Annotated in this window: 45 protein-coding genes (1 of these 45 only partly in view); 30 read left to right on the forward strand and 15 right to left on the reverse strand. The window is 72.6% G+C overall.

Annotation, left to right across the window (positions count from 1 at the left end):
• Nucleotides 1-574: 574 nt before the first annotated feature.
• From VQ02_RS14615 to VQ02_RS14650, 8 genes are all read left to right on the forward strand, one after another.
• Complete coding sequence (locus VQ02_RS14615; protein WP_048444932.1) at nucleotides 575-1,339, forward strand: pyridoxine 5'-phosphate synthase; 765 nt, start codon at nucleotides 575-577, stop codon at nucleotides 1,337-1,339.
• Nucleotides 1,336-1,737, forward strand: a complete 402-nt coding sequence (gene acpS, locus VQ02_RS14620) for a holo-ACP synthase (RefSeq protein ID WP_048444933.1) — start codon at nucleotides 1,336-1,338, stop codon at nucleotides 1,735-1,737. The genes VQ02_RS14615 and acpS overlap by 4 nt, the downstream gene beginning before the upstream one ends.
• A gap of 207 nt (nucleotides 1,738-1,944) precedes the next feature.
• On the forward strand, nucleotides 1,945-2,736 hold the full coding sequence (gene lepB, locus VQ02_RS14625) for a signal peptidase I (protein WP_048444934.1): 792 nt from the start codon (nucleotides 1,945-1,947) through the stop codon (nucleotides 2,734-2,736).
• Between the two features lie 102 nt (nucleotides 2,737-2,838).
• Complete coding sequence (gene rnc / locus VQ02_RS14630; RefSeq protein ID WP_048444935.1) at nucleotides 2,839-3,549, forward strand: ribonuclease III; 711 nt, start codon at nucleotides 2,839-2,841, stop codon at nucleotides 3,547-3,549.
• Nucleotides 3,546-4,502, forward strand: coding sequence for a GTPase Era (gene era / locus VQ02_RS14635; RefSeq protein ID WP_048444936.1), 957 nt, complete (start codon nucleotides 3,546-3,548; stop codon nucleotides 4,500-4,502). Before rnc ends, era begins: the two co-directional genes overlap by 4 nt.
• A gap of 5 nt (nucleotides 4,503-4,507) precedes the next feature.
• A complete protein-coding gene (locus VQ02_RS14640; protein WP_048444937.1) occupies nucleotides 4,508-5,431 on the forward strand; it encodes a class I SAM-dependent methyltransferase in 924 nt (307 codons plus the stop codon).
• Nucleotides 5,428-6,177, forward strand: coding sequence for a pseudouridine synthase (locus VQ02_RS14645; RefSeq protein WP_048444938.1), 750 nt, complete (start codon nucleotides 5,428-5,430; stop codon nucleotides 6,175-6,177). Before VQ02_RS14640 ends, VQ02_RS14645 begins: the two co-directional genes overlap by 4 nt.
• Before the next feature lie 540 nt (nucleotides 6,178-6,717).
• On the forward strand, nucleotides 6,718-7,815 hold the full coding sequence (locus VQ02_RS14650) for an adenylate/guanylate cyclase domain-containing protein (protein WP_048444939.1): 1,098 nt from the start codon (nucleotides 6,718-6,720) through the stop codon (nucleotides 7,813-7,815).
• Between the two features lie 189 nt (nucleotides 7,816-8,004).
• Here the strand turns inward: VQ02_RS14650 and VQ02_RS14655 are convergent, their stop codons facing one another.
• Nucleotides 8,005-9,645: an ABC transporter substrate-binding protein gene (locus VQ02_RS14655; RefSeq protein ID WP_048444940.1), complete on the reverse strand. Its 1,641-nt coding sequence runs from the start codon at nucleotides 9,643-9,645 to the stop codon at nucleotides 8,005-8,007.
• Between the two features lie 234 nt (nucleotides 9,646-9,879).
• On the opposite strand from VQ02_RS14655, the gene ahcY reads away from it, so the two are divergent.
• The 8 genes from ahcY to trxA all read left to right on the forward strand — a co-directional run bounded on the left by ahcY (nucleotide 9,880) and on the right by trxA (nucleotide 24,391).
• Nucleotides 9,880-11,286, forward strand: a complete 1,407-nt coding sequence (gene ahcY / locus VQ02_RS14660) for an adenosylhomocysteinase (RefSeq protein ID WP_048444941.1) — start codon at nucleotides 9,880-9,882, stop codon at nucleotides 11,284-11,286.
• A gap of 374 nt (nucleotides 11,287-11,660) precedes the next feature.
• Nucleotides 11,661-14,132: a sensor histidine kinase gene (locus VQ02_RS14665; protein WP_048444942.1), complete on the forward strand. Its 2,472-nt coding sequence runs from the start codon at nucleotides 11,661-11,663 to the stop codon at nucleotides 14,130-14,132.
• Between the two features lie 188 nt (nucleotides 14,133-14,320).
• The gene (gene tsaE, locus VQ02_RS14670; protein WP_209437019.1) at nucleotides 14,321-15,850 is read left to right on the forward strand and encodes a tRNA (adenosine(37)-N6)-threonylcarbamoyltransferase complex ATPase subunit type 1 TsaE; all 1,530 of its coding nucleotides are present in this window, start codon (nucleotides 14,321-14,323) and stop codon (nucleotides 15,848-15,850) included.
• 42 nt (nucleotides 15,851-15,892) lie between these two features.
• Nucleotides 15,893-16,636: a nucleotidyltransferase family protein gene (locus VQ02_RS14675; RefSeq protein WP_048444944.1), complete on the forward strand. Its 744-nt coding sequence runs from the start codon at nucleotides 15,893-15,895 to the stop codon at nucleotides 16,634-16,636.
• Nucleotides 16,633-17,130: a GNAT family N-acetyltransferase gene (locus VQ02_RS14680; protein WP_048444945.1), complete on the forward strand. Its 498-nt coding sequence runs from the start codon at nucleotides 16,633-16,635 to the stop codon at nucleotides 17,128-17,130. The genes VQ02_RS14675 and VQ02_RS14680 overlap by 4 nt, the downstream gene beginning before the upstream one ends.
• Nucleotides 17,127-20,258: a double-strand break repair protein AddB gene (gene addB, locus VQ02_RS14685; protein WP_048444946.1), complete on the forward strand. Its 3,132-nt coding sequence runs from the start codon at nucleotides 17,127-17,129 to the stop codon at nucleotides 20,256-20,258. The genes VQ02_RS14680 and addB overlap by 4 nt, the downstream gene beginning before the upstream one ends.
• Before the next feature lie 218 nt (nucleotides 20,259-20,476).
• Complete coding sequence (addA, locus tag VQ02_RS14690) at nucleotides 20,477-23,932, forward strand: double-strand break repair helicase AddA (protein WP_048444947.1); 3,456 nt, start codon at nucleotides 20,477-20,479, stop codon at nucleotides 23,930-23,932.
• 138 nt (nucleotides 23,933-24,070) lie between these two features.
• Nucleotides 24,071-24,391, forward strand: a complete 321-nt coding sequence (trxA, locus tag VQ02_RS14695) for a thioredoxin (protein WP_048444948.1) — start codon at nucleotides 24,071-24,073, stop codon at nucleotides 24,389-24,391.
• Between the two features lie 69 nt (nucleotides 24,392-24,460).
• On the opposite strand, the gene VQ02_RS14700 is transcribed toward trxA, so the two are convergent.
• Together VQ02_RS14700 and VQ02_RS14705 are read right to left on the reverse strand one after the other, a co-directional pair.
• Complete coding sequence (locus tag VQ02_RS14700) at nucleotides 24,461-24,814, reverse strand: hypothetical protein (protein ID WP_048444949.1); 354 nt, start codon at nucleotides 24,812-24,814, stop codon at nucleotides 24,461-24,463.
• Nucleotides 24,815-24,936: 122 nt separating this feature from the next.
• Nucleotides 24,937-25,254, reverse strand: a complete 318-nt coding sequence (locus VQ02_RS14705; RefSeq protein ID WP_245239734.1) for a hypothetical protein — start codon at nucleotides 25,252-25,254, stop codon at nucleotides 24,937-24,939.
• Nucleotides 25,255-25,414: 160 nt separating this feature from the next.
• Between VQ02_RS14705 and VQ02_RS14710 the strand changes: the two genes are divergently transcribed.
• Nucleotides 25,415-26,038 carry a glutathione S-transferase family protein gene (locus VQ02_RS14710; protein WP_048444950.1) on the forward strand — a complete coding sequence of 208 codons (624 nt, stop codon included), beginning with the start codon at nucleotides 25,415-25,417 and terminating at the stop codon, nucleotides 26,036-26,038.
• A 69-nt stretch (nucleotides 26,039-26,107) separates the two neighbouring features.
• Here the strand turns inward: VQ02_RS14710 and VQ02_RS14715 are convergent, their stop codons facing one another.
• The 3 genes from VQ02_RS14715 to VQ02_RS14725 form a co-directional block, all read right to left on the reverse strand.
• Nucleotides 26,108-26,959, reverse strand: a complete 852-nt coding sequence (locus tag VQ02_RS14715) for a tetratricopeptide repeat protein (RefSeq protein WP_048444951.1) — start codon at nucleotides 26,957-26,959, stop codon at nucleotides 26,108-26,110.
• Nucleotides 26,946-28,679 (reverse strand): dihydroxy-acid dehydratase, encoded by a 1,734-nt coding sequence (gene ilvD / locus VQ02_RS14720; protein WP_048444952.1) that lies wholly within the window; start codon nucleotides 28,677-28,679, stop codon nucleotides 26,946-26,948. The genes VQ02_RS14715 and ilvD overlap by 14 nt, the downstream gene beginning before the upstream one ends.
• Nucleotides 28,680-29,248: 569 nt before the next feature.
• A complete protein-coding gene (locus tag VQ02_RS14725) occupies nucleotides 29,249-30,409 on the reverse strand; it encodes a zinc-binding metallopeptidase family protein (protein WP_048444953.1) in 1,161 nt (386 codons plus the stop codon).
• Between the two features lie 296 nt (nucleotides 30,410-30,705).
• Between VQ02_RS14725 and VQ02_RS14730 the strand changes: the two genes are divergently transcribed.
• Genes VQ02_RS14730 through VQ02_RS14740 form a run of 3 tightly spaced genes read left to right on the forward strand, consistent with a single transcriptional unit; the run spans nucleotide 30,706 to nucleotide 37,407 of the window.
• Nucleotides 30,706-33,951 (forward strand): transglutaminase family protein, encoded by a 3,246-nt coding sequence (locus VQ02_RS14730; protein WP_048444954.1) that lies wholly within the window; start codon nucleotides 30,706-30,708, stop codon nucleotides 33,949-33,951.
• Nucleotides 33,952-33,974: 23 nt separating this feature from the next.
• Nucleotides 33,975-36,512 carry a circularly permuted type 2 ATP-grasp protein gene (locus tag VQ02_RS14735; protein WP_048444976.1) on the forward strand — a complete coding sequence of 846 codons (2,538 nt, stop codon included), beginning with the start codon at nucleotides 33,975-33,977 and terminating at the stop codon, nucleotides 36,510-36,512.
• A gap of 13 nt (nucleotides 36,513-36,525) precedes the next feature.
• Nucleotides 36,526-37,407 carry a transglutaminase family protein gene (locus VQ02_RS14740; RefSeq protein ID WP_048444955.1) on the forward strand — a complete coding sequence of 294 codons (882 nt, stop codon included), beginning with the start codon at nucleotides 36,526-36,528 and terminating at the stop codon, nucleotides 37,405-37,407.
• 599 nt (nucleotides 37,408-38,006) lie between these two features.
• Here the strand turns inward: VQ02_RS14740 and VQ02_RS14745 are convergent.
• Entirely contained in the window at nucleotides 38,007-38,300 is a 294-nt protein-coding gene (locus VQ02_RS14745; protein WP_053080379.1) for a hypothetical protein, read from the reverse strand.
• A 152-nt stretch (nucleotides 38,301-38,452) separates the two neighbouring features.
• Between VQ02_RS14745 and VQ02_RS14750 the strand changes: the two genes are divergently transcribed.
• Nucleotides 38,453-38,719, forward strand: coding sequence for a hypothetical protein (locus tag VQ02_RS14750; RefSeq protein WP_048444956.1), 267 nt, complete (start codon nucleotides 38,453-38,455; stop codon nucleotides 38,717-38,719).
• On the opposite strand, the gene VQ02_RS14755 is transcribed toward VQ02_RS14750, so the two are convergent.
• The gene (locus VQ02_RS14755; protein WP_048444957.1) at nucleotides 38,710-38,919 is read right to left on the reverse strand and encodes a hypothetical protein; all 210 of its coding nucleotides are present in this window, start codon (nucleotides 38,917-38,919) and stop codon (nucleotides 38,710-38,712) included. The genes VQ02_RS14750 and VQ02_RS14755 overlap by 10 nt on opposite strands.
• Before the next feature lie 740 nt (nucleotides 38,920-39,659).
• Here VQ02_RS14755 and VQ02_RS14765 point away from each other — a divergent pair.
• Nucleotides 39,660-40,427 (forward strand): Crp/Fnr family transcriptional regulator, encoded by a 768-nt coding sequence (locus VQ02_RS14765; protein ID WP_245239736.1) that lies wholly within the window; start codon nucleotides 39,660-39,662, stop codon nucleotides 40,425-40,427.
• Nucleotides 40,428-40,439: 12 nt separating this feature from the next.
• On the opposite strand, the gene xth is transcribed toward VQ02_RS14765, so the two are convergent.
• Complete coding sequence (gene xth / locus VQ02_RS14770) at nucleotides 40,440-41,231, reverse strand: exodeoxyribonuclease III (RefSeq protein ID WP_048444959.1); 792 nt, start codon at nucleotides 41,229-41,231, stop codon at nucleotides 40,440-40,442.
• A gap of 105 nt (nucleotides 41,232-41,336) precedes the next feature.
• On the opposite strand from xth, the gene VQ02_RS14775 reads away from it, so the two are divergent.
• The 5 genes from VQ02_RS14775 to VQ02_RS14795 all read left to right on the forward strand — a co-directional run bounded on the left by VQ02_RS14775 (nucleotide 41,337) and on the right by VQ02_RS14795 (nucleotide 47,688).
• Nucleotides 41,337-42,014 carry a ceramidase domain-containing protein gene (locus VQ02_RS14775; protein WP_048444960.1) on the forward strand — a complete coding sequence of 226 codons (678 nt, stop codon included), beginning with the start codon at nucleotides 41,337-41,339 and terminating at the stop codon, nucleotides 42,012-42,014.
• A gap of 107 nt (nucleotides 42,015-42,121) precedes the next feature.
• Nucleotides 42,122-43,444, forward strand: coding sequence for a homoserine dehydrogenase (locus tag VQ02_RS14780; protein ID WP_048444961.1), 1,323 nt, complete (start codon nucleotides 42,122-42,124; stop codon nucleotides 43,442-43,444).
• A gap of 187 nt (nucleotides 43,445-43,631) precedes the next feature.
• Complete coding sequence (gene glpX / locus VQ02_RS14785) at nucleotides 43,632-44,630, forward strand: class II fructose-bisphosphatase (RefSeq protein WP_048444962.1); 999 nt, start codon at nucleotides 43,632-43,634, stop codon at nucleotides 44,628-44,630.
• Nucleotides 44,631-44,730: 100 nt separating this feature from the next.
• Nucleotides 44,731-45,177 (forward strand): GNAT family N-acetyltransferase, encoded by a 447-nt coding sequence (locus VQ02_RS14790; RefSeq protein WP_048444963.1) that lies wholly within the window; start codon nucleotides 44,731-44,733, stop codon nucleotides 45,175-45,177.
• A gap of 450 nt (nucleotides 45,178-45,627) precedes the next feature.
• Complete coding sequence (locus VQ02_RS14795) at nucleotides 45,628-47,688, forward strand: methyl-accepting chemotaxis protein (RefSeq protein ID WP_053080380.1); 2,061 nt, start codon at nucleotides 45,628-45,630, stop codon at nucleotides 47,686-47,688.
• A 199-nt stretch (nucleotides 47,689-47,887) separates the two neighbouring features.
• Here the strand turns inward: VQ02_RS14795 and VQ02_RS14800 are convergent, their stop codons facing one another.
• From VQ02_RS14800 to VQ02_RS14815, 4 genes are all read right to left on the reverse strand, one after another.
• Nucleotides 47,888-48,769, reverse strand: coding sequence for a tetratricopeptide repeat protein (locus tag VQ02_RS14800; protein ID WP_048444965.1), 882 nt, complete (start codon nucleotides 48,767-48,769; stop codon nucleotides 47,888-47,890).
• A gap of 258 nt (nucleotides 48,770-49,027) precedes the next feature.
• Nucleotides 49,028-50,137, reverse strand: coding sequence for a 5-(carboxyamino)imidazole ribonucleotide synthase (locus VQ02_RS14805; RefSeq protein ID WP_048444966.1), 1,110 nt, complete (start codon nucleotides 50,135-50,137; stop codon nucleotides 49,028-49,030).
• The gene (gene purE, locus VQ02_RS14810) at nucleotides 50,134-50,631 is read right to left on the reverse strand and encodes a 5-(carboxyamino)imidazole ribonucleotide mutase (RefSeq protein WP_048444967.1); all 498 of its coding nucleotides are present in this window, start codon (nucleotides 50,629-50,631) and stop codon (nucleotides 50,134-50,136) included. Before purE ends, VQ02_RS14805 begins: the two co-directional genes overlap by 4 nt.
• Nucleotides 50,632-50,759: 128 nt before the next feature.
• Nucleotides 50,760-50,978 (reverse strand): YdcH family protein, encoded by a 219-nt coding sequence (locus tag VQ02_RS14815; protein WP_048444968.1) that lies wholly within the window; start codon nucleotides 50,976-50,978, stop codon nucleotides 50,760-50,762.
• A 201-nt stretch (nucleotides 50,979-51,179) separates the two neighbouring features.
• Here VQ02_RS14815 and VQ02_RS14820 point away from each other — a divergent pair, with 201 nt between their 5' ends.
• Nucleotides 51,180-51,365: a YdcH family protein gene (locus VQ02_RS14820; protein WP_048444969.1), complete on the forward strand. Its 186-nt coding sequence runs from the start codon at nucleotides 51,180-51,182 to the stop codon at nucleotides 51,363-51,365.
• Between the two features lie 125 nt (nucleotides 51,366-51,490).
• On the opposite strand, the gene VQ02_RS14825 is transcribed toward VQ02_RS14820, so the two are convergent.
• Nucleotides 51,491-53,122, reverse strand: coding sequence for an acyl-CoA synthetase (locus tag VQ02_RS14825; protein WP_048444970.1), 1,632 nt, complete (start codon nucleotides 53,120-53,122; stop codon nucleotides 51,491-51,493).
• A 155-nt stretch (nucleotides 53,123-53,277) separates the two neighbouring features.
• On the opposite strand from VQ02_RS14825, the gene VQ02_RS14830 reads away from it, so the two are divergent.
• Nucleotides 53,278-55,188, forward strand: a complete 1,911-nt coding sequence (locus tag VQ02_RS14830) for a propionyl-CoA synthetase (protein WP_048444971.1) — start codon at nucleotides 53,278-53,280, stop codon at nucleotides 55,186-55,188.
• A gap of 39 nt (nucleotides 55,189-55,227) precedes the next feature.
• Here the strand turns inward: VQ02_RS14830 and VQ02_RS14835 are convergent, their stop codons facing one another.
• A complete protein-coding gene (locus VQ02_RS14835) occupies nucleotides 55,228-56,475 on the reverse strand; it encodes a sensor domain-containing phosphodiesterase (RefSeq protein ID WP_053080381.1) in 1,248 nt (415 codons plus the stop codon).
• A 415-nt stretch (nucleotides 56,476-56,890) separates the two neighbouring features.
• Between VQ02_RS14835 and VQ02_RS14840 the strand changes: the two genes are divergently transcribed.
• Nucleotides 56,891-57,162, forward strand: the 5' portion of a protein-coding gene (locus VQ02_RS14840) for a hypothetical protein (RefSeq protein ID WP_048444972.1). Its footprint extends 130 nt past the window's final position; the window shows 272 of its 402 coding nt (coding positions 1-272); the start codon lies at nucleotides 56,891-56,893; the stop codon falls past the right edge of the window.

Raw genomic sequence — 57,162 nt, forward strand, 5'->3', positions numbered from 1 at the left:
GGTGGGCGCCGGAGCCGTCGGGGCGGGAGCCGCCGCCGGCGGCTTCTGCGCGTCCGCGGGCGCCGAGCCCTGCTGCGCCTCGGCGGCCGACACGGCCGTGAGCGCGGCGAGGGCCGTCACAATCATCCGCAGGGTTCCGGGCAAGCGGGCCTCTCGTTGGGTCACACGAAACGCTCCCCGGGCAACCGCGGCCGGGGCGCTGGGTTCCGGATGGAGGAGGAACGCGGCGAAGTTGTGGGGGCGGAGCGGCAGGGGCAGCCGGGCGGGCGCGTCACCGCCGCGGTCGAGCCGTCGAGCAGACATCGTGGGCCTCCGGGGCAGGCGCGGCGGCCCGCCCGAGCATCGAGCGTCGGGTTGTCGCGGCGGGGCGCTGCCGCGCCGGGCGGGCATCCGCGCCCGCGCCGCGGAGCGCCCACAGTGCGGCGCAGCGGGCGAGGTGTCCAGGCGGATGCGGCGCGGCCCCGGGGTTTGCGGGGGAGTATTGTCCGGGGGGCCGTCCTTTGCGCCGCCCCGGGACGGCTGGCGGCGCCGGGTGGGCCACGCTACATCGCGGGCGAGCCCTGGAGCCCGCCCGATGCCCGCGTCCCCTCTCCGCCTCGGCGTCAACGTCGATCACGTCGCCACCCTGCGCAACGCCCGCGGCGGCACGATGCCGGATCCGGTGCGGGCGGCCCGCGCGGCAGTCGCGGCCGGGGCCGACGGCATCACCGCCCACCTGCGGGAGGACCGCCGCCACATCCGCGACGACGACGTCGAGCGGCTCATGCGCGAGATCGACCGGCCGCTGAACTTCGAGATGGCCGCGACCGACGAGATGCTGGGGATCGCCCTGCGCCTCCGGCCCCACGCCGCCTGCCTGGTGCCGGAGAAGCGCGAGGAGCGCACCACCGAGGGCGGGCTCGACATCGTCGGCGGCCGCGAGCACCTCGCGCCGGTCATCCGGCAGCTCAACGAGGCCGGGGTGCGGGTCTCGCTCTTCGTCGAGCCGGAGGTGCACGTCATGGAGGCGGCCCGGGCGCTGGGGGCGCCCGTGGTCGAGCTGCATACCGGCACCTACTGCGAGGCGGTCGTCGCCGGGGACGAGGGGAGGGTGCGGGCCGAGCTCGCCCGCCTCGCCCGCGCGGCCGAGCACGGGAGCGCCCTCGGCCTCGAGATCCATGCCGGCCACGGCCTCACGGTCGACAGCGTCGGCCCGGTGGCGGCCCTGCCGCAGGTCCGCGAGCTCAACATCGGCCACGCCCTGATGGCCGAGGCGATCTTCGACGGGCTTCCGGCCGCGATCCGGGCGATGCGGGCCGCGATGGACGCCGGCCGCGCGCAGGCAGGGGTCGCCGCATGATCGTCGGCATCGGCTCGGACCTCTGCGACATCCGCCGCATCGAGCGCTCGCTCGAGCGCTTCGGCGACCGCTTCACCCACCGGGTCTTCACCGAGGGCGAGCGCGCCCGCAGCGACCGGCGCGCTGCCCGCGCGCCGTCCTACGCCCGGCGCTTCGCCGCCAAGGAGGCCTGCTCGAAGGCCCTCGGCACCGGCCTGAGCCACGGCGTGTTCTGGCGCGACATGGAGGTGGTGAACCTGCCCGGCGGCCGCCCGACCCTGCGGCTCACCAACGGCGCGGCCGAACGCCTCGCCGCCCTGATGCCCCCGGGCCACCGCCCGGTCGTCCACGTCACCCTCACGGACGACCCGCCGCTCGCCCAGGCCTTCGTCATCATCGAGGCGCTGCCGGAGGGCTGAGCCCGCCAGCCCCGGCACGTGATTCGGCGAGCGATCCGGCAAGTGACCTGGCGAGTGACTCGACAAGTGATTCGCCCCCGCCTGCCGCACCGCGTTGCGGGCGGGCAAGCGTTGGTCTAGACCCCCCGCACCGCGCGAAAAGCCGGCCGCGTGCCCTCGGCGGGTGCCCAGGCGAATTTCAGCACGGACCGCCGGAGAGACGAGATCATGGATCGCGCACGCACGGACCAGGACCTGAAACGCGGCAAGGATGCCGGACTCTGGGACTCGATCAAGGAGACCGTCAAGGTCGGCGTCCAGGCGCTGCTGATCGCCGTCGTGGTCCGCACCCTGCTGTTCCAGCCGTTCAACATCCCGTCCGGCTCGCTGATCCCAACCCTGCTGATCGGCGACTACCTCTTCGTCTCGAAGTACTCGCTGGGCTACTCCAAGTACTCCCTTCCCTTGAGCGAGTATCTGCCGTTCGAGGCCAAGGGCCGGATCTGGGGCGCCGAGCCCAAGCGCGGCGACATCGTGGTGTTCAAGCTGCCCAAGGACAACGCCACCGATTACATCAAGCGGGTGATCGGCCTGCCGGGCGACCGGATCCAGGTGATCGAGGGCGTGCTCAACATCAACGGCCGGCCGGTCAAGCGCGAGCGCATCGCCGATTACTCCACCACCGACGCCTTCGGCCAGCCGACCCTGGTGCCGCAGTACCAGGAGACCCTGCCCAATGGCGTCACCCACAACATCATCGAGCGCGACGGCGACCGCGGCCTGTGGGACAACACCCAGGTCTACACCGTGCCGCCGAACCACTTCTTCATGATGGGCGACAACCGCGACAACTCCACCGATTCCCGCGACCTCGGCAATGTCGGCTACGTGCCGTTCGAGAACCTGATCGGCCGGGCCGAGGTGATCTTCTTCTCGATCGACGAGGGCGCCGCTGCCTGGCAGGTCTGGAACTGGCCGTGGACGGTGCGCTGGAACCGGCTGTTCAAGCCGATCCATTGACGGGAGCCTGGGAGCTTGAGTGCCGCTGACGCAGCCGGATCGCCGCAGGCCGACGACCCCGTCCCGGGACCGGGGGAGGCCGCGCCGCGGCGCAAGCGCGGGATGCGGCGCCGGCCCGACCTCTCGGTGCTGGAAGAGCGCATCGGCCACCGCTTCGCCGACCGCGACCTGCTGGTGCGGGCGCTCACCCACGTCAGCGCGACGAACGGCCAGGGCAGCTACCAGCGCCTCGAGTTCCTCGGCGACCGGGTGCTCGGCCTCGCGGTGGCGGACGGGCTCTACACCGCTCTGCCGGGGGCCGACGAGGGCGACCTGTCGCGGCGCCTGTCGAGCCTGGTGCGGCGCGAGAGCTGCGCCATGGTGTCCAACGCCTGGGAGGTCGGGCCGCACCTGAACCTCGGCGGCGGGGAGGTCCATGGCGGCGGGCGCCGCAACGCGGCGATCCTCGCCGACGTTTGCGAGGCAATCCTCGGCGCGATCTTCCTCGATGCCGGGTACGGTGCCGCCAAGGCGGTGATCGACCGCGCCTTCGAGGCCGGCCGCCAGACCGAGGGCACGCGGAGCCGCGACCCGAAATCGGCGTTGCAGGAATGGGCGCAGGGCCAGGGCTGGCCGACCCCGACCTACGTGGTGGTGGAGCGGGCCGGGCCCGACCACGCGCCGCAATTTCGCATCGAGGCCCGGGTGACCGGCGTCGCGCCCGGCCTCGGCATCGGCGGCTCGAAGCGCCTGGCCGAGCAGGCGGCCGCGCGCGCGCTGCTGGTCCGCGAGGGGCTGTGGACCGGGGACGAACCCGGGGAGCAGGCAGAATGACCGACGATACCGCACCCAACACCGACGCCGCCGTTCCCGAGGAGTCCGGCCCGCCGCAGGAGACCCGCGCGGGCTTCGTCGCCCTGATCGGGGTGCCGAATGCCGGCAAGTCCACCCTGCTCAACAGCCTCGTCGGCACCAAGGTGTCGATCGTCTCGCGCAAGGTGCAGACCACCCGGGCGCTGGTGCGCGGCATTGCCATGGAGGGCGCGGCGCAGATCGTCCTCGTCGACACGCCCGGCATCTTCGCGCCCAAGCGCCGCCTCGACCGGGCGATGGTCACCTCGGCCTGGAGCGGCGCGGCGGATGCCGACGCGGTCTGCCTCTTGATCGACGCCCGCAAGGGCGTGGACGAGGAGGTCGATGCGATCCTCAAGCGGCTGCCGGAGCTGAAGCGCCCGAAATTCCTGGTGCTCAACAAGATCGACGTGATCGCCCGCGAGCGCCTGCTGGCGCTCGCCGCCTCCCTCAACGAGAGGGTGCCGTTCGAGCGCACCTTCATGATCTCGGCGCTCACCGGCGACGGGGTCGACGACCTGCGCCGCGACCTCGCCGCCCGGATGCCGCCCGGCCCCTGGCTCTACCCCGAGGACCAGGTCTCCGACGCGCCGCTGCGGATGCTCGCCGCCGAGATCACCCGGGAAAAGATCTACGACCGGCTGCACGAGGAGCTGCCCTATTCCTCGACCGTCGAGACCGACCAGTGGCAGGTCCGGCCGGACGGCTCGGTGCGGATCGAGCAGACCATCTTCGTCGAGCGCGAGAGCCAGCGCTCGATCGTGCTCGGCAAGGGCGGGCAGACCATCAAGGCCATCGGCCAGGCCGCCCGGATCGACATCGCCGAGGCGGCCGAGGCGAAGGTCCACCTGTTCCTGTTCGTGAAGGTGCGGGAGAACTGGGCCGACGACCCCGAGCGCTACCGCGAGATGGGCCTGGAATTCCCCCGCGGCTGACTATCGTGACCGACCGTCCTGCCGCGCCGCACGGCGTCTACGGCCATCCGCCCGCCGACCTCGCCGAGGTGCCGGAGGGCGCGGTGCAGCTCTCCCCCCTCGTCCCGGGCAGCACCGCCCTGGAGGAGCTGGGTCCCGGGACGCTCGCCGGCCTCACCGTGCTGGCGCCGCCCGGCACCCTCGAGCGTCGCCACGCCCTGGCCCTGAGCGTGCGCGCGCTCAGCCCCGGCGCGCCTCTGACCGTGCTCGCCCCGAAGGACAAGGGCGGCTCGCGGCTCTCCCGCGAGCTCGCCGGCTTCGGCTGCCGCCTCGACGAGAGCGCCCGGCGCCACCACCGCATCGTGCGCACCGCGCGGCCGGATGCGCCGACCGGCCTCGACGCGGCGATCGCCGAGGGGGCGGCCCGGCTCGTGCCCGATCTCGGCCTGTGGTCGCAGCCCGGCATCTTCTCCTGGAACCGGATCGATCCCGGCACGGCGCTCCTGATCGAGACCCTGCCCCCGCTCTCCGGGCGCGGCGCCGATCTCGGCTGCGGCCTCGGGGTGCTCGCCCGGGCCGTGCTGGCCTCGGCGAAGGTGACGGGTCTCGCCCTCGTCGACAACGACCGCCGGGCGGTGGCGGCGGCGCGGCGCAACGTCGAGGATCCCCGCGTCACGGTCGCCTGGAAGGATGCCCGGGCGGCGGACGCGGTGCCGGAGCGCCTCGACTTCGTGGTGATGAACCCGCCCTTCCACGACGGCGGCGCCGAGGACCGGGCGCTCGGCCAGGCCTTCATCCGCCGCGCCGCCGCGGCGTTGCGGCCCGGCGGGACGCTCTGGCTCACCGCCAACACCCACCTGCCCTACGAGGCGACGCTCTCGGAAGTGTTTCGCGAGGTGACGCCCCGGGCCGCCGCGCACGGCTACAAGATCCACGAGGCGCGCAAATGAGCGGCAAGGGCAAGACCGCCTCGGTGCGGCTCGACCGGCTGCTCGCCAATCTCGGCTACGGATCGCGCCGCGAGATCCAGATGCTCGCCCGCGCCGGCGCCGTCGTGCTCGACGGCACTCCCTTGCGCGACGCCGATCAGCGCATCGCCCTCGACCCCGGCCTGCCGGCCCGCCTCACCGTCAGCGGCAAGCCGCTCGATCCGCCGCCGGGCCTGGCCCTGATGCTGCACAAGCCGCTCGGCGTCACCTGCTCGCACAAGGAGGCCGGCCCGCTCGTCTACGGCCTGCTGCCGCCGCGCTGGCGCCGGCGCGAGCCGCCGCTCTCGACCGTCGGCCGCCTCGACAAGGAGACCTCCGGCCTCCTGCTCCTCACCGACGACGGCGCGCTCCTGCACCGGATCATCTCGCCGAAGGCCAGCGTCTCGAAGCGCTACCAGGTGACGCTGGACCGGCCTTTGCGCGGCGACGAGGGCGCGGTGTTCGCCTCCGGCACGCTGATGCTGGAAGGGGAGGAGAAGCCGCTGCTGCCGGTGACCCTGGAGGTGCACGGGCCGACGAGTGCCGCGGTGACCCTCACGGAAGGACGCTACCACCAGGTCCGGCGGATGTTCGCCGCGGTCGGCAACCACGTCACGGCGCTGCACCGCGATCGGGTCGGCGCGCTGGAACTGCCGGCCGACCTGGAGCCCGGGCAGTACCGGGTGATGGGGGAGGGGGATGTGGCCCGGGTGTTCGGGGTGGAGTGAGCGGGCGACCGGTGTTCCTCGGATCTATCCGCGACCAGCCCGGCCACGGCACGCGACGCTGGCGGATGCGGTGCCGACAGGTTCCCGTTCCGTCGTAAGCCACTCTCCCTTTCCCGGACGACTGCAGCGTCAGCGGAATTAGATCCGGGATCCAGCACGAAAAGTCGCGAAGCGTCCGCTTGTCTGTCCGCAGCCATGCAAAGACAGAGCCGCTTAGCGGCACGTCTTCGGCTGGATCCCGGATCTCCTTCCATTTCGTTCCCGTCGTCCGGGAAAGGGGAGTGGCTTACGATAGACCGCGGGGCTGCCCGCATCGCACCTGCCGGTGTCGTGAGCCGAGCAGTCTGACCGTCGCGGCGACGGGACAGGTGTGACGCGGACGCCGCTCCGAGCAACACCGCAGCTCAACCACCCGCGGTGTCGGCCTGTGCGCTGCCGCACGATGACGGCTCGTCCGATGCCGCCAAGTCTCCGGTGATCATCGTGTCGCCGCTATTGCTCGCTCATCCCTATGGCAACACTCCAGAGCCGGGGAAGACGATGTCGTACGGCACCGCGACCTTCTGGATCATCATCGCCGCTGTAAGCGCCTCGTTCGGTGCCCTGCACGGCCTCCTGTTCGCCGACGGGCCGAACACCGCGGGGATGATCTACGGGACCTGCATCGGCGTGCTCGCCATCGCGTACGAGCGCGGCGTCTTCCTCGCCGGCTACACGGAGCGCCTGCGGCGGCTGCCCACGCTGGCCTATTTCGCGGCCGCGGAGATCAGCCTGGTGCTCGTGATCGTCGTCAGCATGGCGCTGACCGGTCTGGTCCTCTGGACGCTCGGCATCGTGGAGAAGCCCCTGATAGGGGCGGTCACGCCGAAGCTCTCCACCATCCCCTTCGCGCTGGCGATGTCGGCGATCATCGTCTCGGTCCTGCGCGTGCGCGACCTGATCGGCGGGGAGACGTTCGTGAACCTCATCCTCGGGCGCTACCACCGGCCGGTCAGGGAGGAGCGCGTCTTCCTCTTCCTCGATCTCGCCGGGTCGACGGCCTACGCGGAGCGGCACGGCGACATCGCCGCGCAGGAGCTGCTGACGGCGGTGTTCTCCGCGATCGCCGAGCCGGTGCGCCGCTACCGCGGCCAAGTCGACGATTACATCGGCGATCAGGTCATCGTCTCCTGGCCGCTCGCGCGCGGCGTCGAGCGGGCGCGCTGCGTCGCCTGCGTCTTCGCGATCCGCCGGGCCCTGGAAGCCGACCGGGACAGCTGGCTCGCGCGCTTCGGCCTGGTGCCCGAGCTGCGTGCCGCCCTGCACGGCGGCAGCGTGGTCACGGCGGAGGTCGGCGTCGACCGGCACAAGATCGCGTATTTCGGCGACGTCATGAACGCGACTGCCCGGCTCGAAGGGTTGTGCCGGGAGACCAGGCGGGCCGTGCTGATCTCGGAGGCGGTTCTCTCCCGGCTGCCGGTCCTGCCCGAGGGCATCACGGCCGAGGCGCTCGGATCGTACCAGCTGCGAGGGCGGAGCGAGACGATGGCGGTGCATGCGCTCGCGGACGGGCGCCGGCCGCGGATCGTCGGTGCGCGCGCCGAGGTCGACGCCGATCACCGGGTGGCGGGGCAGCGCTACGCGGCCCCGCGCGGCTGACGACCCGGAGCCTTCTTGCCTTGCGCGACAGTCTTGACACCCTCCGCGTCATTCCGGGGCCACGCAGCAGAGCCCGGAATGACGCGGAGGACATGGATGCCGTCGGGGCCAAAACAGGCAGGCTCCGACAGGCAAGACTACGCCGGTCCGTAGAGCGAGCCGACGCACCCCCCGCTTCGCGGACCGCCCCTATCCGAGCGTCGTCAGATCTTGGAACCAGTGCTGCGCCTGGGTGTACCCCTTCACCTTGGCCGAGAGCGCGTGCGGGTTGGTGTCGTGCACGACCCAGACCTGCACTGCGTCGTCGACCACGATCTCGTGGATGCGCGCCAGCATCCGGTCCTGCTCGGCCGGGTCGAAGCTCGCCCGCACTGCGTCGCAGAGCTTGTCCACCTCCGGGTTGCGGTAGTGGCTCCAGTTCACGCCGGTCGGCGCGACCTGCTTCGAATCGTAGAAGCGCAAGATGGCGTAGAGTGGGTCGGAGGTGACGTAGGCGATGTTGCTGCCGGTGATGCCCTTCATCGACGGGTCGGCGGCGCCCTGGCGCCAGGCGGTGTAGGCGACCTCGAGCTCGACCGCCTGGAACTCGACCGCGATGCCGATCTCGGCCCAGGATTGCTGCACGAACTCGTTGATCGGCAGGGACAGCATCTGGCCCGAGCCGCCGGTCGGGATGATGAACTTGGTGCGCAGCGGGTTCTGGGGCGTGTAGCCCGCCTCCTTCACCAGCTTGCGCGCCGCGTCGACGTCGTACCCGATCTTGAAGCTCGGCTTGCCGAACCACGGGCTCGAGGGCTGGACCTGCCCGACGGCCGGCGTCGCGAGCCCGCCCATCAGGGCCGCGACGCCCTCCCGGTCGATGGCGAGGTTGGCCGCCTTGCGCAGGCGCAGGTCGCGCCACGGGCTGCCCTCCAGCATGGAGAGGTGATAGTTCCAGACGTGCGGCGTGTCGTTGCCGGTCACCCGCATGCCGGCGCCCTTCAGGCGCGGCACCGCGTCGGGAGCGGGCAGCTCGATCAGGTCGGCGTTGCCGGAGAGCAGCGCGTTGGCGCGGGCCAGGTCCTCCGGGATGCAGGCGAGCGTCAGCTTCGCCAGTCGTGGCATGCGCTTGGGGTTCCAGTAGGTCTCGTTCGGCACGAGGTCGAGGCGCACCCGCGGCACCAGGGCGGCGAGGCGGTAGGGGCCGGTGCCGGAGGGCTGGAAGGCGAACTTGGTCCAGTCCCGTCCCACTGCCTCGTACTGCGCCGGCGACGAGATCAGGAACCACAGCATCTGGTAGGGGAAGAGCGCGTCGACCGCCTTGGTGGTGACCTGCACCGTCATGGCGTCGAGCTTCTTGTACGACGCCACCGAGGGCAGGCGCGGGCGCACCTGCGAGGCCTGGCGCTGGTCGTAGTGCGGTGCCTTGGCGTCGAGCACCTTGTCGAAGTTCCAGATCACCGCGTCGGCGTCGAACGCCGAACCGTCGTGGAACTTGACCCCCTCGCGCAGGCGGAAGACCCAGTTGCGGCGGTCCGAGGCGTCGCTCTCCCAGGCGGTGGCCAGCCCCGGCACCAGCTTGCCCGGCCGGTCGGCGACGTCGAGCTCCCAGGCCACCAGGGGATCGTAGAGGGTGAGCCCGGTGAACTGGTAGCCGCCCGCGCCCCGGTCCGGCTGGCCGGTGGTGAGCGGCAGGTCGAACAGCGAGATGCCGTAGGTCAGGCTGCCGGACGCCTTCTCCGCGCCGGCGGAGGCCGTTCCTTGCGCCAGGACGGCGCCGGTCGGCCCGAGCGCCGCGAGGGCCGAGGCGCCGGCGAGCAGCTGACGGCGCGAGAGGGAGGCGTGACGCATCGAAGGACCCCGGCTGGCGGGGCCCGTCGGGCCGCCGCGTTGACGCGCCTGACGTCTGCAAGAGGCGTGCAAGCGCAGCAGCAAGAGGCGTGCAAGCGCGGCCGCGGGAGGGCGGCGCTGACGGCCAGCCCACCTTCGAACCAGTCGCATAAAGACATCTTTATATCTTGATTGCCTCCCCGCCGGGCGGCTGGTATAGGCGCAGCCGAACCGGCCGACACGGGGAGCCCGACAATGCCGAGCACGCAGGACTACATCGTCAAGGACATCGCGCTGGCCGATTTCGGCCGCAAGGAGATCGCGATCGCCGAGACCGAGATGCCCGGCCTGATGGCCGTGCGCCAGGAATACGCCGCGAGCCAGCCGCTGAAGGGCGCCAAGATCGCCGGCTCGCTGCACATGACGATCCAGACCGCGGTGCTGATCGAGACCCTGAAGGCTCTCGGCGCCGACATCCGCTGGGTCTCGTGCAACATCTACTCGACCCAGGACCACGCCGCCGCCGCGATCGCCGCCGCCGGCATCCCGGTCTTCGCCATCAAGGGCGAGACCCTGAAGGATTACTGGGACTACACCGCCAAGCTGTTCGAGTGGCATGACGGCGGCATGCCGAACATGATCCTCGACGACGGCGGCGACGCCACGATGTTCGTGCATCTCGGCCTGCGCGCCGAGCAGGGCGACACCGCCTTCCTCGACAAGCCGGGCTCCGAGGAGGAGGAGATCTTCTTCGCGCTCCTCAAGCGCATGCTGGCCGAGAAGCCGAAGGGCTGGTTCGCCGGCCTCGCCGAGTCGATCAAGGGCGTCTCGGAGGAGACCACCACCGGCGTGCACCGCCTGTACCTGCTCGCCAAGGAGGGCAAGCTCCTCTTCCCGGCGATCAACGTCAACGACGCGGTCACGAAGTCGAAGTTCGACAACCTCTACGGCTGCCGCGAGTCGCTGGTCGACGGCATCCGCCGCGGCACCGACGTGATGATGGCCGGCAAGGTCGCGATGGTCGCGGGCTTCGGCGACGTCGGCAAGGGCTCGGCCGCCTCGCTCCGCAACGCCGGCTGCCGCGTGCTGGTCTCGGAGGTCGACCCGATCTGCGCGCTCCAGGCCGCGATGGAGGGCTACGAGGTCACCACCATGGAAGATGCCGCGCCCCGCGCCGACATCTTCGTGACCGCGACCGGCAACAAGGACGTCATCACCCTCGACCACATGCGGGCGATGAAGGACCGGGCGATCGTCTGCAACATCGGCCACTTCGACAACGAGATCCAGGTCGCGGGTCTCAAGAACCTGAAGTGGCAGAACATCAAGCCGCAGGTCGACGAGATCGAGTTCGCCGACGGCCACCGCATCATCCTCCTGTCGGAGGGCCGCCTGGTGAACCTCGGCAACGCCATGGGCCACCCGTCCTTCGTGATGTCGGCCTCGTTCACCAACCAGACGCTCGCCCAGATCGAGCTCTGGACCAACCCGGGCAAGTACGAGAACAAGGTCTACACCCTGCCCAAGGCCCTCGACGAGAAGGTCGCGGCGCTGCATCTCGAGAAGATCGGCGTCAAGCTGACCAAGCTGCGCGAGGACCAGGCCGCCTACATCGGCGTCAACCAGGCCGGCCCGTTCAAGCCGGACCACTACCGTTACTGAGATCGCACGACTTCCGCAGTCGTGAGTTCGAGAGCCCGGCCGTGAGGCCGGGCTCTTCTTTTTGCGTGTGCGTCATGCCCCAGAGGTTGTGCGGGCGGGCTGGCAACATGAGTTCCGCCTTTGTTCCGACGCGGGTGTGGCATTTCTGTGCCCTTGACGGTGCTCCGCACCGGTATCGCCGGTCTCCCCCCAATTCACCCCTTCCTGCCCGAATCCGGGGCGCGCTACAGTTCGGCCGATTCTGTGGGGGATGCCGCTTCGCGGTCGCGGGCGGCGTGTCGGTCGTGGCGTTGGTCGAGGCGTAGCGTTCAGGTCGCAGGCGTGCCGGTCCGGTCGCGGGACGGTGCGCCGGCTCGCGTGGAGACGGACGGATCATGGGGGTTGGACGAACGCCGCGCCGGCTCGGCGGCCGCGTGGGCGCCGGCGTATTGGGCGGCGCACTCGGTCTCGCGGCCGCCGCCCAGGCGGCGGAGGGCGCCCCGGGGCTGCACGCGCACAACGCCGTGGGCTTCGCGGTGCTGATCGGCCTGACGATCTTCGCCACCATCCTGTCGCTGCTCTACCTGCGCGAGCGCGCCCGCTGGGCCCGGCGCGAGCACACCCTGACGACCGAGCTCGCCGAGCTGCGCGGCGCCCACGACCGGGCCGACCTGCTGCTCGGCTCCGAGCCGCAGGTGGTGGTGACCTGGGATTCCCGCGGCGAGCCGCGGATCGAGGGCGACGTCGGCATCACCGCGGAGGGGTCGCGGCCGGGCTCGGCCCGCCGGGTGCTCGCCTTCGGCGCCTGGCTCGTGCCCTCCGACGCGGCCGCCCTCGACGCCGCAGTCGAGACCCTGCGCGGGCGCGGCGAGCGCTTCCGCCGCACCGTCCACACGCTGCAGGGCCGCACCATCGAGGCGCAGGGCCAGGCGGTGGGCGGCCAGGCGCTCCTGCGCCTGCGCGAGCTCACCGGCGAGCGCCAGGAGCTGGTCGAGCTGCGCGCCACCCTGGAGGAGGCCCGCCACGGCCTCGGCGCGCTCGCCGGCCTCCTCGACGCCATCCCCCAGCCGGTCTGGCGCCGCAGCCGTGACGGGCGCCTGGCCTGGGCCAACGCCGCCTACGTGGCCGCCGCCGAGGCGGGGGACGTCGCCCGCGCGGTGCGCGAGGGGGCCGAGCTCCTCGAGCGGCCGGCCCGGGAGGAGGCGGAGCGCCGCCGCGCCCGGGGCGGCGGCGGGCCCCTGCGGGTCTCCGCCGTGGTGGCGGGCGAGCGCCGCACCCTCGACGTCACCGAGGTCGCGACCGAGGCGGGCATCGTCGGCATCGCGGTCGACGTCTCGGAGCTTGAGCGGCTGCGCGCCGACCTGCAGCGCCAGATGGACGCCAACGTCCGCACCCTCGACCAGCTGCCCACGGCCGTGGCGATGTTCGACGCCCGCCAGCAGCTGATCTTCCACAACGCCGCCTACCGGCAGCTCTGGGACCTCGACCCCACCTTCCTGGAGGGCCGGCCCCTCGACGGCGAGATCCTCGACACCCTGCGCAACGCCCGCAAGCTGCCCGAGCAGGCGGATTTCCGCACCTGGAAGGCCGGGGTGCTGGCCGCCTACCGGGCCGCGGAGGCGCAGGAGACCTGGTGGCACCTGCCCGACGGGCGCACCCTGCGGGTCCTCGCCGACCCGAACCCTCAAGGGGGGCTGACCTACCTGTTCGAGGACGTGTCCGAGCGGGTCCACCTCGAGTCGCGCTACAACGTGCTGATGCAGGTGCAGAGCGAGACCCTCGACACCCTGCGCGAGCCGGTGGCGGTGTTCGGCACCGACGGACGGCTGAAATTCGCCAACCGGGCCTTCGCCCAGGTCTGGCGCATCGCCCCCGAGATGGTCGAGGTCCAGCCCCACATCGACCAGGTGATCGCCGTCTGCCGCACCTTGAGCCCGGCCGAGGAGCCGTGGACGCAGATCCGCGAGGCGGTGACCGGCCTCGTCGACGCCCGCCGCGGCCTCGCCTGCCGCCTCGCCCTCAAGGACGGCACCATGCTCGACTGCGCCGCCGAGCCGCTGCCGGACGGCGCGACGCTGCTGACCCACATCGACGTCACGGCGAGCGTCAACGTCGAGCGGGCGCTGACCGACAAGAACGAGGCGCTCGAGCGCACGACGCGTCTTCGCGACGAGTTCGTGCACCACGTCTCCTACGAGCTGCGCTCGCCGCTCACCAACATCATCGGCTTCACCGAACTCCTCGGCGACGAGACCGTCGGCGCCCTCAACCCGCGCCAGCGCGAGTACGCCGACCACATCATGCGCTCCTCGGCGGCGCTCCTCGTCATCATCAACGACATCCTCGACCTCGCCTCGATCGATGCCGGCTCGATGGAGCTGACGCGGGAGCGGGTCGACGTGCAGACCACCATCGCGGCGGCGGTGCGCGGCATCAGCGACCGCCTGGCGGAGGCCGACATCGCCCTCGTCCTCGACGTGCCGGCCGACATCGGCAGCTTCGTCGCGGACGGCAAGCGCATCCGCCAGATCCTGTTCAACCTGCTCTCCAACGCCGTCGGCTTCTCGGCCCCGGGCCAGCAGGTGCGGGTCTGCGCCCGCAAGGACGGCGAGAGCCTGGTGCTGGAGGTGATCGACCAGGGCCGCGGCATGCCGCCCGAGGTGATGGCGCGGGTGTTCGACCGCTTCGAGAGCCACACGCTCGGCACCCGCCACCGCGGGGTGGGCTTAGGGTTGTCGATCGTGCGTTCCTTCGTCGAGCTGCACGGCGGGCGCATCGACATCGCGTCCAGTCCCGGCTCGGGCACGCGGGTCGCCTGCACCTTTCCGGTCGGCGACGGCGAAGCCCACCTGGCGGCGGCCGAGTAGCCGGCAGGACGGCCGCCGCGGACCCGCTCTCGTGCCGGTGGTGACGGGATCTGGATATTTCGGCACCCTGCGCGCGTTGTCGCAGGCATCCGGAGACGGCCGGGAAAGGTTAAGGTTCATGGGCTATCAAGGGGCTCAACGCCCCGGACGGGCCCGTGAGCGAGGATGGCGGAGTGGATCAGGAGGGCATGGCCGAGCGTACACCCTGGGAGATCGTGCTGCCGGACGAGAGCGCGACCGAGGATCTCGGCCGCTTCCTCGCCGAGATCCTGCGGCCCGGCGACTTGGTGGCGCTCTCCGGCGGGCTTGGCGGCGGCAAGACGACGCTGGCCCGGGCCGTGATCCGCGAGATCGTCGGTGATCCCGACCTCGAGGTGCCGAGCCCGACCTTCACCCTGGTCCAGCCCTACGAGAGCCGGAACGGGCAGGCCGTGGTCCACGCCGACCTCTACCGCCTGCGCGGGCCCGACGAGCTGGTCGAGCTCGGCTTCGACGAGATGACCGAGCGGGCGATCGCCCTCGTCGAGTGGCCCGACCGGCTGCCGCCGCGCCACGGCCCGACGCTGGCGATCGACCTCTCCCTCAAGCCCGAGTTCGGCGACGACGCCCGGCTCGCCCGCCTGATCGGCGGCGGGGGCCTCGGCGGGCGGCTGATGCGGGCCCGGGCGCTCCGGGTCCTCCTCGACCGCACCGGCTGGGGCGAGGCCGAGCGCAGCCACATGCAGGGCGACGCCTCGAGCCGCACCTACGAGCGCCTGACCAACCCGGACGGCACGAGGGCGGTGCTGATGATCTCGCCGCCGAAGCCCGACGGCCCGCCGGTGCGGGACGGCAAGCCCTACAGCGCCATCGTCCACCTCGCCGAGAGCGTGCACGCCTTCGTGGCGATGGACCGCGGCCTGCGGGCGCTGGGCCTCTCCGCCCCGAAGATCCTCGGCGAGGACCTCGATGCGGGGCTCCTGATCCTGGAGGATCTCGGCAGCGAGCCGGTCGTCGACCAGAACGGGCCGCGGCCCGAGCGCTACGCCGAGGCCGTGAAGGTGCTGGCGCGCCTGCACGGCACGACCCTGCCGACGGTGCTGCCGGTGGCCGAGGGTCGCGACCACGTGCTGCCGCCCTACGACCGCGAGGCGCTGCTGTTCGAGGCCGAGCTGCTGCCCGAGTGGTACGCGCCGTTCGTCGCCAACGCGCCGCTCCCGCCCGAGGCGCGGGCGGCCTTCGTGTCGGCCTGGAGCGAGGCGCTGGAAGGCCTTGAGACCGAGGCACGGACCTGGACCCTGCGCGACTACCACTCGCCCAACCTGATCTGGCTGCCCGAGCGTGACGGCCTCGAGCGCATCGGCCTGATCGACTTCCAGGACGCGGTCCTGGGCCACCCGGCCTACGACGTCGCCTCGCTGCTGCAGGACGCCCGGGTCGATGCCAGCGCCGAGTTCGAGCTGCGCCTGCTCGGCCTCTACGCCCGCGAGCGGCGCCTGCGCGACGCCGAGTTCGACATGCAGGGCTTCGCCCGGGCCTACGCGGTGCTGGGGGCCCAGCGCGCGACCAAGATCCTCGGCATCTTCGCCCGCCTCGACCGGCGCGACGGCAAGCCGGGCTACCTCGCCCACCTGCCGCGCATCGAGGGCTACCTCGCCCGCAACCTCGCCCACCCGGCGCTCTCCGGCGTCCGGGCCTGGTACGCGCAGCACCTGCCGCGCCTCTGCCCCGACGCCTGACCGCCTTCCGCGATCCCAACCGCCCCCGAACAACCCGCCACGATGACCGACTCCCCGACCCCCGCCGTGACGCGCGCCTTCGTGCTGGCCGCGGGCCTCGGCAAGCGCATGCGCCCGATCACCGTCACCACGCCGAAGCCCCTGGTCGAGGTGGCGGGCAAGTCCCTCGTCGACTACGCCCTCGACCGGGTCGCCGAGGCCGGCATCCCGGAGGCGGTGGTCAACGTGCACTACCTCGCCGACCTGATGGAGGCGCACCTGGTGCGCCGCCGCGGCCCGCCGCTGATCACGATCTCGGACGAGCGCGACCGGCTGCTCGAGACCGGCGGCGGGGTGAGGAAGGCGCTGGCGCAGCTCGGGCCGGCGCCCTTCATGGTGCTGAACTCGGATTCGTTCTGGCTCGAGGGGCCGCGGCCGAATCTCGGCCGCCTGGTTGAGGCCTGGGATCCTGAGCGGATGGACATGCTGCTGCTGCTGGCCTCCGCCGCCACCAGCCTCGGCTACGACGGTCCGGGCGACTTCCAGATGGACAAGGAGGGGCGGCTGACGCGCCGGGCCGAGCGCGAGGTCGCGCCCTTCGTCTACGCGGGCGTCGCGATCCTGAAGCCCGAGCTCTTCGCCGACACGCCGGAGGGCGCGTTCTCCCTCAACCTGCTGTTCGACCGCGCCATCGCGGCGGAGCGCCTCTACGGCCTGCGCCTCGACGGGCAGTGGCTCCATGTCGGCACGCCCGAGGCCCTGCGCGAGGCCGAGGAGCGGGTGCGCGCGAGCGCGACGCAGCCGTGACGTCCACGCCCGCGATCGGCCCACTCGATGATCTCGACGCGGTGCTGGCGCTCAACGATGCCCACGCGGCCGAGACCTCGCGGCTCGACGCCGCGGCCCTGCGCGCCATCGTCGACCAGGCCTTCCTGGCCACGTCCGTGACCGGGCCGGAGGGACTCGCGGCCTTCCTGATCGCCCTCGACCAGGACGCCGACTACGCGAGCCCGAACTTCCGCTGGTTCCAGGCCCGCTGCCTGCGCTTCGTCTACGTCGACCGGATCGTCACCGCGCCGGCGCAGCGCGGCCGCGGGCTCGCCCGCGCGCTCTACGAGGACCTGTTCGCCCGCGCTGCCGCCGCGGGCCACGGGCGGATCGCCTGCGAGGTCAACCGCCTGCCGCCGAATCCGGCCTCCGACGCCTTCCACGCCGCCCTCGGCTTCGCGGAGGTCGGCACCGCGGAGATCCACGGCGGCCTGAAGACCGTGCGCTACCTCCTGCGCGAGACCTCGCGGTGAGCGCGGGACACGTCTTCACCATCCCGCCGGGACTGCCCTTCCTCGACACCCTGGCCGACGCGCTCCTGTCCGGACGCCTCGTCGGCGACCTCGCCGGCGGACCGTTCGGGCTCGCCGCGGTGACGCTCTACCTGCCGACCCGCCGCGCCGCCCGCGCGCTCGCCGCGATCCTGGCGAAGGAATGCGGCCCGGCGGCGCTCCTGCCCCGGATGGTGCCCCTCGGCGAGGCCGACGAGGCGGAGCTTGACCTCCTGGCCGCCGCCCCGGGCGAGCGCCGGGAGGAGGTGCTGCGCCCGCCGATTCCCGCCCTCGAGCGCCGGCTGATCCTGGCGCGCCTCGTCCAGGCCTGGGCCGGTACGGTCGACCGCCAGCTCCTGCCCCTCAACGATGAGGTGCCGTTCCGGGTGCCGTCCTCGCCGGCGGACGCGATCGGCCTCGCCGCCGATCTCGAAGGATTGATGGATTCCCTCACCGTCGAGGGGCTGCCCTGGGACGACATCGCGGGCGCCGTCGAGGCGGAGCACTCGCGCTACTTCTCCCTCACCCTCGATTTCGTGCGCATCGCCGCCGAGCACTGGCCGAAGATCCTGGCCGATCGCGGCGTGAGCGACCCGGTCCAGCGCGGCCGCGCCCTGGTGCTGGCGGAGGCCACCCGCCTCGCCCGCGAGCGCCCGGCCCACCCGGTGATCGTCGCCGGCTCCACGGGCTCGGTGCCGGCCACCGCCCGGCTGATCGCGGCGATCGCCGGCCTGCCCCGCGGCGCCGTGGTGCTGCCGGGCCTCGATCGCGACCTCGACGCCGCCGGCTGGAGCGCCATCGATCCCGGCGGCACCGGCGAGGCGGCGGCCCACGCCCACCCGCAGGCGGTGCTGCACCGCCTCGTCGGACGGGACTTCCTCGCCCTCGACCGGGCCGAGGTGATCCCCCTCGGCCGCCCGGACCCGGCCGCCGCGGCCCGGGCCGGCCTGCTGTCGCAGGCCCTGCGCCCGGCCGAGACGACGGATGCCTGGGCCGACCTCGATCCGGCGGTCCGGGCGGGGCTCGCCCGCGACGGCGCCGCCGGGATCCGGGTGGTCGAGGCCGCCGACGAGCGCGAGGAAGCGCTGGCCGTCGCGGTCGCCTTGCGCGAGGCGCTGGAGCAGCCGGGCAGGACCGCCGCCCTCATCACGCCGGACCGGGCGCTGGCGCTCAGGGTCGCGGCCGAGCTGCGGCGCTGGGGCATCGTCGCCGACGATTCCGCGGGCGAGCCCCTGGCGCGCAGCCCGGCCGGGCGGCTCGCGCGGCTCGCCGCCGACGTCGCGGCGCTCGACGCCAAGCCCGAGCGGGTGCTGGCGCTCCTCGCCCATCCGATGGTGCGCCTCGGCCTCTCCCGCCCGCAGGTCGAGCGGGCGGCGAGCGCGCTGGAGATCGGCGTCCTGCGTGGTCCTGCGCCCGCCAAGGGCTTCTCCGGCATCGAGGACGCCCTGCGGCTCGCCCGCACCGAGGAGCGTCCGCACGATCCCCGGCCTCGCCGGCGCCTCACTACGGAGGACTGGGAGGCGGCCGAGGACCTGCTGCTGCGCCTCTCGGTCGCCTTCCGCGACTTCTTCGCCGACGAGGACGACGCGCCCGACGACCTGATCGCCATCGCGCACCGCCACCGCGCCGCCTGCGACCTCCTGATGGAGGGGCCGGAGGAGGACGAGCCGGAGCCCGACGCCTCGGTGGCGGTGCTCGACGCCCTGTTCGACGACATGGCGCTCTCCGAGCCGGGCCTGCTCGGCGGCCGCTTCTCGGACTACCCGGCCTTCTTCACGGCGCTCGCCCGCGAGCGGGTGGTGTCCCGGCGCAACGTCAGCCCGCATCCGCGGCTGCGCATCCTCGGCCTGCTCGAGGCGCGGCTCCTCTCCGTCGACCGGGTGGTCCTCGGCGGCCTCGACGAGGGCGTGTGGCCGCCCAAGGCCGAGACCGACGCCTTCCTCAACCGGCCGATGCGGGGCCGCGTCGGCCTGCCGTCGCCGGAGCGCCGCCTCGGCCAGACCGCCCACGACTTCGTCCAGGCGCTCGGCTGCCCCGACGCGATCATCACCCGGGCGCACAAGCGCGAGGGCGCACCGACCGTGCCGTCGCGCTTCCTGCAGCGTCTGCGGGCCTTCGCCGGGGAGGAGCCCTGGACCGACCTCGTGCGGGGCGGGCAGCGCTACCGGGCGCTGGCCGCCGCCCTCGACGCCGGCACCGGCCCCCTGCCGCCGCGCCGGCGCCGGCCGGCGCCCCGGCCCGACCCGGGCCTCTTCCCGCGCTCGCTCAGCGTCACCGAGATCGAGACCCTGGTGCGCGATCCCTACGGGATCTTCGCCCGCCACGTGCTGGGCCTCGACGCCCTGGAGCCGGTGGCGGTGCAGCCGGGCGCCAGCGACCGCGGCACCATCGTGCACGCGGTCCTCGGCGGCTTCGCCGAGCGTTTCCCCACGGCGCTGCCGGATCTCCAGGAGGCCGACCGGGTCCTCTACGAGCTCGCCGCCAACGCCTTCGGGCCGATCTCCGACGCCTATCCGGAGCTCTACGCCGAGTGGTGGCCGCGCTTCGTGCGCTTGGCCGAGGCCTTTCTCGCCTGGGAGGCCGAGCGCCGCCCGGGCCTGCGGCAGGTCCACCCGGAGGCCGGCGGGCGCTGGGCCCTCGACATCCCGGGCGGCCACGTCCTCACCCTGCGGGCCCGGGCCGACCGGATCGAGACCCGCCGCGACGGCGGCCACACGATCATCGATTTCAAGACCGGCCAGCCTCCGAGCGCCCGCGAGGTCTTCGCCGGCTTCTCGCCCCAGCTGACGCTGGAGGCCGCGATGCTGCGCGCCGGCGCCTTCAAAGGCCTGGCGCCGGCGACCGAGACGCCCGATCTGCTCTACGTCCGGGCCGGCGGCGGCAAGTCCCCCCTGGACCCGGCCCCGCTCAAGCCCCCGCGGGGCGACGGACGCAGCCTGCCCGAGCTCGTCGACGCCCACGTCGCCGGCCTGCGCCAGCTCGTCGGCGCGTTCATGGCCGGCGAGGCGTCCTACCTGTCCCGGCCGTACCCGAAATACGCCAAGGCGTACTCGGATTACGACCACCTGGCGCGGGTCCGGGAGTGGTCGCTGATCGAGGGGGAGGAGTAGAGGGCGGGGCCGATGCGCGCCCCGACCTCTCCCCGTGGAGGGGGATCCCGCGCCCTCGTCCGCACGGGGCGGTCGCCGCCCGCGCGGGGTACTCACCCTGTGCTCCCACCGCCACGCTTCCCGAAATCCCTGTGCATCACCGCCCGGCCCCGCGTGAGGCAACGCTTCGTTCGCTATGAGCGCGGCACGGTAGAGCGTGGCGTTGCGCGTGAGGGCGGATGGGCATCGAGGGTTTCGTGGTCGACGGCCTCACGCAGGCGGCGCAGCGCCGTGCGGCCGATCCGCGATCCTCGGCCTGGGTGTCGGCCAATGCGGGGGCGGGCAAGACCAAGGTGCTCACCGACCGGGTGGTGCGCCTGCTGCTGCACGGCGCCGCCCCGGCCAAGATTCTCTGCCTCACCTTCACCAAGGCGGCCGCCGCCAACATGGCGATCCGGGTGTTCGAGCGCCTCGGCCGCTGGGTCACCCTCGACGAGCCGGCGCTTCATGCCGAGCTGACGGCCCTCGAGGGCGAGGCGCCGGACGACGCCACCCTGCGGCGGGCTCGCCGGCTCTTCGCCCGGGCGGTCGAGACGCCGGGCGGGCTCAAGATCGAGACCCTGCACGCCCTGTGCGAGCGGCTGCTGCACCTGGTGCCGTTCGAGGCCAACGTGCCGGCCCGCTTCGTGGTGCTGGACGAGGCTCAGACCCGCGAGGCGATCGACCGGACCATCGACAACGTCCTCGCCGACGCGGTCGATTCGCGCCATCCGGATCTGGCGGAGGCCCTCGCCCTCGTCGCGCCGGAGGCGGCGGGCGAGGCCCTGCGGCGGGCGATGGTCGCGGCGGTCCAGAACCGCAGCCTGACCGGACACCCCGACGGCCTCCCGGCCCGCCTCGACGCCCTGCGGGGCGCCCTCGGGCTCGAGCCCGGCGAGACCGTGCCGGCGATTGAGGCCCGGATGCTCGACGGGGGCCCCAACCTCGCCGGCCTGATCGCGGCCCTGCGCACGACCAAGGCCACCGACGAGAAGCGGGCCGATGCCCTCGCGCTCGCCGCCTCGGCCGAGGGGCCGGCGCGGCTGCCGCTGATCCTCGCGGCGTTCTTCAAGGACGAGGGCGAGGGCGATCCCTACGCCGCGTCGAGCCTCGGCACCAAGGCGGTGCCGGCGGCCGCCAAGGAGGCGCTGCTCGCCGAGCAGGCCCGGCTCGCGTCCTTGCGCGACACCCTGAAGGCCGCCCGCGCGCTCGACCGCACCCGGGCCCTGTTCACGCTGGCGGCCGAGATCAACCGCCGGGTCGAGGCGCAGAAGGCGCGCCTCGGCGCCCTCGACTTCGACGACCTGATCCACAAGACCCTGGACCTGCTGACGCGGGTCGATTCGGCCTGGGTGCTGTACAAGCTCGACCGCGGCGTCGACCACGTGCTGATCGATGAGGCGCAGGACACCAACCCGCAGCAATGGGAGATCCTGCGCCGCATCACCGAGGATTTCTGCGCCGGGGACGGCGCGCGCGAGGCGGGGAACGGGCTCGCCCGCACCCGCTTCGCCGTCGGCGACCCGAAGCAGTCGATCTACAGCTTCCAGGGCGCCGCGCCGGAGGAGTTCGAGACCACGCGGCGGGCCTGGCAGCGGGCCGCCGCCGGGGCCGGGCTGCCCTTCGCCGATGTCGGCCTCACCCTGTCGTTCCGCTCGGCCATCGGGGTGCTGCGGGCGGTCGACGCCACCTTCGCCATCGACGCGCATTACCGCGGCTTGTCCTTCGGCGACCTGGCCGTCGGCACTGTGCACTCCACCGCCCGGGTGCGGGCGCCGGGCCAAGTCGAGCTGTGGCCGGTCGAGCGGCCGAGCGCCGAGGAGGAGCCCGACGCCTGGACCCACCCGGTCGACGCGATCGAGGCCGGCGCCCCCGCCCTGGTGACGGCCCGCCGGGTCGCGCGGGCGGTGCGGCTCTGGACCACGCAAGGAGACGAAGCCGGCCGGGTCTGGCGCCCCGGCGAGGTGCTGATCCTGGTGCGCAAGCGCTCCGCCGCCTTCGAGGGCGTGATCCGGGCGCTCAAGGCCGAGGGCGTGCCGGTGGCGGGGCAGGACCGCCTCGACATCGCCGCCCACATCGCGGTCCTCGACCTCGTGGCGGCCGGGCGCGCCGCCCTGCTGCCGCAGGACGACCTGACGCTCGCGACCGCGCTGAAGACGCCGCTCGTCGGCCTCACCGACGACGACCTCGTCGGCATCGCGGCCGGCCGCGACCCGGCCGAACCCCTGGTCGCGGCCTTGCGGCGGCGCGCCGAGGCCGGCGACCCGGCGGCCGGGCGCGGCGTCGCGGCCCTGGAGCGGTGGGGCGCGCTCGCCCGGGCGCACGGGCCGTTCGGCTTCTACGCCGAGCTGCTCGGCCCCCTCGGCGGGCGGGCCCTGCTGGTGCAGCGCCTCGGCGGCGAGGCGGGCGACGCCATCGACGTCTTCCTCACCGCCGCCGCCCAGGCCGAGGCCGGGCCCGACGCGCCCTCGCTCACCGGCTTCCTCGCCCGCTACGCGCCGAGCGGCGGGCGCGACGCCGGCGGCCACACGGTGAAGCGCGACCTCGACGCCGCCCGCGACGAGGTGCGGGTGATGACGGTGCACGGCGCCAAGGGCCTCGAGGCACCCCTGGTGCTGGTGCTCGACGGCTGCGAGGCGCTCGGCCGCGACCCGGCCCTGATCCCGATGCGGCTTGCCGACGGCAGCACCGTGCCGGTCTGGTCGAGCGCCAAGGCCCATGACAGCCCGGCGGTGGCGGCCGCCCGCGACGCCCTGCACGAGAAGGGCCGCGAGGAGCACAACCGCCTGCTCTACGTCGCCATGACCCGGGCCAAGGACCGGCTGGTGATCGCGCCGTATGCCGGCAATGACAAGGAGACCCCGGCCGAGGCCTGGTGCGAGATGATCCGCCACGGCCTCGTCCAGGCCTTCGGCGGCGTCGAGGTGGCGGAGATGCCCTACGGCCCGGCGGAGAGCTGGCGCGAGGGCGCCGCCCTCCCGGCCGTTCCCGCCACCGCGGTGCCGGCCCCCGCGCCGGAGGCGGTGCCGGACTGGCTGCACCGGCCGGTGACGCCCGAGGCCGAGCCGCTGCCGCCCCTGCGTCCTTCCGGACTCGGCGCCGCCGACGAGCCGCGCCGCTCGGATGCCCGCTCCAGCGACCCGGCGGCGCGCCGCCGCGGCGTGCTGGTCCACGCCCTGCTCGAGCACCTGCCCGGCCTCCCGGCCGGGCGCCGCCCGGCAGCCGCGGACGCCTTCGTGGCCGCCCGCGCCCCGGGCCTCGATCCCGCCAGGCGAGCGGCCATCGCGGCCGAGGCCCTGCGGCTCCTCGACGATCCCGACCTCGCGGTGCTATTCGGGCCCGAGGCCCGGGCGGAGGTGACGCTCGCCGGCAGCATCGTGGTCGCGGGCGTCCCGCGTCCGGTGCATGGCCGGGTCGACCGCATCGCGGTGACCGGCGAGGCGGTCTGGCTCGCCGACTTCAAGACCGGCCGGCCCCCGGCCCCCGGCGCGCGGCCGCCCCGGAGCCAGGCGGCGCAGGTCGCGCTCTACGCGCGCCTCCTCGGGACGATCTATCCCGGCCGCGCCCTGCACCCGCTCCTGGTCTGGACCGCCGGGCCGGTCGTCCACCGCCTCACCCCGGAGGAATGCGCGGCCGCCCTCGACATGCTCGCGTGATCGGTGCGCTGGCACACGGGCAGAGCGGGGATGGCTTGGCCGCTGCGCTTGATCGGCCCCCGGACGGTTCTTAACTTCACCCCCACGCGGGCCGGTCCGCAGCGTTGGCCGGCTTCATGACCGGAAAGGATTGTTGCGATGGCGACCGTGAAGGTGACCGACGCGAGCTTCGAGCAGGACGTGCTGCGATCGGCGGAGCCCGTCGTGGTGGATTTCTGGGCCGAGTGGTGCGGCCCGTGCCGGGCGATCGGCCCGGCGCTGGAGGAGATTTCCAGCGAGATGAACGGCCGGGTGAAGATCGCCAAGGTCAACGTCGACGAGAACCCGGGCATCGCCTCGCAGTACGGCATCCGCTCGATCCCGACGCTGATGCTGTTCAAGGGCGGCGAGCTCGCCGGCCAGAAGGTCGGCGCCGCCCCGAAGGGCGACCTTTTCCGCTGGATCCAGGCCACAGCCTGAACCCACCGGATCCGCTGAACGACGAGGAGCCCGGCCGCGAGGCCGGGCTTTCTCGTATCGGCCCGTCGCTCAGCTCCGCCGCAGCAACCGCAGCTCGCTCGCCGGACCGTAGGCGATCCAGATCGCCTCGCAGGCCGCCCGCCGGTCGGTCCGCAGCCGGGTGTCGAGGTCGTCGAGGGCGGCTTGGAGGCGGACGGAACGGGTCTTCTGGAAGAAGTCGGCGTGGTTGAGCTGCGTCCGGGACGAGAAGGCGCGGAAACGGTCGGGGTCGATCCGCACGCCGTCGCATTTGCGGCTGGCGAGGTCGGCCTCGATGCCGGAGAGGAGCACCGGATCCTGAGGTGTCGCCTGCTCCCGGTGCGGCTGCGCCGTGAAGCAGAAGACGGCCCAGGCGATCACGGCGATGGATGGCCGGAAGATCATGGTGGCGCTCGACGGTCAGCGCGTGGTGGGTCCTGCGCCGGGTAATCGTCGATGCCGGCCCCCGTTCCCGCCCCCACGCTCCGTCATGTGCGCTGGCGCACGGGGCGATCCATGGGGCGCGCTCAGACCGGGTCGCGGTCGATCCAGGCCGGGTCCATCGCCGCCTCGCCCCCGCCCGCCTCGAAAGGCGCCGGGCCGGGCGCCTCGCCGCGGATCAGGGTCTCGGCCTCGTCGTGGTCGACGTCGCGCATCTGCTCGGCCAGGAGCGCGAGGTAGCTCGCCGCCGCGGCCGTCCCGAACAACTCGGCGAAGCGCGCATGGGCCACCGCCGTCATGGTCTCGACGACCGCCTCGGGCGGGCTGCCGGCCTCGACGGCGTTGTCGAACACCGCCCGCCAGGCGCGGGACAGGCGCTCGCGCAGTTCGAAGGTGTCGTCCACGGTCGGCCACGGTCTCCGGGCCGGGAGCGGCCTGACCGGCAGTATGGGCCGGCAGGCCGGCGGTTTCCAGGCGGGAAGGGGTGCCGTCCGGGCGGGTCCGGTGCGATACCGCGCCGGCGGCCCTCGTCCGGCCGCCGAGGAAACAGCAAGAGAGGGCCCGATGAAACTCTACGGCACCAGCCTGTCGCCGTTCGTCCGCAAGGTGCTCGTCGTCCTCGCCGAGAAGGGCGTCGAGGTCCGGCACGTGCCGCTGCGGTTCCACGATCCCGACCCGCGCTTCCGGGCGGCGAGCCCGTTCGGCAAGATCCCGGCCCTGGAGGACGAGGATTTTCGCCTCGCCGATTCCTCGGCGATCATCCAGTATCTGGAGCGTCGCCATCCCGAGCCGGCCCTGCTGCCGGCGACGGCCCGCGACCTCGGCCGGGCGATCTGGTTCGACGAGCTCGGCGATACCGAGCTGTTTCCGCTGCTGGTCAAGCCATTCGTGCAGCGGGTGCTGCGGCCGAGATTCATGAATCAGCCCTGCGACGAGGCCGCTGTCGCCCGCTGCATGGGCGAGGAACTGCCGCGGCTGTTCGATTATCTCGAGGGGCAGATCGACGGACCGTTCCTCGTCGGCGGCACCTTCAGCCTGGCCGACATCTCGGTCGTGACCGGATTCCACAACCTGCATCTCGCCGGCGAGGCGGTCGATGCCGGGCGCTGGCCGCGCCTCTCGGCCTACGTGGCGGCAATCCTGGAGCGCCCGTCGTTCCAGGCCGCGCTCAGCGCCCGGCAGGGCTGAGGGCGGAAAGGCGGAGGGGGCGCGGGCGTCCCCTCGGTCGGCGTCGCGATCCCTCAGCGCCCCGAATCGTCAGCGTCCCTTGGCGCTGCGGCGGTAGAAGCCGTCGACCTGGGCCTGGGCCTCCGCCCGGTCCCGCTCGTTGGCGGCCGCCATCGCCTGCTCCTGCAAGGCGACGATCCACTGGTCCTTCGGCCCCTCGGCGGCGTCGCGGGCGAGCGTCAGCCAGGCGAGGCCGCGGGCGCGCTGCACCGTGACGCCCTGGCCGTTGATCAGGAGCTGGCCGAGCAGGGCCTGGGCGGCCGGATGCCCCTTCTCGGCGGCGAGGTTGAACCAGCGCGCCGCCTGCCGGGGATCCTGCTGCACGCCGGTGCCGTCGAGGTAGAGGCGGGCGAGGTTGTACTGCGCGTTCGGGTCGCCGTAGTAGGTCGCCGCGTAGTTGAACATGTCGTAGGCACGCTCGACGTTCGGGCGGACGTAGGAGCCCTTGATCCCGTCGAGGAAGTAGCGCCCGAGCGCCGTGAAGGCGCTCGACACCACGCCCGCATTGGGAGCCTCCGGGCCCTCGTCGGCGTTCTCGTCGGCGATCTTTGAGAAGAACTCGAACGCCTTGAGATCATCGTGCGGGACGCCGTCACCCTCCGCGTACATGCGGCCGAGCTTCCACAGGGCCAGGGCGTGGCCCTGCCCCGCGGCGTATTCGAGGGCGCGGGCGGCACCCTCCTTGTCGCCCGCGTTGTAGTCGCGCATGCCCGTCCGCATCGCCTCGCGGGCGTTGCGGTAGCCTGTGGCCGCCGGCACCGGTGTCCGCACCGCCGCGTCGAGCGCAGCGGCGGGGCCGGCCCCGGCCATCACCAGGCCGAGGAGCGCGAGAAGGAGCCAGCGGCCCGCCCGGACGGGCAGGCCGGCCTCAGATATCCGCATAGGAGAGCGTCTCCTGGGCCCCGCCCGGATGCGTCACCGCGCCGGTCACCGCCGGGCCGACGGTCTGCGCGTACTTCCACAGGTAGCCCGAGGTCGAATCGTTGGCTCGCGGCTGCCAGGCCGCGCGGCGCTGGGCGAGCTCGTCATCCGTGAGGTCGACCGAGAGCGTGCCCTGGATCGCGTCGATGCGGATGATGTCGCCGTCCTTGAGGAGGCCGATCGGGCCGCCCACCGCCGCCTCCGGGCCGACATGGCCGATGCAGAAGCCGCGGGTGGCGCCCGAGAAGCGCCCGTCGGTGATGAGCGCCACCTTGTCGCCCATGCCCTGGCCGTAGAGGGCGGCGGTGGTCGCCAGCATCTCGCGCATGCCGGGGCCACCGCGCGGGCCCTCGTAGCGGATCACCAGGACCTCGCCCTCCTTGTAGGTGCGGTTCTTCACCGCCTCGAAGCAGGCCTCCTCGTTGTCGAAGACCCGGGCGGGGCCGGCGAACGTCTGCTTCTCCGGCGGCATGCCGGCAACCTTCACGATCGCGCCCTCGGGGGCGAGATTGCCCTTGAGGCCGACGACGCCGCCGGTCGCGGTGATCGGCTGGCTCGAGGGGCGCACCACGTCCTGGTTGGCGTTCCAGGATACCTTGGCGAGGTTCTCGGCGATGGTGCGGCCGGTGACCGTCATGCAGTCGCCGTGCAGGAAGCCGCCGTCGAGCAGCGTCTTCATCAGGAGCGGGATGCCGCCGACCTCGAACAGGTCCTTGGCGACGTAGCGCCCGCCGGGCTTCAGGTCGGCGATGTAGGGCGTGCGCTTGAAGATCTCGGCGACGTCGAACAGGTCGAATTCGATGCCGCATTCATGGGCGATCGCCGGCAGGTGGAGCGCTGCGTTGGTCGAGCCGCCGGAGGCCGCCACCACGGTCGCGGCGTTCTCGAGCGCCTTGCGGGTGACGATGTCGCGCGGGCGGATGTTCTTGGCGAGCAGCTCCATCACCATCTCGCCGGCGGTGGCGCAGAACCGGTCGCGGATCTCGTAAGGCGCCGGGGCGCCGGCCGAATAGGGGAGCGCCAGGCCGATCGCCTCGGAGACGGTCGCCATGGTGTTGGCGGTGAACTGCGCGCCGCAGGCGCCGGCCGACGGGCAGGCGACCTGCTCCAGCTCCTCGAGGTCGTCGTCGCTCATCGCGCCGACCGAGTGCTTGCCGACCGCCTCGAACAGGTCCTGGATGGTGACCGGCTGGCCTCGGAAGGTGCCGGGCAGGATCGAGCCGCCGTAGATGAAGACGGAGGGCACGTTGAGGCGCACCATCGCCATCATCATGCCGGGCAGGGACTTGTCGCAGCCGGCGAGCCCGACGAGCGCGTCGTAGGCGTGGCCGCGCATGGTGAGTTCCACCGAGTCGGCGATCACCTCGCGGGACGGCAGCGAGGCGCGCATGCCGCGATGGCCCATGGCGATGCCGTCGGTGACCGTGATGGTGCAGAACTCGCGCGGGGTGCCGCCGGCGGCGGCGACGCCCTTCTTCACCGCCTGCGCCTGGCGCATCAGCGAGATGTTGCAGGGCGCCGCCTCGTTCCAGCACGAGGCCACGCCGATCAGCGGCTGGTGGATCTGCTCGCGGGTGAGACCCATGGCGTACAGGTACGAGCGATGCGGCGCGCGGTCCGGACCCTCGGTCACGTAGCGGCTGGGCAGCTTCGATTTGTCGGTGGTGTGACGCGCGTCCATGGCCCTGTCCCGTACCCGTAGTTTCTTGAAAGGCCGGTTTTTCCCCGGTCCCGCTCCCTGCGCCGTCCCGGGACGGCTCACGCGAAACGACCCCGTGAGGGTCAATCCGCCAGCGCTGCCCGCGATCCCGGGGAACCCGGAAACACCGCGATAAATCACTGTGGGGACAGTCGTTTAACGTGGCCGTTGAGGTGCCGCCGGTTTATGGCGGGAACGCGGCGGAGCAAGGTGCGGTCTGGGGCAAACCTGGGATGCTTTCAGGGTGTTGCGACCCCGCCACAGCTAAGCTTGCGGGGAAGATCTGACATGCGATGCGGCCGGCCGGCGGCATGGCTGGGAGAGTGGCGGTTCTTTGTGCCCGGGGTGAGGCGCGGGCCGCACCGGAATGTGGCTCGCGGGGGCCGGCGTGCTGCGACCACGCGGGTACGAGCGCGATGCTTCACGTCGTTCCGGGCAGTGAATTGTCAGGTGGCGTTTACCACGGCGCAGGGTCATCCCGGGGCCGCGAAAGCGGAGCCCGGGATCCAGAGCCGCAGATGGTGCAGAACGAAGCGGAACGCGGCCCGCCCTCACGCCGAGCGCGGCGCCGCCACCCGGTGGCGCAGGCCGGCGATCACCGCCCGCAGGGTGCCGAGGTCGGCCTCGGGCGCGTCGGTGCGGGCGTAGATGCGATCGTGCACGAAGGACAGCTTGCCGATCGTCGCCGGGGTCATCCGGAAGGGGTAGAGGTCGGGCTGGCCCATGCTGCGGTTGAGCGAGTTCATCGCGAAGGTGAGCGGCAGCCAGGCCTCGATCAGCTGGCCGAAATCCGGGCTGCGGTAGGGGTCGAAGTCGACCTTGGCGGAGAGCGAGATCGGGGCGTGCAGGGCGGGCCCGCTCTGGAGCTTGGGCTGCACCCGCACCCCGAACTGGCTCGCGGTCTCGAGCGTGTCGACGATGTGCATGTAGTGCGCCCAGGTCTCGGCGAAGTCCTCCCAGGGGTGGGAGGTGGCGTAGGCCGACACGAAGGTCTCCTGCCAGCCTTCTTCCGGGCCGTGGGCATAGTGGCGCTGGAGCGCCGCGCCGTAATCGGCCCGCTCGTCGCCGAACACCGCGCGGAACGCCTCGAGGCAGGGATCGGCGCGCACCAGCACGTTCCAGAAATAGTGCCCGATCTCGTGGCGGAAGTGTCCGAGCAGCGTGCGGTAGTGCTCGCCGAACTGCGTGCGCCGACGCTCGCGCTCGACGTCGTCGGCCTCCGCGATGTTGAGGGTGATGAGGCCGTTGTCGTGCCCGGTCAGCACCGGCGGGCCGATCAGGTAGGATTCCGCCGGGTCGACCAGGAAGTCGAAGGCGAGGCCGGCCGGGTCCTCCCGCCGCGAGGCGAGCGGCAGGCGCAGGCGCAGCATGGCGTAGAACAGCCGGCGCTTGGCGGCCTCGACCTCGCGCCAGCGGGTCTGGTTCCAGGGGATCGAGAGGTCCGGCACCACCCGGTTGTGCCGGCAGGCGATGCAGTAGGTTTCGGGCGAGCCCGCCGGCACCAGCCAGTTGCAGCCCCCCGACTCGCGGTTGGCGCAGGGACGGTACTGCCGGCGCGGGTCGGCGAGGCCGCGCCAGCGCGCGCCCGCCTTGAGCAGGGCCGTCATGTCGGCGAGCTCGGGGTCGTAGCCGAGGCGGCACTCGCAGCTCTCGCACGCGTCGGCTTCGAAATGGGCCGGCTGGGCGCAGGCCTGGCACTGGAAGATCTTCATCGAGCGTCTCGCCCGCGGGGTGCCGCGGGCGAGACGCCCGGGCGGAACCCGGCGGGTCCTGGCCTCACCAAGGGGTTTGACCAGCTGGAAGTTCCGCCGGCGGCGGCACGGGACTTGCCTCATTTTTTCGCCGTGCCGCCCGGGACGAGGCCATCCGATGACCTAGCGACAAGCGACCCGGTTCGCACCCCGACGCCGCGGCTGACGCGGACCCGCCCGCCGTGTAGAACCCACGGGACGCGCGGGACAGGCCGGCGGACGCACAAGTCTCACCCAGCAGAAGGTTCGGAGTCGTCGTGTCGATCAAGGCTGCCCTGCACCACGTCACGTCCTACACCTACGACCGGTCGATCTCCCTCGGGCCGCAGGTGATCCGCCTGCGGCCGGCGCCGCACACGCGCACCCGGATCGAGAGCTACGCCCTCAAGGTCACGCCGGCGAACCACTTCGTGAACTGGCAGCAGGATCCCAACGGCAACTGGCTCGCCCGGCTAGTCTTCCCCGAGAAGACGACGGAGTTCCGGATCGAGGTCGACCTCGTCGCCGACATGGCGGTGATCAACCCGTTCGACTTCTTCGTCGAGGACTACGCCCAGACCCGGCCCTTCGCCTACCCGGATGACCTGAAGGCGGAGCTCGCGCCCTACCTGGCGGTCGAGGCGGGCGGGCCGGAGATCGACGCCCTGATGGCGCGGCTGCCGGACGAGCCCAGCACCGTGCAGTTCCTGGTCGCGCTGAACGCGCTGGTGCGCGATTCCGTGAACTACGTCGTGCGGATGGAGCCGGGGGTGCAGACCCCCGCCGAGACGCTCGCCAAGGGCAGCGGCTCGTGCCGCGACTCCGCTTGGCTGATGGTGCAGGTGCTGCGCCGCCTCGGCCTCGCCGCCCGCTTCGTCTCCGGCTACCTGCTCCAGCTCGTGCCCGACACGACCGCCGTGGACGGGCCCGCCGGCACCTCCACCGACTTCACGGATCTCCACGCCTGGGCCGAGGCCTACGTGCCGGGCGCCGGCTGGATCGGGCTCGACGCCACCTCGGGCCTGCTCTGCGGCGAGGGTCACATCCCGCTGGCGGCCACGCCGCATTACCGCTCGGCGGCGCCGATCGCCGGCCTCGCCGATCCGGCGGAGGTCACCTTCGGCTTCGAGATGCACGTGACCCGCGTCGCCGAGGCGCCCCGGGTGACGAAGCCGTTCTCGGACGAGGCCTGGACCGCCCTCGACGCGCTGGGCGACCGGATCGACCGCGACCTCGCCGAGCAGGACGTGCGCCTGACCATGGGCGGCGAGCCGACCTTCGTGTCGGTCGACGACTTCGAATCCCCTGAGTGGAACGCCGCCGCGGTCGGGCCGACGAAGCGGGGCCTGGCCGACCAGCTGATCCGCCGCCTGCGCGAGCGCTTCGGCCCCGGCGGCTTCCTGCATTACGGCCAGGGCAAGTGGTACCCGGGCGAGAGCCTGCCGCGCTGGGCCTTCGCGCTCTACTGGCGCAAGGACGGCGAGCCGGTCTGGCGCGACCCCGCCCTCATCGCCGGCGAGACCGGCCCGCGCGAGGCCGGCATCAAGGACGCCGAGGCCGTCGTCCACGGCCTCGCCCGCCGCCTCGGCCTCGACGCCTACGTGCAGCCGGTCTTCGAGGATCCCGAGTACTGGGAGCGCAAGGCCGCGGAGCTGCCGGTCAACGTCACGCCGCTCAAGCCCATGGTCGGCGACGAGGAATCGCAGGGGCGCATGGCCCGGGTGTTCACCCGCGGGCTCGAGACGGCGGTCGGCTACGTGCTGCCGCTCGCCAACCTGGCGGTCGGCCCCGAGCGGTACTGGGTCTCGGAGGCCTGGCAGCTCAAGCGCGGCGCGATCTACCTGGTGCCGGGCGATTCGCCGGCGGGCTTCCGCCTGCCGCTCGCCTCGCTGCCGTTCGTGCCGCCGAGCTCCTACCCCTACTACGCGCCCCAGGATCCCCTGGAGCAGCGCGGCGCGCTCCAATCCGGCACCGCACCGCAGCGCACCAAGGCCCCGGTGGGCGTGGCGGTGCGCACGGCGCTGGCGGTCGAGCCGCGGGACGGGGTACTCTGCGTGTTCATGCCGCCGGTCGAGCGGGCGGACGAGTATCTGGCGCTCCTCGCGATCCTCGAGGAGGCCGCGGCCGAGATCGGCCAGCCGCTCCACGTCGAGGGCTACGAGCCGCCCTTCGACCCGCGCCTGTCCGTGGTCAAGGTCACGCCCGATCCCGGCGTGATCGAGGTCAACGTGCAGCCGGCCAAGAGCTGGCGCGAGGCGGTGGAGATCACCACCGGCCTCTACGCCGATGCCCGCCAGACCCGGCTCGGCGCGCAGAAGTTCATGATCGACGGGCGCCACACCGGCACCGGCGGCGGCAACCACGTCGTGCTCGGCGGCCCGACCCCGGCCGACTCGCCGTTCCTGCGCCGGCCGGACCTCCTGAAGAGCCTGGTCCTGTACTGGCAGCGCCACCCGTCGCTGTCCTACCTGTTCTCGGGCCTCTATGTCGGCCCGACCAGCCAGGCGCCGCGCATGGACGAGGCGCGCCACGACGGGCTCTACGAGCTCGAGATCGCGCTCGCCCAGGTGCCGCCCCCGAATGGTCCGGAGGTGCCGCTCTGGCTCGTCGACCGGCTCTTCCGCAACATCCTCACCGACGTCACCGGCAACACCCACCGGGCCGAGATCTGCATCGACAAGCTCTACTCGCCGGACGGCCCGACCGGGCGCCTCGGCCTCCTGGAGTTCCGCTCGTTCGAGATGCCGCCCGAGGCCCGCATGAGCCTCGCCCAGCAGCTGCTCCTGCGCGCCCTCGTCGCCTGGCTGTGGCGCGAGCCGCAGGAGGGCGGCTTCGTGCGCTGGGGCACGGCTCTGCACGACCGCTTCATGCTGCCCCACTTCCTGTGGGAGGATTTCCAGGCGGTGCTGGGCGACCTTGGCCGCGCCGGCTACGCCTTCGACCCGGCCTGGTACGAGGCGCAGGCTGAGTTCCGCTTCCCGCGCTACGGCGAGGTCGAGCGCGGCGGCGTGAGGCTCGAGCTGCGCCAGGCCCTCGAGCCCTGGCACGTGCTCGGTGAGGAGGGCGCCATCGGCGGCACGGTGCGCTACGTCGATTCCTCGGTGGAGCGCCTTCAGGTCAAGGTGTCCGGCTACGTGCCGAGCCGCCACGTCGTCACCTGCAACGGACGGCGCCTGCCGATGACCGACACGGGTCGCTCGGGCGAGGCGGTGGCGGGCCTGCGCTTCAAGGCCTGGCAGCCGGCCTCGGCCCTGCACCCGACGATTCCCGTCCACGCGCCGCTGACCTTCGACGTGCTCGACACCTGGAGCGGGCGGTCGCTGGGCGGCTGCGTCTACCACGTCGCCCATCCGGGCGGGCGCAACTACGAGACCTTCCCGGTCAACACCTACGAGGCCGAGGGGCGGCGCCTCGCCCGCTTCCAGGAGAACGGCCACACCCCGGGCCGGGTGAGCCCACCGCCGGAGGAGCCGCGGCGCGAGTTCCCGCTGACCCTCGACCTGCGCACGCCCGCGCCCCGATGAGCGAGGTCCTGGCGGGCGAGGTCATGTCAGGCAAGGCCTTCTCGGCGGGCGAGGCCCCGGCGGGGACGGATGCGGCGCCGGCCGGGGACGGGCCGGCGGAGCGGCTGGCGCGCTGGACCGCCGGCTACGCTGCCCTGCCGGGTCTGCCGGACGAGCTGGTCTCGGCCGACGGCACCTTGCGCCCGGCCTGGGACCGGTTCCTGCACCGCCTCGCCGGGCTGCCGGATTGCGAGATCGCGGCCCGCCTCGCGGCGTCCGGGCGGCACATCCACGACACCGGCATCGCCTACCGCGCCTACGGCGAGGCGACCGAGCGCGACTGGCCGGTCGGTGCGCTGCCGCTCCTGATCGAGGGGGCGGAGTGGCAGGCGATCGCCGCCGGGGTGGCGCAACGCGCAGAGCTGCTCGAGGCAATCCTGACCGACCTCTACGGCGAGGGGGCGCTCGCCCGCGCCGGCCTGCTGCCCGCCGCCGCCGCGGCGGGCGATCCGGAGTTCCTGCGGCCCCTCGTCGGCGTGGCGCCCCCGGGCGGGCGCCACCTGCATTTCTACGCCGCCGATCTCGGCCGCGGGCCCGACGGGACCTGGCGGGTGCTCGCCGACCGTACCCAGGCGCCGTCCGGCGCCGGCCACGCCCTGGAGAACCGCCTGGTCATGGCCCGGGCCCTGCCGGAGGTCTACGGCGCCCTCGACGTCGAGCGCCTGGCCCCGTTCTTCCAGGCTTTTCGCGATGGCCTCGCCGCCGCCGCGGTCCGGGCCGAGCCGCGCATCGGGCTGATGTCCTCGGGCCCCTACAGCGACACCTACGTCGAGCAGGCGGTGCTCGCCCGCTACCTCGGCCTCGCCCTCGTTGAGGGCGACGACCTCCTGGTGCGCGACCGCCTCGTCTTCATCCGCACGGTCGCGGGGCTGAAGCGGGTCGACGTGCTCTGGCGCCGCATCGACGGCGATTTCGTCGACCCGCTCGAACTCAATCCCACCTCCCGCCTCGGTGCCCCCGGCCTCGTCGAGGCCCTGCGGGACGGTGCCGTCGCGATGGGCAACATGCCCGGCACCGGCCTCGTCGAGAGCGCCTGGCTCGCCGCCTCGCTGCCGGCCCTGTGCGAGCGGCTGCTCGGGGAGGCGCTGCGCCTGCCCGGCCTGCCGACCTGGTGGTGCGGCGACCCCGAGCAGCGCGCGACGGTGCTGGAGCGGTTCGACTCCCTGGCGTTCCGGCCCGCGGCGGCGCCGGCGCAGGGGGCCTTCACCAGCCGGGCCTTCGGCGAGGGCCGCGACGCGGCCGAGACCGAGCGCCTGCGCGGGGTGCTGCGCGACCGGCCCGGCGACCTCGTCGCCCACGAGCCGGTCCGGCTCTCCACCGCCCCGGTCTGGGACGGGACGCGGCTCGTGCCGCGCCCCTTCGTGCTCAGGGTCTTCGCCGCCGCGACGCCCGAGGGCTGGCGGGTGATGCCCGGCGGGTTCTGCCGCATCTCCGAGAGCCCGGACGTGCGCCCGGTGGCGATGGGGGCGGGCGTGCGCGCCGCCGACGTCTGGGTGCTCGCCGCGGGCTCCACCGCCGCGCAAGCGAGCCTGCTGCCGCCGGGCGACCGGGTCGCGGTGCGCCGGGTGCCCGGCCTGCTGCCGAGCCGGGCGGCCGACAACCTGTTCTGGCTCGGCCGCCACCTCGAGCGGGCCGAGGCGGTGATCCGCCTGACCGCCTGCCTGCTCGACGGCGCCGGAGCCGTCTCGATGGCCGAGGAGGACCGGGCCACCTCGGCCCGCATCCGCTCCCTGCTGCACGCCTGGGGCGCCGTGCCCTCGGCCGAGGGCACCGCGGCGGGCCTCGCCCACCACGCCCTCTCGGACGGCGGCCAGTGGGGCTCCGGGCTCAGCCACGCCCTCTCGGCCCGGCGCAACGCCTCGGCCCTGCGCGAGCGCCTCTCGGGCGAGACCTGGCGGGCCCTGAGCGCCCTGCTGGCCGCGCTGGAGGCGCCGGCCGAGAGCCCCGAATCCGAAGCCGCCCTCCTCGACCGGGCCGAGCGCGCCCTCTCGCTCACCGCGGCGCTCGCGGGCCTTGCCCAGGAGAACATGAACCGGGCCGGCGGCTTCGCCTTCGTCGACATGGGCCGGCGGGTCGAGCGGGCGGTCAACGCCTGCCGCTTCGCCCTCGAGTTCGGCGGGGCCGGCGCCAGCACCGACGACCTCGGCGTGCTGCTCGACCTCGTCGATTCCCGCATCTCCTACGGCGCCCGCTACATCCTCGGGGTGGCCCTGGCGCCGGTGCGCGACATGGTGCTGCTCGACCCCTACAACCCGCGCTCCGTCGCCTTCCAGGTCGAGCGGCTGGCCGAGCGCCTGGCCGGCCTGCCGTCCCTGCGCCAGGACGGGATGGCGGAGGCGCCGGTGCGCCTCGTGGCGGGCCTGTCGGGCGAGATCGCCGGGGCGGAGGCCGGCACCCTGCCACTCGACACTGTGGCGGCCTGGGAGATGCGCCTGTGGGATATCGCCGAGGCGATCGGTGCCCGCTACTTCCCGGGCGGGTCGGATGCCGCCCGGCCCGAAACCCTCGCCACCCTGGCGTGAGCCCGCCTCACCGATGCTCTACCGCCTGCGCCACCTCACGGCCTACGCCTACCGCAACCCGGTCGGCTTCGCCCGCTGCTCCCTGCGGCTCGCCCCGGCGGCCGGGGAGGGGCAGACGCCGCTCTCGCACGAGGTCGTGGTCGAGCCCGTGCCCCGCGCCTCCGCCGAGCGCGGCGACTTCTTCGGCAACCGCACGGTGTCGCTGACCGTCGAGACGCCGCACCGGGAGTTCCGGATCGATGCGCGCTCCCGGGTGCGGGTCGAGCGCCCGCCGCTGCCGGATCCGGAGACCGGTCCCCCTTGGGAGGAGGTGCGGGCGCAGGTGCTGACCTATCCGGGCCTCGGCCCCGACGCGCCGCTCCATTTCGCGGCGCCGAGCCGGCGGGTGCCGCTCCTGCCCGAGATCACCGACTACGCCCGGGCGAGCTTCCCTCCCGGCGGCGGCGCCTACGCGGGCGCCTTCGACCTGATGCGCCGCATCTGGGCCGACTTTTCCTTCGATGCCGAGGCGACCGAGGTCGGCACGCCGCTGGCCGCGGCCTTCGCCGGCCGGCGGGGCGTGTGCCAGGATTTCTCCCACGTCATGATCGCGGCCCTGCGGGGTCTCGGCCTGCCGGCGGCCTATGTCAGCGGCTACCTGCGCACCCTGCCGCCCCCGGGCCAGCCCCGGCTCGAGGGGGCGGATGCCAGCCACGCCTGGGTGGCGGTGTGGTGCGGGGGGGCTTGGGTCGGCCTCGATCCGACCAACGGCGTCGGCGTGCAGGACGACCACATCGTGGTCGCCCGCGGGCGCGACTACGCCGACGTGGCGCCGGTCGCCGGCATCATCGCCGGGTCCGGGGCGCAGCGCCTGCGCGTCGCCGTGGACGTGGTGCCGGAGGAGGAGGCCGCGTGAGCGGCGCCCGCGAGGGTGGCGGGCCGGGCTGATGCGCTGAACTCGGGGAAACGAGGTCCCGGCCCGCGGGCGCGACACCGGCCGAGTGCCGTCGTTCGGACGGGACAGAGCCGGCGTGGCGCGACGGGACCATCGTCCTGTTCGGCACGCCCGTCTTCAACCTGGATCAATCTCCGGCGATTTCCCGACCATCATTCCGGCATCCCTGCGTCACCGACGCCGCGATGCCGGCGCAGCCTTCCCATGCTTGACAGAACATGCGCCGCAACCGAATCGGAACTGCTAAGCTATGCGCGGATCTCGCTCTGGGTGCGCTTTCAGGGAGCCAGTAGTGCCTGCTCGCTGGGCGGATCCGCATCGAACGCGCGCGGCCGGCAGGGATCCAGCGTCGGGCCAGTGAAGCCGGGCGCGCGCCCCTGCCGAGCGGGCTCGCCGGTCGACGCGACGAGGGAGCGCATCGCCTCTCGCCGCGCCATTCTCATCCTGAGCAGCTTTCCCCGGCGGCCCGAACGGGAGCCGGGAGAGGTGACGCGCCACCCGCGACGGGTGACGCTGTCGTGCGGCTCCAGGGGAGGGGCCTTCCGTCCCGCGGCGTTCCGTCAGCGCGGCGGTGCGCGGCCCGGCTCGCCGGCGCCGGTCGCGCTGCCGCCCGCGCGCTCGCCCGGCGGCACCGCCGCCGCTCCGGTCGTGCCGGTGCTGAGGCTGCTGTGGCCGGCGCCCTTGCCGCTGTCCTGGCTGATGCCCGGCTGGCCGGCGGCCCCGGTGCTGTTCGGGCTGCTGGTCGCGCCGCCGATGCCGCCGCCGGATCCGCCCGAGCCTCCGCCCGCACCCTGCGCCACCGCCATCCCGGCGCCGCAGACCACGAGGGCGATGCCGATCATCATGGCCTTCATGCCTGGTTCCTTCCCTGGAAATGCCCGCGCGGGCGGGCGTCCGGGGTCAATCGGCGGCATCTGGCGGCGTTCCGGGAGGTGGCCTACGCCCGTCGGGACGCAGCCATGCCCGGGAGCGCCAGAACCAAGATAGCGGAGAGCCGTTGGCCCGCATGGATCTCACGCTCCAGCCCGCGCGCGTCAGGACGGAGACCGAGGACGAGCAGGGGCTGCTCGTCTTCGCCGATGGCGCCCTCGCCGCGGTCCTGGTGCGCCTCTCCGCAGCGCATGGCGAGGAGGAGGGGCTGTGGTTCCTCGAGGCAGGGTTCGGGCGCTTGGCCTCGCCGCAGCCTCCGAAGTTCGCCGATCTCGACGCGGCCCAGGACTGGATCGCGCGGCAGCTCGCGCCGGCTCCGCCCCCCGATCCGCGTCAGCCGTGATGGTGCGTCGCGACCGTGGACGACGGCACGAGGTGCGGGTACACAGAATGCAACTTAGGAATGTAGTCGGCGCCGAGGAGCACCGGGACGGCGCCGCCCAGCCCCTCGCGGCCGATGAGCCCGAACTCGATCCGGTTCTCGTCCTGGGGGTTGGCGGCCGAGATCGTGCCGCTGTCGACGACACGGTCGGGAAGGATCATTCCCGTGCGTCAGGACGGTCGCGGGCTCGAGATGCGGTCGGAGCCGCGTGAGGTCCTCCGGTGACACGGCGCGGAGGCGGATGCTGGCCGTGGCCAGCCGGAGTTGCGGCACGGTCCGCTTCTCCAGGGTGGGCGGCCGGGACGCCCCGCCTCGGCTGGAGGCTGCGCCCGCCGGAAACGAACAATATTTCACGACGTCAGCACCTCGGCCATTTTATGATATCAAATGACAATAGCTTGGGCGTGCGTAGTGTCGCGAACATCAAATAATAATATTTGTTAATCACGAAGGGAGATTTTGCGTGATTGATTGTTCGATACAACACGAAGGGCCGTCCATCTCTGTCGGATGTGTCGGGCCGTGCGTACAACCTTTGCTCCCGCTCGGATTGTGAGGCGGGGATGGAGGAAGCGGTTGTGCGACGGGACGACCACCATCTCACCCGGCGGCCGATCGAGGCCGATGCGCCGCGCGTCCGGAAGGCGGGCGACCACGTCGCCGGGCCGCGAGGAGGCGGGGCCGCGGACGGGACTGCAAGGCGCGCGCCCGTCCTCGCCGACGCTCCGCTCCGGGATGGTGCCGGCCGCCGCCCGGTGCAGCCGAAGGGCATCCCCTTCCTGGTTCACGCCCGCGACGCCGCGGCCCGCGCGGATCCGCGCGCGGCGCCCCGCTCGCTCAAGACGGCCCGGTGCCGGGATCACGTCCCGATGCCGGGGCACGTCGCCCGCGAGGGACGCCCATGACCACGCTGACGACCAACCTCGCCACGGTCGGGATATCCCCGGGCGGGCACCTGATGCACCCGATCGTGCGCAAGCTGGCCGCCTATGGACCCCTGGCCCCGGAGGAGCAGGCCGTTCTGGCCGGGCTCGGCGCGGGCGCGCAGCTCGTCGAGGGGCGCCTCGACCTCCTGAGCGAGGGCTGCGTGCCCGACAGCGCCGTGCTGGTCCTCGAGGGCGTGGCCTGCCGCTACCGGCACCGCCGCACCGGCACCCGCCAGATCACCGCCTACCTGCTGCCCGGCGACCTCTGCGACCTGGACTTCGTGCATCTCGGCCGGCTGAACCACAGCGTGGCCACCCTGGGCTCCTGCCGGGTGGCCCGCGTCCCGCGGGAGGTGCTCGCCGGCCTCACCACGCAGTACCCCGCCGTCGCGCGGGCGTTGCGCCTCGCCAAGCTCGCCGAGGAGGAGACGACGCGCGAGTGGGTGATGAATGTCGGCTGCCGCTCGGCCATCGAGCGCGTGTCCCACCTCCTGTGCGAGCTTCACGAGCGCCTGCGCGCTGTCGGCTGGGCGACGAAGGCGGGCTACGACCTTCCCCTGACGCAGCAGGATCTCGCCGACACGACCGGGCTCTCGAACGTGCACGTCAACCGGGTGCTGCGGCAGCTGCGCCTGATGCGGGTGGTCGAGGTCGGCGGCAAGCGGGTGGACATCCTCAACCTCGCCGCGCTCCAGGAGATCGCGGAGTTCCAGGCGGATTACCTGCGGCCCGCGGTGGCTTGAGCGGCGGGGCCGTCAGCCGAGGTCCAGCTCCACCGTCACCGGCACGTGGTCGGACGGCTTGTCGAGCCCGCGCAGGTGCTTCTGCACCGAGGCCGAGGCCAGGCGGTCGAGGGCCTGCGGCGAGAGCAGGAGATGGTCGATGCGGATGCCCTGGTTCCGGGGCCAGCAGCCGGCCTGGTAGTCCCAGAAGCTGTAGACGCCGGACCGCCCGTCGCAGGCCCGCAGGCCGTCGGTGAAGCCCTCGTTGAGGAGCGCGCGGAACGCCGCCCGGGTCTGGGGCAGGAACAGCGCGTCGTTCGCCCACTCCGCCGGGTTGGCCGCATCCTCCGGCTCCGGGATCACGTTGTAGTCGCCGGCGAGCACCAGCACCTCCTCGCGCGCCCGCAAGCCCACCGCGTGGGCGTGGAGGCGGCGCATGAAGGCGAGCTTGTAGTCGTATTTGGGCGTGCCGACGGGGTTGCCGTTCGGCAGGTAGATCGACGCCACCCGCACCGGCACCGTCGCGGTCGGGATCAGCGCCTCGATGTAGCGCGCCTGCTCGTCGCTCGCGTCGCCCGGCAGGCCGCGGCGGATCTCCTGCAGCGGCAGCGGCCGGCGCGCGAGGAGCGCGACGCCGTTGAACGCCTTCTGCCCATGGGTCGCCACCACGTAGCCGGCCTCCTCCACCTCCGCGCGGGGAAAGGCATCGTCGACGCATTTCAGCTCCTGAAGGCAGACCACGTCGGGCTGCGCCTCGGCCAGGAAGGCGAGGAGGTGGGCTAAGCGCTGCTTGACCGAGTTGACGTTCCAGGTGGTGATCCGCATCGCGTCCCGCGCCGCTCGCAAACAGACTGTGCCGTGAGGCCCGTCATCGGGGTTTCGCGCCGCGCTGGCAAGCCGCGCTGCGACCGCGGGACGGGGACCGGAAGCATGGCGTCGGGGTGGTGGGAGCCGGTGCGGGACTATTGCGAGCGCACCGGGCCGGAATTCTTCGCCGAGCCGCTCAATGCGGCCTCGAACGCCGCTTTCGTGGTCGCCGCCATCCTGCTGCTCCGGCGCCGCGCCGGCCCGCCGGACCCGGTCGCCGACGGCTTCGCCCTCCTCGTCGGGGTGATCGGCCTCGGCAGCGCCCTGTTCCACACCCTGGCGGTGCAGTGGGCGATGCTCGCCGACGTGATCCCGATCGCGCTGTTCATCCACGCCTACGTCTTCCTCGCCCTGCGGCGCTTCCTCGGGCTCTCCGTCCCGGCGGCGCTCGCCGGCACCCTCGCCTTCGCGCTCGCCGCCGCCCTGTTCGAGCCCGCCCTGTCCCGCCTCGCCGGGCAGCCCCTCGGCCCGGCGAGCAACGGCTCGGTCGCCTACGCGCCCGCGGCGCTCGCGCTGTTCGGCGTCGGCGCGGCCTCGCGCCGGGCAGGACACCGGGCAGGCGCGGCGCTGATCGGGATCGGCGTCCTCTTCCTCGTGTCCCTCGCCGCCCGGACCTTCGACGCGGCCCTCTGCCCGCTCCTGCCCGCCGGCACCCACTGGCTGTGGCACCTGCTCAATGCCGGCGTGCTCTACGCCCTGGTGCGGGCGGCGCGCCGGGCCGGGCCGCCGGCGCCGGCTTGACGCAAGGAGCCGGCTTCCTTGCACGGGTCCGGAAACCGTTGCAGAAGGGCGCCGCCGCGGGCCCGTCACGTTTCAGGCCCGGCGCCTGCCTGCCCGGATTGCTCGCCATGACTCAGCCCCTCCGCCTCGGCATCGCCGGTCTCGGCACCGTCGGAGCCTCCGTCTTCCGCATGGTCGCGCGCCGCGCCGACGCGATCAGCGCCTCCGCCGGGCGGCCGGTCCAGGTGACGGCCGTCGCCGCCCGCGACCGCTCCCGCGACCGCGGCCTCGACCTTCAGGGCGTGGCCTGGTTCGAGGATCCGGTGGCGCTCGCGCGCTCCGCGGACGTCGATTGCGTGGTCGAGCTGATCGGCGGCGCGGAAGGGCCGGCCCGGGCCACCGTCGAGGCGGCGCTGTCCTCGGCCAAGCACGTCGTGACCGCCAACAAGGCGCTCCTCGCCCATCACGGCCCGGCGCTGGCGCGGGCCGCGGAGGCCGCCGGCGTCGCGCTCGCCTTCGAGGCCTCGGCGGCGGGCGGCATCCCGGTGGTCAAGGCCCTGCGCGAGGCGCTGGCCGGCAACCGGATCTCCCGCGTCTACGGAATCCTCAACGGCACCTGCAACTACATCCTCAGCCAGATGGAGCTGGAGGGCCTGACCTTCGAGGCCTGCCTGAAGGACGCCCAGGCGCTCGGCTACGCCGAGGCCGACCCGACCTTCGACGTCGAGGGCTTCGACACCGCCCACAAGCTCGCGATCCTGACCAGCCTCGCCTTCGGCACCGAGCTCGACGCCGAGGGCGTCTCGGTCGAGGGCATCTCGGCGATCACCCCCCTCGACCTGCGCATGGCCGACGAGCTCGGCTACCGGATCAAGCTGCTCGGCGTCGCCGAGGCGACGGCGGCCGGCATCGAGCAGCGGGTCCACCCGACGATGGTGCCGAAATCCTCGGCGATCGCCCAGGTGATGGGCGTGACGAACGCCGTCACCATCGACACCGATGCCCTGCGCGAGCTGACCCTGATCGGTCCCGGCGCCGGCGGCGAGGCCACCGCCTCGGCGGTGGTGGCCGACATCGCCGACGTGGCGGCCGGCCGGGTGCCGCCGGCCTTCGGCCGCCCGGTGGCGAGCCTCACCGCCCCGGCGCGGGCCGAGATGCAGCGCCACGAGGGCGGCTACTACATCCGCCTCACCGTCCACGACCGCCCGGGCGTCGCCGCCGGCGTCGCGACCAAGATGGCCGAGCGCGAGATCTCCCTCGAGAGCATCCTGCAGCACCGCTCGGAGAGCGCGGCGGCGCGGGACCGCCACGGCCGCTCCGGCCTGCCGGTGCCGCTCGTGCTCATCACCTACGCGGCGACCGAGGCGGCGATCCGTGAGAGCCTCGACGCGATGGCGGCGGACGGCCTCCTGTCCGAGCCGCCCCAGCTCATCCGCATCGAGCGCGAGTGAGCCCGGGGAGCGGCCTGTCATCGCCATGGGGTCGGAAGTCGCCGTCCGTGCCGGCAATCGGTTGATGGCCGGCCGACCCCGCGCAATCCTCTGGTGATCGCCCGGCCGGTTAGGAAAATTCAGTTCAGCGGCGCCGGTTTCTCCTCTAAGACCCGGCCCTAAGACGCAGCACGGGGATCACGAAGTCATGTCGGACGCCAAGAAGTCGGGACCGAGCCAGGTCATCGAGCGCATCCTGACCCTCGAGCTGGTGCGGGTCACCGAGCGGGCGGCGGTGGCGGCGGCGCGCCTGCGTGGCCAGGGCAACGAGAAGGCCGCCGACCAGGCCGCCGTCGACGCGATGCGGCGCGAGCTGAACCGCCTGCCGATCGACGGCACCGTGGTGATCGGCGAGGGCGAGCGCGACGAGGCGCCGATGCTGTTCATCGGCGAGACCCTCGGCAACGGCTCCGGCCCGAAGGTCGACATCGCGGTCGACCCCCTGGAGGGCACGACGCTCTGCGCCAAGGACATGCCGGGCTCCGTCGCCGTGATGGCGATGGCCGAGGGCGGCACCCTGCTCGCCGCCCCCGACGTCTACATGCACAAGATCGCGATCGGCCCGGGCTACCCGACCGGCACGGTCCATCTCGACGCGACGCCCGAGGAGAACATCCACGCGCTGGCCAAGGCCAAGGGCGTCCCGCCCGCCGAGATCACCGCCCTGGTGCTCGACCGGCCGCGCCACACCGACCTGATCGCGGCGATCCGCCGGACGGGTGCGGGCGTGCGCCTGATCTCCGACGGCGACGTCGCCGGCGTGATCTTCACCACCATGCCGGAGGAGACCGGCATCGACATCTATCTCGGCATCGGCGCGGCGCCCGAGGGCGTGCTTGCGGCGGGCGCGCTCCGCTGCATCGGCGGCCAGATGCAGGGCCGCCTGATCCTCGACACCCAGGAGAAGCGCGACCGCGCCGCCAAGATGGGCGTCGCCGACCCGAACCGCCTCTACGCCCTCGACGACCTCGCCCGCGGCGACGTGGTGGTGGCGCTCACCGGCGTGACCGACGGGGCGCTGGTCAAGGGCGTGCGCTTCGGGCGCAGCACGATCCGCACCGAGACGGTGGTCTACCGCTCGCACACCGGCACCGTGCGCCGGATCGAGGCCGAGCACCGCGACTTCGACAAGTTCCACCTGAAGTAGGATCTCTCGCGAGAGGGCCGCGCCGTGCCCGGCGCGGCCCTTGATCCGGGGACCTTTCCCCGCGACCCTGCGGCGTCTGCCTCCGAGAGGATCGCCGCTCATGCCGAGCCCCACCATCCGTCCGCTGCGCCCCGACGAGCGCGCCGCCTGGGACCCGCTCTGGCAGGGCTACCTCGCCTTCTACGGCGCCACCGTCGCGCCCGAGGTCAGCGACCTCACCTGGTCCCGCCTGCACGACCCCGCCGAACCGATGCACGCCCTCGTGGCCGAGCACGACGGTGCGGTGATCGGCCTCGTGCACTACATCTTCCACCGCTCGACCTGGACTGCCGGTCCCTACTGCTACCTGCAGGACCTGTTCACCGCGCCGGCGGCGCGCGGGCAGGGGGCCGGCCGCGCCCTGATCGAGGCGGTCTACGCGGCGGCGCGTGAGGCCGGCGCCAGCCGGGTCTACTGGCTGACCCAGGAGGCCAACGTCACGGCGCGGGCCTTGTACGACACGCTGGCGGACCGACCAGGATTTATCCAGTACCGGAAGCTGCTCTGAATACCGGCGGCCCGAGGCGTCGGCATCCTAAGCATCATTCGCCGAAGTGGTCACCGGTCCGGCGGCGAAAATGATGCACAAACAAGGACCTAAGCAGAGTTGCGCCATGCAGGTCTGCTTAGGCCATCGGTCTGGAAGGCGTGCGTCCAGGCGGGGAAGGCGGCCTCCTCCGGCACCGGTCCGATGTCTGGTGCGTGGCCCGCGACGGGGAGAGCCGTCCCGACATCCCCCCGAGCCGGGGCCCTTGCGCAGCGACAACGGCATGACGTTCACAGTGATGTGACAGCCAATCCGGGGCTTGATTGACGCCTCCCTGTAGTGACTTTGCGTTAATAGCCTCGTTCTACCTCTATCGAGAATCGACGTAGCGGACCCGGACGTCCGCCGGTTCCAAGGTCGCAGGTCATGAACAGGCGAAACACCCGGATTCTGACGCTCAGGACGATCATCATGTCGATCGTCCTGCTGATGGGAGGGCTTCTCACGTGGCTCACCTGGAGCAACTTCTCGAAGGCGTGGACCGCCCACGAGGACGCCGAGATGGCGGCGGCGCTGGCGCGGCTCGACGGGCTGATCCTTGATTCCATCCTGCACGTCCGCTCCGAGCGCGGCGACGCGGTCGCGGCCCTGTCGCAGACCGGGAGCGTCTTGAAGGCGAGCCGGGATCTCGTTGCGCGGAGCAGGTCCAGCGTCGATACGACCATCGCTTCGGTCATGCGCGACGCCGAGCGCTTCGCGACGCTCGACGCGACGCGGCACGCCGTCCAGACCGCCTATGCGGCGCAGACCGCCCTGCGGGCCGTGATCGACGCGGCGCTGGACCGCGACGTCGCCCAGCGCGACCGCGCGCTCAGCGGGCAGGTGCTGCAGGTGGGCGAGCGCCTGTACACGAGCCTGATGCAGATGGCCGCCCGGCTCGAGGTCGACCTGCATCGGGTGTCACAGCAGAGCCGGCCGTTGCTGATGCTCAAGAACCAGGCCTGGAGCGCCCGCTCGACGGCCGGGACCGCGGCCGTGATGGTGATCTCGAGCTTCTCGGACCGCAGCAGCGTCTCCGCCGCGAGCCTCGAACGGATGAGCTTCGCCCTGGGCCAGACCATGGCGCATTGGACATCCGCGCGGGCCCTGCGCGCCTCGGATCCCCTGCCGGCGGCCGTGGTGGAGGCCGTCGACAAGGCCGAACGGACCTACTTCTCCGGCGAGATCCACGAGCGGATGCAGGCGACGATGCGCAGCCTGGTGAGCGGAACCGAGCCGGCCATGAGCCTGTCCGAGGCCCAGCCCTACATGGCAGCGCGGTTGCTGACGATCGCCGAGGTCGCCACGGCGGCGATGAGTGCCGCGGCCTCCGAGGCGGCGATGCGGGCTGGCGAGGCGCGGATGGCTGCGATCCAGCACGGAGCCTTGCTGGCCGCGACCCTCGTCCTGGTGGGCGTCGGCCTCGCGCTGGCGCAGTACCGCATCGCCCGGCCGATCACGCGGATGACCGGCACCATGCACGCCCTCGCCGACGGTCGCGTCGATGTCGCGGTTCCGGGGCGCGACCGGGGTGACGAGATCGGCGCGATGGCGGCGGCCGTGCAGATCTTCAAGGACAACCTGATCCGGACCCGGGCCCTGGAGGAGGAGACGGTTCTCGCCCGGCTCTCCGCAGAGGAGCAGCGGCGGAGCGGGATGCGCCAGATGGCGGACGCCTTCGAGCACGCGGTCGGCGGCGTGGTCGGCCAGGTCTCGTCCGCCGCCTCGGCGCTCCAGGCCACGGCCACGACCATGCGGGCCAACGCGACGCACACCGCCGCGCGCTCGACCGAGGTCGCCGCCGCCGCCGAGCAGGCCGCCACCAACGTCACCGTCGTGGCGGCGGCAGCCGAGGAGCTCGGCGCCTCCGTGCAGGAGATCGGCCGGCAGGTCACTGACTCGTCCGCGCTCGCCCGGTCCGCGGTTGCAGAAGCGGACCAGGCGGCCGACCTGATCCAGGCGCTCGGTACCGCCACGGCGAAGATCGGCGACGTGGTGGCCCTGATCTCCGGCATCGCCGGGCAGACCAACCTGCTCGCGCTCAACGCGACGATCGAGGCGGCGCGGGCCGGAGAGGCGGGACGCGGCTTCGCGGTGGTGGCGGCGGAAGTCAAGCAGCTCGCGACGCAGACCGCCCGGGCCACGGACGACATCACGCGCCAGATCGATCAGATCCAGGGGGCGACGGGACGGGCGGTCAACGCGATCGGGGCCATCACGTCCCGCGTGCGGGAGATCAGCGGCGTGGCGGCGGCCATCGCCTCGGCGGTGGAGCAGCAGGGAGCGGCGACCCAGGAGATCGTCCGCAACGTGTCCGAGGCGTCGGAGGGATCCCGGCAGGTCACCGGCACCATCACGAGCGTGGCGCGGGCCTCCGAGGAGACGGGGCACGCCGCGGATCAGGTCCTGTCGGCCGCCTCCGCGCTGTCGCGGCAATCCGGCCACCTGTCGGCCGAGGTGGACCGCTTCCTCGGGACCGTCCGGGCGGCGTGACCACGACGTCCGCCCGTCCCCCGGTGTCGCGACGGGTTCGACCAAGCCTCGATCCCGATCGTTGCCCCGCCGTTCCGGAGCCCCCGGGGACGGTCCGGCATGGGTGACCGCAATGCGCGAGAGCCCCCGGATGGATCCATCCGGGGGCTCTCGCGTCGTGGTGTGGGCGGCCCTGCCCGGGCGTCGAGGACGGCCGTCCCTACCGGAACAGCGACGCCATCCCGCCCTGCATCCGGCCCAAGCCCTGCTTGGCGATCGGGTTGGCCTGGTCGATGGCCACGGCGCGCTGGTAGCTCTCCGTCGCCTCCTGGCGGCGGTTGGACTTCTCGTAGGCGAGGCCGCGGTAGGCCCAGGAATCCGCGTCCTTGTTGTTGACGTTGAGGGCCGCGTTGTAGTCCTCGATCGCCTTGTCGAACTGGTTGGTGGCGATCAGGCTCTGGCCGCGGGCGGCGTAGGGCGCGCTCACGAACGGGTTGCGGTCGATGGCGGCGTCGAAGTCGCCGATCGCGGCGCGGTGCTGCCCCTGCGCCTGCCGCACCAGCCCGCGGGCGTGGTAGGCTTCCGCCGACTCCGGCGTGAGGCGGATCGCCTGACTCAGGTCGGCGTAGGCGGCCTCGAAGTTGCCCTGCGCCCGCTGCAGGTTGGCCCGCCCGATATAGGCGGCGGTGTAGTTCGGGTCGGCGTTGATCGCCTTGGAGAAATCCTGCAGCGCCGCGTCGTTGCGGCCCGACTGGCGATAGGCCAGCGCCCGGTTGCCGTAGGCCGAGGCCGAGTTCGGGTCGAGCTGGATCGCCTTGGTGAAGTCGGCGATCGCCGAGTCGTAGTTGCCCGCGCGGGCATAGGCCGCGCCGCGGGTGTTGTAGGCCGACGCGTCGCTCGGGTTGCGCTGGATCACGTCCGACAGCGAGGCGATGTTGACCTCGGTCGCGCCCGACTTGTCGGTCTCGAGCACCGCGAATTGCCGCGTCGCGGTCGCGCGGTTGACGGTGTCGCAGCCGGCGAGCGCCAGCGCGGTCAGCACGGTCGCCCCCAGCACCCGGGCCGCCGGTGTCACGCGGCTCCAGCCGATCACGTTGTTCATCGCCCGCTCCCCCGGGGCGGCGCATCCTCGTCGCGCCGCTCACCCTCGCAATCCGCACGCGCGCCCCGCTTGAGCCGCGGTCCCGGTGCCGGACGACCATTCCGGATCTGGGTGAACGCCGGCTTAAGGCAGTGCGCCTCCACGCTTGTGCGGGCCGATGTGGCGAAGGTGTGGCTTGGGCGGCCTCCCGGCCGCCCTAGGGGCAGGGGAGGGCGCTGCGCGCCGGCCGGTGTGGCCCGGCGGCCGCACTGTCCGGGCTCAGGGGCCGGTCGTCACCCGGGTGACGTGGCCCATCTTGCGGCCGGGGCGGGCCTCGCCCTTGCCGTAGAGGTGGAGGTGGCTGCCCGGCTCGGCCAGGATCGCGGGCCAGTCCGCCGCCGCGTCGCCGACGAGGTTCAGCATCTCGGCCGCCGTGCCGACGAGGGCCGGGCTGCCGAGCGGCCAGCCGCAGATCGCCCGGACATGCTGGGCGAATTGCGAGGTCTGCGCGCCCTCGATGGTCCAGTGCCCGGAATTGTGGACCCGGGGCGCGATCTCGTTGACCACCACGCCCGCGCGGCCGTCGGGCCCGCGTACCAGGAACATCTCCACCGCCAGCACGCCGACGTAGCCCAGCGCGTCCGCGATGGTGCGGGCTACCGCGACGGCCTCCGCGGCGGTCTGCGGCGCCATGCCGGGGGCCGGCACCACCGTGCGGGCCAGGATGTGGTGGCGGTGCTCGTTGGCGCAGGGGTCGTAGGCCGAGAAGGCGCCGTCCGCCGTGCGGGCGGCCACCACCGAGACCTCCGCCTCGAACGGCACGAAGCCCTCGAGGATGCAGGGCTGGTCGCGCAGGGAGGCCATCACGGCGGCGGGGTCGGCGACCGCGTCGCGCAGCATCACCTGCCCCTTGCCGTCGTAGCCGAAGCGCCGGGTCTTGAGCACGGCCGGCAGGCCGATCTCCCGCACCGCCTCCGCCAGGCCGGCGGCGTCGTCCACCGCCCGGAACGGCGCCACCGGGATGCCGAGGCCGGCGACGAAGGCCTTCTCCATCAGCCGGTCCTGCGTCGTCGCCAGCGCCGAGGCGCTCGGGTGCAGGGGCCGGCGGGCGGCCAGGATCTCGGCGGTGGCGCGCGGGATGTTCTCGAACTCGTACGTCACCACGTCGACGGAGTCGGCGAAGGCCTGGAGCGCCGCCGCGTCGTCGTAGGGCGCCACCGTGCGCCGGCCCGCCACCTCGAAGGCCGGGCTGTCGGGATCGGGGCAGTAGATGTGGGCCTTGAGGCCGTACTGCGCCGCCGCGATCGCGATCATGCGGCCGAGCTGGCCGCCGCCGACGATGCCGATGGTCGCGCCGGGCGCGACCGGGCCGATGGGGGGCGTGCTCACGGGGCGCTCGTGTCCGGGTGCTCGGCCACCGCCGCGCTCTGGCGGGCGCGCCAGGCGTCGAGCCGCTCGGCCAGGGCCTCGTCGGTCAGCGCCAGCACGGCGGCGGCCAGCAGCGCCGCGTTGACCGCGCCGGCCCGGCCGATGGCGAGCGTCCCGACCGGGATGCCGGCGGGCATCTGCACGATCGACAGCAGGCTGTCCTGGCCCGAGAGCGCCTTCGACTCGACCGGCACGCCGAAGACCGGCAGCGGCGTCATCGCGGCCGCCATGCCGGGCAGGTGGGCGGCGCCGCCGGCGCCCGCGATCACCACCCGGAATCCCGCGGCCTTGGCGCCCTTGGCGAAGGCGACCAGGCGGTCCGGGGTGCGGTGGGCCGAGACGATGCGGGCCTCGTAGGGAATGCCGAGCGCGTCGAGGGTCTCGGCCGCGTGGCGCATCGTGGCCCAGTCGGACTGGCTGCCCATGATCACCGCGACGGGGGGCGCTGCCGCCATCGTCAAGCGCATCCTCTAGAAAGCGCGGCTAAGCCGCGTGGGGGCCGCAGCCGGTCGGTTCGCAGTAGCGACGCGTCTGCATTCATGCAAGCAGCCGGCGGCCATCGTGGCGCGAACGGCGTGGACTGTCAGGCGATGATGTCCGGGGTGAGCTGGTCCTCCAGGAAGGTGATGCGGTCGCGCAGCGAGAGCTTGCGCTTCTTGAGGCGCTGGAGCTGCAGGCGGTCGCCGGCCATCACCCCGGCCAGGGCCTCGATCGCATCGTCGAGGTCGCGGTGCTCCTCCCGGAGCCGCGCCAGCTCGCTCTCGTATTCCGCCGCCGATTCCGCACTCAACTCGAACGCCATCGCCGCCCCAGCCCTGGAGGTAGGAGGCGGAGCATGAACCAGGGCCCGGCTTCCAGCAAGGGCGCCGGCCGGGTTGTGCAGCCCTCGCGGGGGCATCCGGGATGCCGGACATTACGCAGGTGCAGCATCGATTGCCTTCGACATCGGCCGCGGCCTGTGGCAGGCTGCGTGTGTCACCTACATGACAGGAGGCAATGGCTGATGTCGCTGAACACGCATCTCACCGAGCTCGAGCGTAAGCACGAAGCCTTGGAGCGCGAGATCCAGGACGCAATCACCCACCTCTCCACCGACGACTTGCGAATTGTAGAGCTCAAGCGACGCAAGCTTCACCTCAAGGATGAAATCAGTCGACTGCGGACGACGTCGACCCGAGTGATGCACTAGCCCAGAAAAGTCCCCCAGTGCCGCCGCGCCAGCGTTCGACGCGGCGGCCCCTGACCCCAGGGCATCGCGGAGAGAGAGGCAGGGCCCCCGCGGGAGAGCGCCCGGCCGATCCCAGGCTCCGTCCGTCAGAGCGCCTTCGCCATCTCGCGCAGCACGAATTTCTGCACCTTGCCGGTCGAGGTCTTCGGCAGCTCCGTGAAGACCACGTGCTTTGGCACCTTGAAGCCGGCGAGCGACTGGCGGCACCAGCCGATCAGCTCCTCGGCCGAGACCATCTCGGAGGGCTTGAGCTCCACGAAGGCGCAGGGTGTCTCGCCCCACTTCTCGTCGGGCTTCGCCACCACCGCGGCCGCCGCCACCGCCGGATGCTTGAACAGGGCCTCCTCGACCTCGATCGACGAGATGTTCTCGCCCCCTGAGATGATGATGTCCTTCGAGCGGTCCTTGAGCTGGATGTAGCCGTCCGGGTGCTTCACCCCGAGGTCGCCCGAGTGGAACCAGCCGCCGCGGAAGGCGGCCTCCGTCGCCTTCGGGTTCTTCAGGTAGCCGCGCATCACGACGTTGCCGCGGAACATCACCTCGCCCATGGTCTCGCCGTCCGCCGGCACCGGCCGCATCGTCTCGGGGTCGAGCACGTCGAGGGCCTCGAGCGGCGGGTACCGCACGCCCTGGCGCGCCTTGCGGGCGGCCTGCTCGGCCTTGCCCAGGGCGTCCCAGTCGGCGTGCCACTCGTTGACCACCGCCGGGCCGTAGGTCTCGGTCAGGCCGTAGACGTGGGTGACGTCGAACCCCGCCTCGGCCATGCCGGCGAGCACCGCCTCGGGCGGGGGCGCCGCCGCCGTGAGGAAGGCGACCCGGTGCGGCAGGGCCCGCCGCTCCGCAGCCGGGGCGTTGATGAGGAGCGACATCACGATCGGTGCGCCGCACAGATGCGTGACGCCGTGATCCGCGATGGCGTCGTACATCGCACGCGCCCGCACCTGCCGCAGGCAGACATGGGTGCCGGCCACCACCGACAGGGTCCAGGGGAAGCACCAGCCGTTGCAGTGGAACATCGGCAGGGTCCACAGGTAGACCGGGTGCCGGCCGAGGTTGCCCGCCACCACGTTGCCGACGGCGAGCAGCGAGGCGCCGCGGTGGTGATAGACCACGCCCTTCGGGTCGCCGGTGGTGCCCGAGGTGTAGTTGAGCGTGATCGCGTCCCACTCGTCGCCCGGCATCGCCCAGGCGTGATCCGGGTCGCCGCCGGCGAGGAGTTCCTCGTACTCGATCACGCCGAGGCGCTCGCCCGGGCCGTCGTATTCCGGGTCGTCGTAGTCGATGACGAGCGGCGTCACCCCGGCCTGGCCTAAGGCCGGCCCCATGATGCGGGCGAATTCCCGGTCGGTGATCACCACCTTGGCCTCGCCGTGGTCGAGGCAGAAGGCGATGACGGCGGGATCGAGCCGGGTGTTGAGGGTGTTGAGCACGGCGCCGGTCATGGGCACGCCGTAGTGGCACTCGATCATCGCCGGGGTGTTGGCGAGCATCACCGCCACCGTGTCGCCGCGCCCGATGCCGCGGGCCGCGAGCGCCGAGGCAAGGCGCCGGCAGCGGGCGTAGAGTTCGCGGTAGCTGCGCCTGAGACCGCCATGGATCACCGCCGCGTGGTCGGGGAAGACGGTGGCCGCCCGCTCCAGGAAGGTGAGCGGCGTGAGCGGCTGGTGGTTGGCCGGGTTCCGGTCGAGGCCGTGGTCGTAGATCGTCGCGCCGGTCATGGATCGTCCTGCTCGCTGCCCGGTGAGAGTACCCGCCGTGGCGGAGCGATCAATCCGCCCCGTCCTTACGAAAGTTCGACTTCCGGCCGCCGCGGGCCGTACTCTATCTGGGTGAGCACGCCGCCACCGATACGAGCGGCGCCGGAGGAGACGCCATGGCGAGCCCGAGCCGCTACCCGGAGACCTACGCCGCCTGGCAGCGCGACCCGGAGGCGTTCTGGGCCGGTGCCGCCGAGGCGATCGACTGGACCACGCCGCCCGCCCGGGTGTTCGCGCCCGAGGACGGGCCTTACGGCCGCTGGTTCGTCGGCGGTGAGGTCAATGCCTGCCACAACGCCGTCGACCGCCACGTCGCGGCCGGACGGGCCGAGCAGGCGGCGATCCTGTACGATTCCCCCGTCACCGGCACGAAGCGCCGGATCACCTACGCCGAGCTGAAGGACGAGGTCGCGGCGCTGGCGGCCGTGCTGCAGGACCTCGGGGTCGGGCGCGGCGACCGGGTGGTGCTCTACATGCCGATGGTGCCGGAGGCCCTGTTCGGCATGCTGGCCTGCGCCCGCATCGGCGCCGTGCACTCGGTGGTGTTCGGCGGCTTCGCCGCCCGGGAGCTCGCCGCCCGCATCGAGGACGCCGCCCCCAAGGTGGTGCTCGCCGCCTCCTGCGGCGTCGAGCCGGCCCGGGTCGTCGCCTACAAGCCGCTGCTCGACGAGGCCTGCCGCCTCTCCGCCCACAGGCCCGAGGCCTGCCTGATCCTGCAGCGCCCGCAAGCGCCCGCCACCCTGGTCGAGGGGCGCGACCGCGACTGGGCCGAGGCCGTGGCGGCCGCGAAGGCGGCGGGCCGCGCCGCGCCCTGCGTGCCGGTCGCCGCCACCGACCCGCTCTACATCCTCTACACCTCCGGCACGACCGGCCGGCCGAAGGGCGTGGTGCGCGACACCGGCGGCTACCTCGTGGCGCTCGCCTGGACGATGCCGAACCTCTACGGGGTCGCCCCCGGCGAGACCTACTGGTGCGCCTCCGACGTCGGCTGGGTGGTGGGCCACTCCTACATCGTCTACGGGCCGCTGCTGCACGGTTGCACCACGGTGCTCTACGAGGGCAAGCCCGTCGGCACGCCGGATGCCGGCGCGTTCTGGCGCGTCGTCGCCGAGACCGGGGCGGTCGCCCTGTTCACCGCCCCGACGGCGCTCAGGGCGGTGAAGAAGGAGGATCCGGAGGCCCGGCTGATGCAGGGCCACGACCTCTCGCGCTTCCGCACCCTGTTCCTGGCCGGCGAGCGGGCCGACCCCGACACCGTCGCCTGGGCCGAGCGGATCCTCGGGGTGCCGGTGATCGACCACTGGTGGCAGACCGAGACCGGCTGGCCGATCGCCGCCAACCCGGTCGGGCTCGGGGCGCTCCCGGTCAAGCACGGCAGCCCGACGGTGCCTATGCCGGGCTGGGACGTGCAGGTGCTGGACGAGGCGGGCCGACCGGTGCCGGCCGACACGATGGGCACGATCGCGATCCGCCTGCCGCTGCCCCCCGGCGCCCTGCCGACCCTGTGGCGGCAGGACGAGCGCTTCCGCGAGAGCTACCTCGCGGCGTATCCCGGCTACTACAACACCTCGGATGCCGGCTTCCTCGACGGGGACGGCTACGTCTCCGTCATGGGCCGCACCGACGACATCATCAACGTCGCCGGCCACCGCCTCTCCACCGGCGGCATGGAGGAGGTGCTGGCCTCCCACCCGGACGTCGCCGAGTGCGCGGTGATCGGCATCCGGGACAGCCTCAAGGGCGAGGCGCCCTGCGGCTTCGTGGTGCTGAAGGCCGGTGTCGCGCGGGCGCCCGACGTGATCGAGCGCGAGCTGGTGGCCCTGGTGCGCGAGCGCATCGGCCCGGTCGCGGCGTTCCGGATCGCCCTGACGGTCGGGCGCCTGCCCAAGACCCGCTCGGGGAAGATCCTGCGCGGCACGATGAAGAGGATCGCCGACGGAGAGCCCTGGACGATGCCGCCGACCATCGAGGACCCGGCGGTGCTGGAGGAGATCGGGGTGTCGCTGCGGGAGCGCGGGCTGGGATAGGGCCGGCCGCGGGAGCGGGGCGGTCCCGCCCCGGACCGATCAGCCGGCCGAGGCCCGCCGCGCCGCCGAGGCCGCGCCGGCCAGGGGAAGGGCCGCCGCGGCGGCGAGCGGCATCGGCCGGCCTGTCAGGAAGCCCTGCACCCGCGTCACGCCGATCCCCCGGAGCACCGCGTACTCGGCCTCGGTCTCCACGCCCTCGGCGACGATCTCGCAGCCGATACGTCTCCCATATCCTGTGAGCGCCTCGGCCAGTGCCCGCCGGCCCGAATGCGTGTCGATGTTGCGGATCAGGCTCATGTCGAGCTTGATGAACTCCGGTGCCAGGTCGAGGACGTGCCGGAGCGTCGCGTGGCCGGCGCCCACGTCGTCGATCGCCAGGCCGAGGCCGCGGCTCCGCAGCGGCCCCAGGCTCTCGCGAAGGCGCTCGTAGGACGCGACCGCCGCGTGCTCCGTCAGCTCGATCACCAGGCGGTCGAGGCGCGCCCCGGCCAGCAAGTCGGCGAGGCGGGGCGAGGCGAGCGCGGCCGGCGACAGGTTGACCGACAGCTTCACCCGGGGAGACAGGGCGGGCGCGGCCTCAAGCGCCTTGCGCAGGGCGAGGAGCTCGAGCTCCTCCCCGAGGCCGACCTCGTCGGCGTCGGCGAACCAGGCATCGGGACCTCGTCCCAGGCTCGGCTCGAAGCGCGCCAGGACCTCGAAGGCCGCCAGGCTGTCGTCGGCCGTGCGATAGATGGGCTGGAACACCAGCCCGATCGCCTCCGCCTCGATCGTGTCGGCGATGCGCTTGCGCTTCGCGGCCCGTTCGAGCGTCGCGTCGCGATCCTTGTGCAGGATGGCATCCACGACGTCCGCGCACAGGCGCAGGATGCCGAGGTCGCGGGTCGTCAGGCTTCGATCCGGCGTGAAGCTGAAGCAGCACAGCGTCCCGTACGGCTCGCCGTCCGCGTGCCGGAGCGGCACGCTCAGATGCGCCCCGACCGGCAGGTCGCGGGTGACCGGCATCTGCGCGGCCGTCGGATCCTCGGCCGCATCGTGCATCACGCCGGGCATCAGGCCCTTGGCCACGTAGTAGCAGAAGCTCTGCTCGAGCGGCGCGTAGGTTCCGACCACGATCGGGTTCTGCGTCGTCTCGGCGTCGGAGAAGCGGAACACCCGGTCACCCGCGACGAACTCCGAGATGAAGCCGACATCCATCGCCAGATGGCGGCGGACCGACCGCAGGACGGAGAGGATCTGTTCGCTGGCGCTTCCGGACTGGTCGCCAAAAACTGAGCGCAGAGGCATCATTCCCTTCAACCTGACGCTTGATGCGGCTTCAAACTATCAACTGAAAGTTATAATTTGAGCGAAATCGGGTGGCGGTTGAGCGTTTTCAAGTATTAATAGTATTGACTGCGGTTATTACATCAATATAGACATTTTTTTCTATGTATTGCGCATGCAATTGAAGCTTAGTCAGGTAAATCTCTACGGCGCTCAGGCGGCATGATGAGGCGGTTGTTTCACCTCGGGATGGCTGTTGCGTCTCAAGGGTAAACATGGACATCGCGTCGATCCGGGCCGTAGGTGACATCATCAAGGTCAATGCAGGTGTCTCTATCTTACCGGGTTTTCAGATGAACGAGAGCAACCGAGTTTCCCGCGCAGATTTGACATTGTGCCATTTGCGAAGCAGAAAGTCGATCGGGCCAGGGAAAACGCCATGCTTGGTTCGAACACCCATGAAGGACGGCGGTGTCCAGGCACCGGAGCGGTCGCTATCCTGGATATGGTGCCGGTGCCGCTCAGAGCACTGATCGACAGGATCGAGAGCGCCATCGTCGACTTGACGGAGGGCGCGGACAGGCGCGAGACGATGCATGCGTTGCGCAGCAGCCTGTCCGATATCTGCGCGCTGACGGAGGCTGATCCGAAGACGCTGCGCGCCGTGGAGCGGGTCGTGAGCGCCGGCGAGCGGCTGGCGGAGATGGATCC

Origin of the sequence: Methylobacterium variabile (assembly GCF_001043975.1) — a bacterium.
In the GTDB taxonomy this organism is placed as follows: Bacteria; Pseudomonadota; Alphaproteobacteria; order Rhizobiales; family Beijerinckiaceae; genus Methylobacterium; species Methylobacterium variabile.

Bases quoted from the DNA above. Each gene is read 5' to 3' on its own strand.
- addA (WP_048444947.1), top strand. From the start codon at position 20,477: ATGGGCATCGAGGGTTTCGTGGTCGACGGCCTCACGCAGGCGGCGCAG.
- VQ02_RS14755 (WP_048444957.1), bottom strand. From the start codon at position 38,919: ATGATCCTTCCCGACCGTGTCGTCGACAGCGGCACGATCTCGGCCGCC.
- VQ02_RS14750 (WP_048444956.1), top strand. From the start codon at position 38,453: ATGGATCTCACGCTCCAGCCCGCGCGCGTCAGGACGGAGACCGAGGAC.
- VQ02_RS14795 (WP_053080380.1), top strand. From the start codon at position 45,628: ATGTCGATCGTCCTGCTGATGGGAGGGCTTCTCACGTGGCTCACCTGG.
- VQ02_RS14825 (WP_048444970.1), bottom strand. From the start codon at position 53,122: ATGACCGGCGCGACGATCTACGACCACGGCCTCGACCGGAACCCGGCC.
- VQ02_RS14780 (WP_048444961.1), top strand. From the start codon at position 42,122: ATGACTCAGCCCCTCCGCCTCGGCATCGCCGGTCTCGGCACCGTCGGA.
- VQ02_RS14700 (WP_048444949.1), bottom strand. From the start codon at position 24,814: ATGATCTTCCGGCCATCCATCGCCGTGATCGCCTGGGCCGTCTTCTGC.
- VQ02_RS14725 (WP_048444953.1), bottom strand. From the start codon at position 30,409: ATGAAGATCTTCCAGTGCCAGGCCTGCGCCCAGCCGGCCCATTTCGAA.
- purE (WP_048444967.1), bottom strand. From the start codon at position 50,631: ATGGCGGCAGCGCCCCCCGTCGCGGTGATCATGGGCAGCCAGTCCGAC.
- VQ02_RS14710 (WP_048444950.1), top strand. From the start codon at position 25,415: ATGAAACTCTACGGCACCAGCCTGTCGCCGTTCGTCCGCAAGGTGCTC.
- VQ02_RS14765 (WP_245239736.1), top strand. From the start codon at position 39,660: ATGACCACGCTGACGACCAACCTCGCCACGGTCGGGATATCCCCGGGC.
- VQ02_RS14835 (WP_053080381.1), bottom strand. From the start codon at position 56,475: ATGATGCCTCTGCGCTCAGTTTTTGGCGACCAGTCCGGAAGCGCCAGC.
- glpX (WP_048444962.1), top strand. From the start codon at position 43,632: ATGTCGGACGCCAAGAAGTCGGGACCGAGCCAGGTCATCGAGCGCATC.
- VQ02_RS14740 (WP_048444955.1), top strand. From the start codon at position 36,526: ATGCTCTACCGCCTGCGCCACCTCACGGCCTACGCCTACCGCAACCCG.
- VQ02_RS14775 (WP_048444960.1), top strand. From the start codon at position 41,337: ATGGCGTCGGGGTGGTGGGAGCCGGTGCGGGACTATTGCGAGCGCACC.
- xth (WP_048444959.1), bottom strand. From the start codon at position 41,231: ATGCGGATCACCACCTGGAACGTCAACTCGGTCAAGCAGCGCTTAGCC.
- VQ02_RS14830 (WP_048444971.1), top strand. From the start codon at position 53,278: ATGGCGAGCCCGAGCCGCTACCCGGAGACCTACGCCGCCTGGCAGCGC.
- VQ02_RS14790 (WP_048444963.1), top strand. From the start codon at position 44,731: ATGCCGAGCCCCACCATCCGTCCGCTGCGCCCCGACGAGCGCGCCGCC.
- tsaE (WP_209437019.1), top strand. From the start codon at position 14,321: ATGGCCGAGCGTACACCCTGGGAGATCGTGCTGCCGGACGAGAGCGCG.
- rnc (WP_048444935.1), top strand. From the start codon at position 2,839: ATGCGGCGCCGGCCCGACCTCTCGGTGCTGGAAGAGCGCATCGGCCAC.
- ilvD (WP_048444952.1), bottom strand. From the start codon at position 28,679: ATGGACGCGCGTCACACCACCGACAAATCGAAGCTGCCCAGCCGCTAC.
- VQ02_RS14735 (WP_048444976.1), top strand. From the start codon at position 33,975: ATGTCAGGCAAGGCCTTCTCGGCGGGCGAGGCCCCGGCGGGGACGGAT.
- VQ02_RS14800 (WP_048444965.1), bottom strand. From the start codon at position 48,769: ATGAACAACGTGATCGGCTGGAGCCGCGTGACACCGGCGGCCCGGGTG.
- acpS (WP_048444933.1), top strand. From the start codon at position 1,336: ATGATCGTCGGCATCGGCTCGGACCTCTGCGACATCCGCCGCATCGAG.
- era (WP_048444936.1), top strand. From the start codon at position 3,546: ATGACCGACGATACCGCACCCAACACCGACGCCGCCGTTCCCGAGGAG.
- VQ02_RS14745 (WP_053080379.1), bottom strand. From the start codon at position 38,300: ATGAAGGCCATGATGATCGGCATCGCCCTCGTGGTCTGCGGCGCCGGG.
- VQ02_RS14650 (WP_048444939.1), top strand. From the start codon at position 6,718: ATGTCGTACGGCACCGCGACCTTCTGGATCATCATCGCCGCTGTAAGC.
- VQ02_RS14815 (WP_048444968.1), bottom strand. From the start codon at position 50,978: ATGGCGTTCGAGTTGAGTGCGGAATCGGCGGCGGAATACGAGAGCGAG.
- VQ02_RS14675 (WP_048444944.1), top strand. From the start codon at position 15,893: ATGACCGACTCCCCGACCCCCGCCGTGACGCGCGCCTTCGTGCTGGCC.
- VQ02_RS14820 (WP_048444969.1), top strand. From the start codon at position 51,180: ATGTCGCTGAACACGCATCTCACCGAGCTCGAGCGTAAGCACGAAGCC.
- VQ02_RS14665 (WP_048444942.1), top strand. From the start codon at position 11,661: ATGGGGGTTGGACGAACGCCGCGCCGGCTCGGCGGCCGCGTGGGCGCC.
- VQ02_RS14645 (WP_048444938.1), top strand. From the start codon at position 5,428: ATGAGCGGCAAGGGCAAGACCGCCTCGGTGCGGCTCGACCGGCTGCTC.
- VQ02_RS14615 (WP_048444932.1), top strand. From the start codon at position 575: ATGCCCGCGTCCCCTCTCCGCCTCGGCGTCAACGTCGATCACGTCGCC.
- VQ02_RS14715 (WP_048444951.1), bottom strand. From the start codon at position 26,959: ATGCGGATATCTGAGGCCGGCCTGCCCGTCCGGGCGGGCCGCTGGCTC.
- lepB (WP_048444934.1), top strand. From the start codon at position 1,945: ATGGATCGCGCACGCACGGACCAGGACCTGAAACGCGGCAAGGATGCC.
- VQ02_RS14655 (WP_048444940.1), bottom strand. From the start codon at position 9,645: ATGCGTCACGCCTCCCTCTCGCGCCGTCAGCTGCTCGCCGGCGCCTCG.
- trxA (WP_048444948.1), top strand. From the start codon at position 24,071: ATGGCGACCGTGAAGGTGACCGACGCGAGCTTCGAGCAGGACGTGCTG.
- ahcY (WP_048444941.1), top strand. From the start codon at position 9,880: ATGCCGAGCACGCAGGACTACATCGTCAAGGACATCGCGCTGGCCGAT.